At 66.5% G+C, this 41738-nt stretch carries 36 protein-coding genes and 1 tRNA gene (1 of these 37 only partly in view); 25 read left to right on the top strand and 12 right to left on the bottom strand.

What is annotated here, in order from left to right; all coding sequences use genetic code 11:
* Positions 1 to 56: 56 nt before the first annotated feature.
* The 3 genes from A5658_RS19375 to A5658_RS19365 form a co-directional block, all read right to left on the bottom strand.
* Positions 57 to 1871 carry a tetratricopeptide repeat protein gene (locus tag A5658_RS19375; RefSeq protein ID WP_067338983.1) on the bottom strand — a complete coding sequence of 605 codons (1815 nt, stop codon included), beginning with the start codon at positions 1869 to 1871 and terminating at the stop codon, positions 57 to 59.
* Positions 1872 to 2017: 146 nt separating this feature from the next.
* Positions 2018 to 3346 (bottom strand): PPE family protein, encoded by a 1329-nt coding sequence (locus A5658_RS19370; RefSeq protein ID WP_067338981.1) that lies wholly within the window; start codon positions 3344 to 3346, stop codon positions 2018 to 2020.
* 33 nt (positions 3347 to 3379) lie between these two features.
* On the bottom strand, positions 3380 to 3688 hold the full coding sequence (locus tag A5658_RS19365; protein WP_067338979.1) for a PE family protein: 309 nt from the start codon (positions 3686 to 3688) through the stop codon (positions 3380 to 3382).
* Positions 3689 to 3966: 278 nt separating this feature from the next.
* Between A5658_RS19365 and A5658_RS19360 the strand changes: the two genes are divergently transcribed.
* From A5658_RS19360 to A5658_RS19305, 12 genes are all read left to right on the top strand, one after another.
* Positions 3967 to 4740, top strand: a complete 774-nt coding sequence (locus A5658_RS19360; RefSeq protein ID WP_067338977.1) for a response regulator transcription factor — start codon at positions 3967 to 3969, stop codon at positions 4738 to 4740.
* Between the two features lie 18 nt (positions 4741 to 4758).
* A complete protein-coding gene (locus A5658_RS19355; protein WP_067338975.1) occupies positions 4759 to 6243 on the top strand; it encodes a cell wall metabolism sensor histidine kinase WalK in 1485 nt (494 codons plus the stop codon).
* A gap of 182 nt (positions 6244 to 6425) precedes the next feature.
* On the top strand, positions 6426 to 6569 hold the full coding sequence (locus A5658_RS28510) for a hypothetical protein (RefSeq protein WP_197503166.1): 144 nt from the start codon (positions 6426 to 6428) through the stop codon (positions 6567 to 6569).
* Between the two features lie 73 nt (positions 6570 to 6642).
* Positions 6643 to 6732, top strand: a complete 90-nt coding sequence (locus A5658_RS19345; protein WP_067338971.1) for a potassium-transporting ATPase subunit F — start codon at positions 6643 to 6645, stop codon at positions 6730 to 6732.
* The gene (gene kdpA / locus A5658_RS19340) at positions 6733 to 8403 is read left to right on the top strand and encodes a potassium-transporting ATPase subunit KdpA (RefSeq protein WP_067338969.1); all 1671 of its coding nucleotides are present in this window, start codon (positions 6733 to 6735) and stop codon (positions 8401 to 8403) included.
* A gap of 1 nt (position 8404) precedes the next feature.
* Positions 8405 to 10570 carry a potassium-transporting ATPase subunit KdpB gene (gene kdpB, locus A5658_RS19335; protein ID WP_067338967.1) on the top strand — a complete coding sequence of 722 codons (2166 nt, stop codon included), beginning with the start codon at positions 8405 to 8407 and terminating at the stop codon, positions 10568 to 10570.
* 1 nt (position 10571) lies between these two features.
* A complete protein-coding gene (locus tag A5658_RS19330; RefSeq protein WP_067338965.1) occupies positions 10572 to 11507 on the top strand; it encodes a potassium-transporting ATPase subunit C in 936 nt (311 codons plus the stop codon).
* A gap of 62 nt (positions 11508 to 11569) precedes the next feature.
* Positions 11570 to 14083: a sensor histidine kinase KdpD gene (locus A5658_RS19325; RefSeq protein ID WP_231997378.1), complete on the top strand. Its 2514-nt coding sequence runs from the start codon at positions 11570 to 11572 to the stop codon at positions 14081 to 14083.
* A complete protein-coding gene (locus tag A5658_RS19320; protein ID WP_067338963.1) occupies positions 14080 to 14760 on the top strand; it encodes a response regulator in 681 nt (226 codons plus the stop codon). The genes A5658_RS19325 and A5658_RS19320 overlap by 4 nt, the downstream gene beginning before the upstream one ends.
* A 161-nt stretch (positions 14761 to 14921) precedes the next feature.
* Positions 14922 to 16721 (top strand): NAD-binding protein, encoded by a 1800-nt coding sequence (locus A5658_RS19315; protein WP_082993296.1) that lies wholly within the window; start codon positions 14922 to 14924, stop codon positions 16719 to 16721.
* A gap of 557 nt (positions 16722 to 17278) precedes the next feature.
* Entirely contained in the window at positions 17279 to 18652 is a 1374-nt protein-coding gene (locus A5658_RS19310) for a PPE domain-containing protein (RefSeq protein ID WP_067338961.1), read from the top strand.
* A gap of 71 nt (positions 18653 to 18723) precedes the next feature.
* Positions 18724 to 20139 (top strand): PPE domain-containing protein, encoded by a 1416-nt coding sequence (locus A5658_RS19305; protein ID WP_067338959.1) that lies wholly within the window; start codon positions 18724 to 18726, stop codon positions 20137 to 20139.
* 1 nt (position 20140) lies between these two features.
* On the opposite strand, the gene A5658_RS19300 is transcribed toward A5658_RS19305, so the two are convergent.
* From A5658_RS19300 to A5658_RS19265, 8 genes are all read right to left on the bottom strand, one after another.
* Complete coding sequence (locus tag A5658_RS19300; RefSeq protein ID WP_231997377.1) at positions 20141 to 21085, bottom strand: Ppx/GppA phosphatase family protein; 945 nt, start codon at positions 21083 to 21085, stop codon at positions 20141 to 20143.
* Entirely contained in the window at positions 21076 to 21567 is a 492-nt protein-coding gene (locus tag A5658_RS19295) for a DUF501 domain-containing protein (RefSeq protein ID WP_067338957.1), read from the bottom strand. The genes A5658_RS19300 and A5658_RS19295 overlap by 10 nt, the downstream gene beginning before the upstream one ends.
* Positions 21560 to 22240 carry a septum formation initiator family protein gene (locus tag A5658_RS19290; protein WP_067338955.1) on the bottom strand — a complete coding sequence of 227 codons (681 nt, stop codon included), beginning with the start codon at positions 22238 to 22240 and terminating at the stop codon, positions 21560 to 21562. The genes A5658_RS19295 and A5658_RS19290 overlap by 8 nt, the downstream gene beginning before the upstream one ends.
* A gap of 21 nt (positions 22241 to 22261) precedes the next feature.
* Entirely contained in the window at positions 22262 to 23542 is a 1281-nt protein-coding gene (gene eno, locus A5658_RS19285; RefSeq protein WP_067338953.1) for a phosphopyruvate hydratase, read from the bottom strand.
* Positions 23543 to 23605: 63 nt separating this feature from the next.
* A complete protein-coding gene (locus tag A5658_RS19280) occupies positions 23606 to 24355 on the bottom strand; it encodes a lytic transglycosylase domain-containing protein (RefSeq protein WP_067338951.1) in 750 nt (249 codons plus the stop codon).
* Positions 24356 to 24522: 167 nt separating this feature from the next.
* Positions 24523 to 25515, bottom strand: a complete 993-nt coding sequence (locus A5658_RS19275) for a nucleoside triphosphate pyrophosphohydrolase (RefSeq protein ID WP_067338949.1) — start codon at positions 25513 to 25515, stop codon at positions 24523 to 24525.
* Between the two features lie 43 nt (positions 25516 to 25558).
* Positions 25559 to 29200 carry a transcription-repair coupling factor gene (gene mfd / locus A5658_RS19270; RefSeq protein ID WP_067338947.1) on the bottom strand — a complete coding sequence of 1214 codons (3642 nt, stop codon included), beginning with the start codon at positions 29198 to 29200 and terminating at the stop codon, positions 25559 to 25561.
* A gap of 119 nt (positions 29201 to 29319) precedes the next feature.
* Positions 29320 to 29913, bottom strand: a complete 594-nt coding sequence (locus A5658_RS19265) for a TetR/AcrR family transcriptional regulator (protein ID WP_197503168.1) — start codon at positions 29911 to 29913, stop codon at positions 29320 to 29322.
* A 130-nt stretch (positions 29914 to 30043) separates the two neighbouring features.
* Here A5658_RS19265 and A5658_RS19260 point away from each other — a divergent pair.
* From A5658_RS19260 to A5658_RS19200, 13 genes are all read left to right on the top strand, one after another.
* A tRNA-Gln gene (locus A5658_RS19260) sits at positions 30044 to 30115 on the top strand.
* A 312-nt stretch (positions 30116 to 30427) separates the two neighbouring features.
* Positions 30428 to 31102 carry a TetR/AcrR family transcriptional regulator gene (locus tag A5658_RS19255; protein WP_067338943.1) on the top strand — a complete coding sequence of 225 codons (675 nt, stop codon included), beginning with the start codon at positions 30428 to 30430 and terminating at the stop codon, positions 31100 to 31102.
* Positions 31103 to 31194: 92 nt separating this feature from the next.
* Positions 31195 to 31842, top strand: coding sequence for a TetR/AcrR family transcriptional regulator (locus A5658_RS19250; protein ID WP_067338941.1), 648 nt, complete (start codon positions 31195 to 31197; stop codon positions 31840 to 31842).
* A gap of 86 nt (positions 31843 to 31928) precedes the next feature.
* A complete protein-coding gene (gene glmU, locus A5658_RS19245) occupies positions 31929 to 33416 on the top strand; it encodes a bifunctional UDP-N-acetylglucosamine diphosphorylase/glucosamine-1-phosphate N-acetyltransferase GlmU (protein ID WP_067338939.1) in 1488 nt (495 codons plus the stop codon).
* A 40-nt stretch (positions 33417 to 33456) separates the two neighbouring features.
* Positions 33457 to 34437 (top strand): ribose-phosphate diphosphokinase, encoded by a 981-nt coding sequence (locus A5658_RS19240; protein ID WP_067338937.1) that lies wholly within the window; start codon positions 33457 to 33459, stop codon positions 34435 to 34437.
* Entirely contained in the window at positions 34438 to 34782 is a 345-nt protein-coding gene (arsC, locus tag A5658_RS19235) for an arsenate reductase (glutaredoxin) (protein ID WP_067338935.1), read from the top strand.
* Positions 34779 to 35429 carry an LpqN/LpqT family lipoprotein gene (locus A5658_RS19230; protein ID WP_067338933.1) on the top strand — a complete coding sequence of 217 codons (651 nt, stop codon included), beginning with the start codon at positions 34779 to 34781 and terminating at the stop codon, positions 35427 to 35429. Before arsC ends, A5658_RS19230 begins: the two co-directional genes overlap by 4 nt.
* A gap of 25 nt (positions 35430 to 35454) precedes the next feature.
* Positions 35455 to 36324, top strand: a complete 870-nt coding sequence (locus A5658_RS19225) for an oxidoreductase (protein ID WP_067338931.1) — start codon at positions 35455 to 35457, stop codon at positions 36322 to 36324.
* A 131-nt stretch (positions 36325 to 36455) separates the two neighbouring features.
* A complete protein-coding gene (locus A5658_RS19220; protein WP_067338929.1) occupies positions 36456 to 37124 on the top strand; it encodes a 50S ribosomal protein L25/general stress protein Ctc in 669 nt (222 codons plus the stop codon).
* A gap of 3 nt (positions 37125 to 37127) precedes the next feature.
* Positions 37128 to 37703, top strand: a complete 576-nt coding sequence (gene pth / locus A5658_RS19215) for an aminoacyl-tRNA hydrolase (protein ID WP_067338927.1) — start codon at positions 37128 to 37130, stop codon at positions 37701 to 37703.
* Between the two features lie 403 nt (positions 37704 to 38106).
* Complete coding sequence (locus tag A5658_RS19210; RefSeq protein ID WP_156751549.1) at positions 38107 to 39417, top strand: PPE family protein; 1311 nt, start codon at positions 38107 to 38109, stop codon at positions 39415 to 39417.
* Positions 39418 to 39436: 19 nt separating this feature from the next.
* Complete coding sequence (locus A5658_RS19205) at positions 39437 to 40837, top strand: PPE family protein (RefSeq protein ID WP_067338922.1); 1401 nt, start codon at positions 39437 to 39439, stop codon at positions 40835 to 40837.
* A gap of 16 nt (positions 40838 to 40853) precedes the next feature.
* Positions 40854 to 41174: a DUF732 domain-containing protein gene (locus A5658_RS19200; RefSeq protein WP_067338919.1), complete on the top strand. Its 321-nt coding sequence runs from the start codon at positions 40854 to 40856 to the stop codon at positions 41172 to 41174.
* Between the two features lie 51 nt (positions 41175 to 41225).
* Here the strand turns inward: A5658_RS19200 and A5658_RS19195 are convergent, their stop codons facing one another.
* Positions 41226 to 41738 carry the end of an NAD(P)/FAD-dependent oxidoreductase gene (locus A5658_RS19195; RefSeq protein WP_067339004.1) on the bottom strand. The gene runs 1053 nt beyond the window's last position, so only the last 513 of its 1566 coding nucleotides appear in the window; its start codon lies off the right edge, out of view — the gene reads right to left on this strand; its stop codon occupies positions 41226 to 41228.

Here is a 41738-nt window from a genome sequence, read left to right as displayed (position 1 = left end):
CACCTCGGTGTGCGGGCCACAGTCATGTCTGCGGCGAAAACTGTGGCGGCTGGGTGTTAATCGGCGGGATTGAGACAGAGCACCTCGTCGAGCGTGGCAAACATCGAGTTTTCATCGGCGCGATCGAGCCGTTCGGTGTCGAACATCGCCGGGCCGTCTGCCATCACGTCAGTGATCACGTAGCGGCCGGTGTTCTGCGCGCGCCGCACATTCTTCTCGGAAGCGCTTGCGCCAGTGAGCGTTGTCGCGTCCGCGAAGTTGACACCCACCTGGAACACATGTGGCTCCGCATTGAAAACGGCCGCGATCCGAGTGATGTAGTTGTCGGGGGCGAAGAAGAGCCAGCCTGGGTCCACGTGCAGCCAGTAACGCCCTTGGATGTGTTCGCGAAGATCGCCACCGGGTGGACATTCGACAAAGTCGAGGAACGGAAATCGGTGTCGCAGGACTGTGCGGTCCGGTGAGTCGCCGTGGTCGAACACCAGAAATCGTCCCACATAGGCCACGTCGCGGCAGCAGTTCAGCACCGAGTTCAACGTCGCTTCCGTCTCAGCCGGCGTCCGTCCGGCCACCGTGCTGATCGTCACCTCGACAAAGTCGCGCTGCGCCCCGGTCAGATCGCGTACCAAGGCTTCCGGATATTGCTTCGATGCTTCGAGCATGGCCGGGGCGGCCAGGTCCCGGTTGGCGGCAATCCTGTCGCGATGTTCGTCGGGGATGCCGTCTTGCTGCAAGAGCCGTCGGCATAAGGCGAACGACTCAGCGTGCTGGCCCAGCTGGGACGCGCACACCGCCTGCTCGTCGAGAGCGCGCCAGGCGTAGAGGGCCGGGTCGTTGATGATCATGTCGCCAGCCGGGAGCGGCATGTCGGCGGCGAGCTTCGCGAACAGATAACCGAGCCGGTAGCGACCTTGGGCCCGAAGGTTCCTGGCGATGTGGAAAAAGGGCTCGGCGCGATTCGGGCGGAACTCCCACGCCTTGAGGTAGGCGTCCTGCACGTCGAGCCACGCCACGTCGAGATTCTCCATCGATTGCGCAATACGTAGCCTCGCGAAGAATTCGTCTTCGTCTTCCACGCCGATCTCGATCAGACGCTCGGAGTACTTGCGCGCGTTGGCGAAATCCTTCTTGAGGAAGTAGGTCTGGGCCAGCAGATGCACCGACAGCGAGTCGTCGGGATCGTTTTCCACCCGGGGCAGGTACTGATCGATCAATTGCTGGTGGGGATCGACGCCACGCGGCATATTCTGCTTTCCCACCACGCTGTTGACCGCGTTCTGAAACTGCTCCTCGGTGACGTCGAGGTTCAGCTCGTCGGCGAGACGGCGGATCGCGACCGCCGGCGTGGCGCGAAGCTCCTCGAAATCGACTCGCACCGTTGGTGAATCGATGAGCGCTTGGTCGCGTGCGGCAATCAGGCGTTGCGTTGACTCGACGCGCTCCTGCTCGTCCTTCCACCATCCGAGTCGATTCAACGACGCGACAACCTTTTCCGTGGGCCGGTCCACGACCACCGGCACGATGGGACCCCACGCCTCACGCAGGAGCTCCACTGCGACGCACAGCACGGGGTGCTTGGCGCCGGGACGTCGTCCGGCGACGTGGGCGGCGCGGCGCTGCTTGTCGGCCCAATTCCGAAGCATCACTTGCAATGCCGGAACGTCCATCTGGAGCTGAGCACCGGGTGTGCTGAAGGCCCGGCGACACAGAATGCCGAGGTCTGAGTCTTCCCAGGTGTCCTCGAGTTCACGCACTGCCACGTCGAAATCGGTGCCCATCAGGACGCCGAGATGATGGAGCACTTTGGCAACGGCCGACGTCCCTCCGCACCACGGACCGAGGACGACAATGATCGGCTCAGCGACCGACATACGCCCTCCCATCACCAATTTTCGGGAAGGCTACCCGATGATCGCCGTGTTCGCCGGTCGGCGCGTGTTGCGCAGCCAATTCAGCCAATGCCTTGACAGACAACCCATTTCGCGGCGGCCGACACGCGGCTACCGCGGCCTCCGAGTCAGCCGACCAGCGGACGCGGCAACATGTTGCTGCGCAATCCAATTCGCTGCATGCCGTCGGACTCGCGCTCCACGAGGCTCGGAAAGGTCACCTTGGGCGCAGCCACTCCTGTTGCCGACGTGGCCGGCGTCGCGCCCACGCCACCGTTCGGCAGGGCCACCGCGGCCGGTGTGCTCGTCGGGGCGACAGCGGTACCGGCATCCGCCCAACTCTGCGGCACCGACAGCCCGCTGAGCGACGCCGCCTGGCCGACGCTGGCCGCCGCCCCGACCCCGCCCAGGCTGCCGGCGTCGCCCAGTCCCGCGCCGAGGCCGCCGCCGAGGGGCAGGGCGCCCAGCGCCCCCAAACCGCCCGACTCGGTCAACTCGTCGGCGCCCAGAAAATCCAGGCCGACCCCGATCACGTCCAATCCGACGCCGCCGCCGTCCAGTGCCACCAGGCCGATCCCGTCTTCACCGAATCCGATGGTGTCCTCGATGAGGCCCAGGTCAGCGCCGCTGCTGGCCGCGGCCAGACCGCCCAGCGCGCCGCCCGCCCCAGCGGTCTTGCCCGCCGCCTTTCCGGTCGCGCCGGTCAAGTTGCTGAGCAGGCTGGTCGGGGTGGAGACCGCCGACGTGGCCGCGGACGTTCCGGTGCTCAGCGCCACCTGGTCCAGCCCAGCCGACGTGGAGCCCGGGCTGGACAGGCCCTGCAACGTCTGCGGCACCGAGGACATCGACGACGACACACTTTGCGCGTGGCTGCCGACGGCCGAGCTGGCGGCGTGCGCCACCGCGGCGTTCTGCGCGCTGGAGCCCGCCGGGTTGGTGGCTGACTTGGGCGGTGTGATCGGCGTCAACACCGAGGCGGCCGCCGAGTTCGCGGCGTACCCGTACATGGCCGCCGCATCCTGCGCCCACATCTCGCCGTAGTGGGCCTCGGTCGCCATGATGGCGGCAGTGTTGATACCGAGGAAGTTCGTGGCAATCAGCGCCATCAGCTGAGCCCGATTCGCAGCGATGACCGGTGGCGGCACGGTCATGGCGAAAGCGGCTTCATAGGCGGCCGCCGCGGCACGGGCCTGCACGGCGGATTGCTCGAGTTGCGGTGCGGTGGAGCGTATCCAGGTCAAGTACGGTGCGACCGCGGCGGTCATCGACGTCGATGCCGGCCCATGCCACGACTGGTCAGTGAGCCCGCCGATCACCGACTCGGCCGCCGCAGCCAGGGATTGCAGCTCGGCAGCCAGCGTGCTCCAAGCCTCCGCCGCCGCCAGCATCGATCCAGCCCCGGGGCCGGCATACATGCGCCCTGAATTGACTTCCGGCGGAAGCGCCCCGAAATCCATTGTGTGTTGTCCTTTTCTCGAAGTAGATGTGCCCTAGCCGGCCGCGACCGAGTTCGCCGCTTCGGCGAGCTCGTAGGCCGTCGCGTTGGCATGCAGGGTGTTCACCAGCAACGAATGCATAGCGACCGCGGCGCTCGCTGCGGCCTGATAGTGGCCGGCGTAGGTAGCGAACTGGGCGGCGGTCAACGCCGACACGTGGTCGGCGGCCGCCGGAACGACCGCGGTGGTTGGCCCCGCCGCACCGGAATTGGCCGCCGACATGGCCGCACCGATGCCGGCCAGGTCCTCGGCCGCCGCGAGCATCATCGCGGGGTCCGTGGTCACGAAGGATGACAGCGGCATCGGTTGCTCCAAACCAGTCGTCGATTCCCGGCGAGATCGTGTAAACCGTTGGTACACAAACGGTTAGCGACGCATGCCGTCACGTTGCGATCGCCATATCAAATACTTCCACTATCCAGAGTCTGTCCAGCGCCAGCTCATATCAAGCACATAGAAGCAATGCATAGAAAACGCATATGTAGGCCCGGTTTGGCCTCCCCATGGCCCGGTTTTTCGCACATTTGAGAACCGTATGAGCTTCGTGACAACGGGGTATGCGGCAGGGAGAATCGACAATCATGGCGGTCATGTCGGGAACCACTCGTGAGCAGCGGCCGCGTCAGGCCATCCTCGGCCAGCTCCCCAGGATCAGCCGCGACGACGGATCGCCGATCCGGGTGCTGCTGGTCGACGACGAGCCGGCCCTGACCAACCTGGTCAAGATGGCCCTGCACTACGAAGGCTGGACGGTCGAGGTCGCCCACAACGGCAAGGAAGCCGTCAGCAAGTTCGACGATGTCGAACCTGACGTCCTGGTCCTGGACATCATGCTCCCCGACATCGACGGTCTGGAGATCCTGCACCGGGTGCGCGAATCCGGGCCCTACACGCCCACCTTGTTCCTCACCGCGCGGGACTCGGTGATGGACCGGGTGACCGGCCTGACGGCGGGCGCCGACGACTACATGACCAAGCCGTTCAGTCTCGAGGAGCTGGTCGCCCGGCTGCGCGGCCTGCTTCGCCGTTCCAACCACCTCGCGCCGCCCGCCGAGGAAAGCCTCACAATCGGCGATCTCACGCTCGACGGCGCGAGCCATGAGGTGCATCGGGCCGGCACGCTGATTTCGCTCTCCTCAACCGAATTCGAGCTGCTGCGCTTTTTGATGCGCAACCCGCGCCGCGCGCTGACGCGTACCGAGATCCTGGACCGGGTCTGGAACTACGACTTCGCCGGACGCACCAGCATCGTCGATCTGTACATTTCGTACCTGCGGAAGAAGATCGATGCCGGCAGAGAGCCGATGCTGCACACCGTGCGTGGCGTCGGGTACATGCTCCGCCCACCGATGTAACACCGAGGTGGCAGTGAAATGACCGGGGCGCAGGCGACTCCGTGGTGGCGGCCGCGCACCCTTCGTCACCAACTGGTCCTGAGTGTTTCGGCGGTGGTCACCGTCGTCCTCTTGGTGGTCGGCGTGATCTCGGTGCTGAGCCTGCGTACCTACGTCTACGCGATGACCGATGCGGATATCGCCGAATCCCTTGGTGCTTTGGATCATTCGTATGCCAGGTACCTCGCCGGCGAATACGGTCCGCATGTCGACATAGGCTCGGCGCTGCTGGGGTTCACCGAGCAGAACGCCGGCAATGTCATCGCGGTGATCCACAACGGCGAGGTCACCGGGACGGTCGTATTCTTCGAACCTGAGCCGCGACCGGGGACACCGGACGTCATCGCCGCCATCAAGGCCCATTCATGGGCGGACGGCCAGACCGACACAATCAACCTGGGCAGGCTTGGGCCTTACCGTGTCAGCAGTCAACGAAGCCACGGCGACGACATATTGGTGGTCGGGGAGTCGCTGGCTCTGGTCAACAAGACCATCAGCCGCAAAATCGTCAGTGCCACAGTGCTTTCCGTCGCCGCGCTGCTGGTGACGGCAGGGCTGACCGCGCTGGTGGTCGGATACGCGCTGCGACCCCTGCGCCGGGTGGCGGTGACCGCGGCCGAAGTCGCCGGGACCCCGCTCACCGACGACGATCATCGCATCACCACCAGAGTCCGGCCCGACGACACCGACCCGAACAACGAGGTGGGGATCGTCGGGCACACCTTCAACCGGCTGCTGGACAACGTCGACAGCGCGCTGGCGCATCGAGCCGAATCCGACCGTCGCATGCGGCAATTCATCACCGACGCCAGCCACGAACTGCGGACACCGCTGGCGGCGCTGCAGGGCTACTCGGAGCTCACCCGCCAGGACAGCGCCGCGCTGCCCCCGACGACGGAGTACGCGCTGGCCCGTATCGAGTCCGAGGCCGCCCGAATGGCTTCGCTGGTCGACGAGCTCCTGCTGCTGTCGCGACTGGGCGAGGGAGACGATCTGCGCACCGAGGACGTCGACCTGGCCGACATCGTGCTCAACGCGTTCAACGATGCCGCGGTGGCAGCGCCCACGCACCAGTGGGTCAAAGATCTGCCCGATGACCCAGTCTGGGTGCGCGGCGACTCCGACAGGCTGCACCAACTGGTCAGCAATCTGTTGACGAATGGCTGGGTCCACACCCCCGCCGGGGTCACTGTGACGACGTCAATCACGTGCTATCGCCCGACATCTGAACCGCCCTACGCGGAATTGGTAGTGGCCGACGACGGGCCCGATATCGACCCCGAACTGCTGCCTCATCTCTTCGATCGATTCGTGCGCGCCAAGGACGCGCCTCACGAGGGCGGTGGCAACGGGCTCGGACTGGCCATTGTGGATTCGATCGTCAAGGCGCACAACGGGTCGGTCACGGCCGAATCCGGCGCGGGCCGAACCATTTTCCGGGTACGCCTACCGCTGTCGCAGTAGCACGCATCACAACCCCGTTCAGCAAATATTCTGTTCCGCCTGTGCACAGATCGAGCCAGTTAAAAGCCGCGCCTAGCAAACGTTAATTCGGCGACATGCTGTAAAGAATTCGTTAGCGATGGCGCTGTTTACTGCCAAGGCGCATAGCTTCTTTCCAGACCTCATCGGCAAGACTAAATTGCTTGCGGAACCAAGTCTCGATCGCCGATCGACCTGACCGGCTTGTCACGAACGGAGAAACGATGGCCGTGGTTGCCTACGTCGTGCTGACGGTGGCTGTTTTCGCCGTCTTGGGCTACCTGCAAAAGCTGGTCGAAAAGCTATGAGCCGCGCCATCGACGATTCAGAGCGCAGCGATGAGGTGGGGGCACCTCCCGCTTGCGGCGGAGAGTGGCGCCAATGAGCTACGACAACATCATCGGTCTCGCGCTGTCGGCGGTCATCGCGGTCTATCTGGTCGCGGCCTTGTATTTCCCGGAAAGGTTCTAGGTGAGCACAACTAGCGCGGGGATCGCCTTCCTCGCATTGTTTGTCGCGGCCTTAGTGGCGGTCCACGTGCCGCTGGGCGACTACATGTACCGCGTCTACACCACGGAACGGGACTGGCGAATCGAGAAGGTGATCTACCGGCTGATCGGCGCCAACCCCAAGGCGCAGCAGCCGTGGCACGCCTACGGTCGCAGCCTGCTGGCGTTCTCGGCGGTCAGCGTGCTGTTCCTGTTCTTCTTCGAGCTGCTGCAGGACAAGCTGCCGCTACACCTGCACAACGCGTCGACTCCGATGACGCCCGCGCTCGCGTGGAACACCGCGATCAGTTTCGTGACAAACACCAACTGGCAGGCATATTCGGGTGAGTCGACGCAAGGCCACCTGGTGCAGATGGCCGGGCTCGCCGTGCAGAACTTTGCCTCGTCCGCGGTCGGCATGGCCGTCGCGATCGCTCTGGTGCGCGGCTTTGCCCGCACCAAGACCCTCGAGATCGGCAACTTCTGGGTCGACCTGGTCCGCGGCACCCTGCGGATCCTGCTGCCGCTGGCGTTCATTGCCGCCGTCGTTCTGATCGCCGGCGGCGCGATCCAGAACTTCCACCTGCACGACCAAGTGGTCACCACGCTCAACGGCGTCCAGCAGACCATCCCCGGCGGACCGGTCGCCAGCCAGGAAGCCATCAAGGAACTCGGCACCAACGGCGGCGGCTTCTATAACGCCAACTCCGCGCACCCATTCGAGAATCCGACCCGGTGGACCAACTGGGTGGAGATTTTCCTACTCACCGCCATCAGCTTCTCCCTGCCGCGAACCTTCGGCCGCATGGTCGATAGCAAGAAGCAGGGCTACGCGATCGTCGCCGTCATGGGAGTGCTCGCCACGGTCAGCCTGGTCGTGGTCGAGGCGTTCCAATTGGCCCACCACGGAACCGTGCCCACCGCGGTCGGCGCGGCCGTGGAGGGCGTCGAGCAACGCTTCGGCGTCTTCGACTCCGCGATGTTCTCGGACATGACCACGCTCACTTCGACCGGTGCCGTCGACTCTGCGCACGACTCCTACACGAGCATTGGCGGCTTGATCCAGCTGTTCAACATGCAGATCGGCGAAGTCGCGCCCGGCGGTGTCGGCTCGGGGCTCTACGGCATGCTGATCATGGCCATCCTCACGGTCTTCATCGCCGGACTGATGGTGGGCCGTACACCGGAATATCTCGGCAAGAAGATCCGGCCGCGCGAAATGAAGCTCGCGGCAAGCTATTTCCCGGTCACCGAATTGCTCGTGCTTCTCGGTACCGGCGTGGCGATGGGCCTGCCGGGGCCGAGGGCGGGCATGGCCAACACCGGACCACACGGCCTGTCCGAGGTCCTCTACGGGTTCACGTCCGCTTCGAACAACAACGGCTCCGCGTTCGCCGGCCTGTCGGCCAACACCACGTTCTACAACACGGCACTGGGTCTGGCGATGGTGATCGCCCGGTTCCTACCGATCATCTTGGTGCTGGCGCTCGCGGGATCGCTTGCGCGCCAAGGCCATACACCCGAATCACCCGGGACGTTGCCCACCCACCGGCCGCAGTTCATCGGTCTGGTCGCGGCAGTGACGGTCATCCTGTGCGCGCTGACCTTCCTGCCGGCTCTGGCACTCGGGCCCCTCGCTGAAGGAATTCACTGACATGCCAACCTCAACGACCTTTAAGGTCCACTCGGCACATCCGCCGCAGCGTTCGCACGGCGGCGCCGTGTCGAGTGGGCGGGTACAGGGCGGACTGCTCGACCCGGCGCTGTTGCTCAAGGCGCTGCCCGACGCATTGCGCAAGTTCGACCCGCGCACCCTGTGGCGTAACCCGGTGATGTTGATCGTCGAGATCGGCGCCATCTGGTCGACCATCTTGACGATGCAGGATTCGTCCTGGTTCGGCTGGTTGGTCGTGTTCTGGCTCTGGCTGACAGTGCTTTTCGGCAACCTCGCCGAATCCGTCGCGGAGGGGCGCGGCAAGGCGCAAGCCGATACCTTGCGAAAGTCGAAGGCGGACACCATTGCTCGCCGTCTGCGGGGTTGGACACCGGAAAACCCAGGGATAGAAGAAGACGTCCGGGCGCCGGAACTCCGGAAGGGCGACCTCGTCGTCGTCGAGGCCGGTGACATCATCCCGGGTGACGGCGAAATCGTGGACGGCATCGCGTCGGTCAACGAATCGGCCATCACCGGTGAATCGGCGCCGGTGATCCGGGAGTCCGGCGGCGACCGGTCGGCGGTCACCGGCGGGACGACGGTGTTGTCGGACCGCATCATCATCAAGATCACTCAGGAACCCGGCAAGAGCTTCATCGACCGGATGATCGCCCTCGTCGAGGGAGCCAACCGCCAGAAGACCCCGAACGAGATCGCGCTGAACATCCTGCTGGCGGCGCTCACGATCATCTTCCTGTTCGCTGTTGCCACCCTGCAGCCGCTGGCGATCTACTCCAAGGTCAACAACCCCGGCGTGGCAGATACGTTGGCGCTGAGCAACAACGGCGTCAACGGCGTCGTGCTGGTGGCTCTGCTGGTGTGCCTGATCCCGACCACGATCGGTGCGTTGCTGTCGGCAATCGGTATCGCCGGCATGGACCGCCTTGTGCAGCGCAACGTCCTGGCGATGTCGGGTCGCGCGGTCGAGGCCGCCGGTGACGTCGACACCCTCCTGCTCGACAAGACCGGAACGATCACGCTGGGCAACCGGGAGGCATCCGACTTCATCCCGGTCGCGGGCGTCACCGCCGAGGACCTAGCCGACGCCGCGCAACTGTCCAGCCTGGCCGACGAAACCCCCGAGGGCCGCTCGATCGTGGTGTACGCCAAGGAGAACTACGGTCTGCGGGAACGCCCGCCGGGTGAACTCACCCACGCGCAATGGGTCGAGTTCACCGCGACCACCCGGATGTCGGGGGTCGACGTCGACCGGCGACAGCTGCGTAAGGGCGCGGCCAGCTCGGTGACCAAGTGGGTCCGTGAACATGGCGGGTCGATTCCCGACGAGCTCGGTGAGGTCGTCGACGGCATTTCGGCCGCGGGCGGAACTCCGCTGGTCGTCGGCGTCGTCGAAGGCGACAACGCACACGTACTCGGTGTCATCTACCTCAAGGACGTGGTCAAGCACGGCATGCGCGCCCGCTTCGACGAGATGCGCGAGATGGGCATCAGGACCGTGATGATCACCGGTGACAACCCGCTGACCGCGCGAGCGATCGCCGAAGAAGCCGGCGTCGACGACTTCCTCGCCGAGGCCACCCCCGAAGACAAGCTGATGCTGATCAAGCGTGAGCAGGAAGGCGGCCGGCTGGTCGCGATGACCGGCGACGGCACCAACGACGCGCCGGCGCTGGCCCAGGCCGACGTCGGGGTGGCGATGAACAGCGGGACCAGCGCGGCCAAAGAGGCCGGCAACATGGTCGACCTGGACTCCGACCCCACCAAGCTGATCGAGATCGTGGAGATCGGCAAGCAGCTGCTGATCACCCGCGGGGCGTTGAGCACGTTCTCCATCGCCAACGACATCGCCAAGTATTTCGCGATCATCCCGGCCATGTTCGTGGCGCTGTTCCCCGGGCTGGACCTGATCAACGTGATGCGGCTGCACAGCCCGCAATCGGCGATCCTGTCGGCGGTGATCTTCAACGCGATCATCATCGTCGTGCTGATTCCGCTGGCGTTGCGCGGCGTTCAGTACACGCCGAGCAGTGCGTCAAAGCTGTTGAGCCGCAACCTGTATCTCTACGGCTTGGGCGGCATCGTCGCCCCGTTCGTCGGCATCAAGCTGATCGACCTGGTCGTGCAATTCATTCCGGGGATGGGCTGACATGAATCTGAGCAACGTCTTTCGCCAGCACTGGGCGGCCCTGCGGGCTCTGCTAGTGCTCACGGTGATCACCGGCGTCGTCTACCCGCTCGCGGTGTGGGGGGTCTCGCTGCTGCCCGGCCTGCACGCCAAGGCCGAGGGCTCGATCGTCAACGTCGCAGGCAGGTCGGTGGGCAGCAAGCTCATCGGCCAGTCGTTCACCGACAAAGACGGCAACCCGTTGAAGCAGTATTTCCAGAGCAGGCCTTCGGCGGCCGGAACCGGCTACGACCCAACGTCATCGGGAGCAACCAATCTGGGTCCGGAGAGCATTGTCGACACACCCGCCGACCCGAGCAAGCTGACACCCGGCGCGGACCCGTCGACGGCCGGCTTCAAACCCAGCCTGCTGACCCAGGTCTGCTCGCGCAGCGCCGCGGTCGGAAGCCTCGAGAAGGTCGACGGATCGCGGCCGTTCTGCACCGGCGACGGCGTCGGCGCCGTGCTGTCGGTGCTCGGGCCCCGCGACGCGGCCGGCAACGTCACGCATCCGACGAAGGTGGTCAGCGTCAATCAGCCGTGCGCGAAGCCGGGGAGCACCCCGGCCACGGTGTTTCAGCAGTTCTACGAGGGCGTTCGGGTGCAATGCGCCCAGTTCGGTCAGGACTACTCGGCCGGTCAGATCGTCCCGATTCGGGGCGCGGCGCCGGAACACCCCGCCGTGCCCGCTGATGCCGTCACCGCCAGCGGCAGCGGCCTCGACCCGGACATCTCGCCGGCTTACGCCGACATCCAGGTCGCGCGGGTGGCCGGCGCCCGCGGTGTCACCACGGCGCAGGTACTGGACGCGGTGCATCGCAACCAGCGCGGTCGGCCGCTCGGCGTCTTCGGCGAGCCGGTGGTGAACGTACTCGCGCTCAATCTCGAGTTGGACCGCGATTTCCCGGTGAAGTCTTGAACTTCCCGGTGGATGATGGCCATGTGACCTCCACCCACGAGCCCGGCAGATACGACGACCCGCTGGCTCACCGGACTTATCCGCCGCGCCGCGGCGAATTGCGCATCTACCTGGGCGCCGCACCGGGTGTCGGTAAGACCTGCGCCATGCTCGGCGAGGCGCATCGCAGGCTCGAGCGCGGAACCGACGTGGTCGCGGCGGTGGTCGAGACGCACGGTCGCAAGAAGGTCGGCGAGCTGCTCAACGGCATCGAAGTCATTCCACCGCACTACATCACGTACCGCGAGGGGACGTTTCCCGAACTCGACATCGAGGCCGTGCTGCGTCGCAAGCCCGAAGTAGCACTGGTCGATGAATATGCGCACAGCAACATACCGGGAAGCGTCAACGAAAAGCGCTGGCAGGACATCGAAACGCTGCTCGATGCCGGCATCACGGTGATTTCGACGCTCAACATTCAGCATCTGGAAAGCCTCAACGACGTCGTCGCGCAGATCACCGGGATCGAACAACGCGAAACCGTGCCCGACGAAGTGGTCCGAAAAGCAGCCCAGATCGAGCTGGTCGACATCACGCCGGAAGCGTTGCGGCGCAGGCTTGCTCACGGAAATGTGTACCCGTCAGAACGCATCGACGCGGCGCTGAGCAATTACTTCCGCGCCGGCAACCTGACCGCTCTGCGCGAGATCGCGCTGCTGTGGCTCGCCGACCAGGTAGACGCGGCTCTGGCGAAATACCGCGCCGAGAAGAAGATCACCGAGACCTGGGAGGCGCGCGAACGGGTGGTCGTCGCGGTGACCGGGGGCCCCGAGTCGGAAACGTTGGTGCGCAGGGCATCTCGTATCGCGTCGAAATCCAGCGCCGAACTCATGGTGGTGCATGTCGCCCGCGGTGACGGGCTTGCGGGCGTCTCTCCGCGCGAGATGGGCAAGGTGCGTGAACTGGCCACCAGCATCGGGGCCACCGTGCATGTCGTGGTCGGCGACGACGTGTCGAGCGCGCTGCTGGACTTCGCCCGCGAGACCAATGCCACCCAATTGGTGCTCGGCACTTCACGGCGCTCGCGGTGGGCGAGCATCTTCAGCGAGGGCATCGGCGCGGCGACCATCAAGAACTCGGGCAAGATCGACGTCCACATGGTCAGCCACGAGCAGGCCAATCCCGGGCTGACGCTGGCGACCATGTCGCCGCGCGCCCGGCAAGTCGTCTCCTGGCTGGCGGCCGTCATGGTGCCATGGGCCATCCTCGCCGTCACGATGCGCCTGGATCTGACTGTCGACATCGCCGGAAAGTCGGCGATGTTCTTCGCCGGGATCGTCGGGGTCGCGCTGTTCGGCGGTCTGGGGCCGGCGCTGCTCGCGGGCGTGCTGTCCGGCGTACTGCTGGACTATTTCCACACCGAGCCGCGCTACACCCTGGCGATCAACAGCCTGAGCAACGTCTTGACCGTCGTCTTGCTGCTCGGAATCGCCATGGCGATCGCCGTGCTGGTGGACGCCGCGGCGAGCCGGGCCCGCGAAGCCAGGCGGCAAAGCCAGGAGGCCGAGTTGCTCTCCCTTTTCGCGGCGTCAGTGCTGCGCGGCGCCGATCTCAGCACACTGCTGGAGCGGGTGCGGGAGGCCTACTCCCAGCGTGCGGTGTGCCTCGTGCGCGACGTCGACGGTCACCCCGAATCCGTCGCGGGGGTGGGCGTAAACCCGTGCAGCAAAGTCGATTCGGCGGACACCGCGGTCAAGGTCGGCGACGAGGAATACTGGCTGCTGATGTCCGGCCGGGCGCTGACCGGCCGCGACCGCAGGGTGCTGTCGGTGGTCGCCACCCAGGCCGCCGGCCTGGTCAAGCGCGGCGAGCTCGCCGAGGAGGCGGGCAAGGTCAAGTCTCTCGCCGAGGCCGACGAGCTGCGCCGGCTGCTGCTGTCCGCGCTCGGTCACGATCTGCGCACCCCCCTGACCGCGGCCAAGGCGGCGGTGTCCAGCCTGCGCGCCGAAGACGTCTACTTCTCGCCCGAAGACACCGGCGAATTGCTCGCCACCATCGAGGAGTCGGTGGACCAGCTTTCCCTGCTGGTGGCCAACCTGCTGGACTCGTCCCGGCTGGCCGCCGGCGTGGTGCGGCCCGAGCTCACCGAGGTCTATCTGGAAGAGGTCGTGCAGCGGGCGCTGGTCGGAATCGGTGGCCGCAGCAGCATGAGCGAACGGGCCGGCATCGACCGGGTCAAGGTCGAGGTGGGCGGAACGATCGTGATGGGCGACGCGGGATTGCTCGAGCGCGTGCTGTCCAACGTCATCGACAACGCGCTGCGCTACGCACCCGCCAGCATGGTCCGGGTGAATGCGGGACAGGTCGGATCGCGGGTGTTGATCAACGTCGTCGACGACGGCCCGGGTGTGTCCAAAGGCGCCGCGGAGCAGATGTTCCAGCCGTTCCAGCGACTCGGCGACTTCGACACCGCCTCCGGCCTGGGGCTGGGCCTGTCGGTGGCCAAGGGTTTTGTCGAGGCGATGGACGGCACGATCACCGCGACCGACACTCCTGGCGGCGGGCTGACCATCCTGATCGACCTGGCCGCGCCGTGACACGCGTCCTTGTCGTCGACGACGACCCCCAGCTGCTGCGGGCGCTGCGGATCAACCTGTCGGTGCGTGGCTACGAGGTGCTGACCGCCCCCACCGGGTCACGGGCTCTGGCCGTGGCCGCCGAGCACCCGCCCCAGGTGGTGATCCTGGACTTGGGCATGCCCGACATGTCCGGGATCGAGGTGCTCACCGGCCTGCGCGGCTGGCTGACCGCTCCGGTGATCGTGCTGTCCGCGCGAACCGATTCGTCGGACAAGGTCGGTGCGCTCGACGCGGGTGCCGACGACTACATGACGAAGCCGTTCGGCATGGACGAGCTGCTGGCCAGGCTGCGCGCTGCGGTGCGACGGGCCACCGTGCCCACCGGCGCGGACAACCCCGTGGTGGAAACCAAGTCGTTCGTCGTCGACCTCTCGATCAAGAAGGTGATCAAGAACGGCGCCGAGGTCCATCTGACCCCGACGGAGTGGGGCATGCTGGAAATGCTGGTGCGTAACCGCGGCAAGCTGGTCGGCCGCGAGGAACTGCTCCGCGAGGTGTGGGGGCCGAAGTATGCGACGGAAACCCATTATCTGCGTGTGTTTCTCGCGCAACTGCGCCGCAAGCTCGAAGACGACCCGTCGCACCCCGCCCATCTGCTGACCGAGGCCGGCATGGGCTACCGCTTCGAGGCATGAGAGCCGTTGCGCGAGAACGGGTTAGCGCCCAACCGATAGTTGTGCCGGGCATCAGCAAAATTGCGCGTTCCGGCAGGGCCGGATAAAGCCCGTGGTGTAACCTATTTCAGTAGCAGCGGTAGCAAAGTCGAAGCCCACCCTGCAGAGTGGCGGATGAGAGAATGCAGCACCACATCATTGTCAGCGGTGAGGACGCGCTGGCCACCACCATCATCGAGGAGTTGGAGCGAGCCGGCGCGCACGTCGTCAAGCTCGGCGGAGGCGACCTCACCACGATGTGTGACGTGCTCGAAAACGCCAACATCTCCGACGCGTTGGCGGTGGTGTGCGCCGGCGACGATGATGCGGCCAACCTCGAAATTGCTTTGTTGGCAAGACGATCCAACCCATCGGTGCGGGTGGTCGCCAGGCTGGCGAATGATGTGTTGCGCGCGGCGGTCGCCGCCGACAACGGGCCGGGCGCAATCCTCGACGTTGCCGAACTGACCGCGCCGTCGGTCGTCGAAGCCTGCCTGGCACACCGGACGCACCCCTTCGAGGCCGCCGGAACGCAGTTCCTGGTCTCCGGCAGCGAAGCGCCGCGAGCCGCCACGCTGCGGGAGATCTATGGCGACCTGGCCCCGGTAGCCGTCATCCACGGCGAGAACTCGTCGAGCCCGGGCGAGATCGACGTCTGCCCAACCCGCAATCAACGGGTGCTCGCCGGTGATCGCGCGGTGATGATCGGCACGGCCGACGAGTCAGCCGTACGCGGCATCAAGGTCCGCCGTCCGGTGGGAACGCGGTCGCAACGGGCCGCGGCGCGACGGCTGCTCGACGGCGTCAAGGCCGTCGTCAACGATTTCAACCCGGCGTTCTATCCCGCCCTGGCGGCCGCGATGACGCTGGTCGTCATCTCAATGCTGTTGCTGCGCTTCAACTATCAGCATCCGCGGATGTCCTGGGTCGACGCGCTGTACTTCACCATCGAGACGATCACGACGACGGGATACGGCGACTTCAGCTTCGCTCACCAGGAGACCTGGCTGCGGCTGTTCGCCGCCATGCTGATGTTCGGTGGAGCGACCACGATCGCGTTGCTGGTCGCGTTCATCGCCGACGTGCTGCTCTCGCGCCGCTTCGTGTTCGCGGCCGCCCGCCCACGGGTGCGACATCTGCGCAATCACGTCATCGTCGTCGGGCTGAGCGCCCTCGGGATGCGGGTGGTCACCGATCTGCTCAAGGCGGGCTACGACGTCGCGGTCATCGAGATCAACGAGGACAACCGATACCTGTCCGCCGCGCGTGCCCTGGACGTACCGGTCATCTTCGGCGACGCGACGCTGGTTCAGACGCTGCAGGCGGCGCGGGTCGACCGGGCCCGCGCCGTGGCGGTGCTGACCCGCGACGACATGATCAACATCGAAACCGGAATCGTGCTCGCCGAGATGCTCGGCCCGCGGGTGGTACCCGAGGTCAATCGGCGCGCCGAGGTCTCGGTGGTGCTGCGGGTCTACGACCGCGCGTTGGGGCTCGCGGTCGCGCAGCGGTTTGGTTTCGAGAATGTCCGCTCTTCGGTCGCGCTGGCCGCACCGTGGTTCATCGGCGCCGCCATGGGCGTGGAGGTGCTGGGCACCTTCTCGATCGGCCAGAGTTCGTTCATGGTGGGGGCGATGCTGGTGGCCGAGGGCAGCGAACTCGACGGGCTGCGGATGGGCTCGTTGTCGACCAAGACGCGGGTGATCGCGATCTGCCGAGAAGACGCGCCAATCGATCTGCGCCCCCACCACGAAGGGCGGCTCCGCGGCGGCGACACCGTTTACCTGGTGGGTCCGTACCGCGAGTTGGTGGCGACCCTGCGCAAGGGGCTGCCGCCCCGGCACGCCGCCACCGACGGCGACGCCGAACCTTCACCTCAGGTCGACGGAGTGCCCGCCCAACAGCAGGACGTTGAGGTCAGCCGGCAGGCCCGCACGGGTTGACCGAAGGCAAGACAAATTCGCCGTCCCGTACAAGGTCCTTGCGGAAACCTGGCAAGTCGCTGTAGACCGCCTCTTCGAAGAGAGAGTCCGCCGGTCAGCCCCTAGAATCGAGGACCGAACGCGCGTCGCTGGGGCGAAAAACGGGCGCCGACGCGTCGGTAAACCTGAGAAATACTAAGAATTAACCCCAAGGATATGGCTAATTCCAGCCGCACAATGCCATTCAGCTGCGCCATCATTTGTATATCGCCTGTTCAATGCCGATAATGGCGTGGTCTGTCGAGCCCTGAGTTCGCCGGCGGACGCGTCATTAGCAGTACCCAACGCCACGAAATGGGCGGCTTGCTCGACCATTACTGGAAAGGGAGGCCATGCTTTCGGGGACCGCTGAGCCCGAGTGTCGCGATCTACCGCCTCAGGTCATGCCAGCTGGCGACGCGCCGCTCACCGCAGCGACGACGCTCACCGCGCGTGCCACCATTCACCCATCGGTCAATGGCATCGCCAAGGCCGGGTGCATGGCTGGCTCGACCGCGGGGATTTAGAGGGGGCTAACCATGGATTTCGGAAGTTATCCACCCGAGGTCAATTCCGCCCGCATGTATGCCGGGCCCGGTGCGGGCCCGATGCTGGCCGCCGCGGAGGCATGGGACTCGTTGGCCACCGAACTCCATTCGGTGGCCAACTCGTATCAATCGGTGATATCCGGACTGACCGCGGGCTCGTGGATGGGGCCGGCATCGGTCTCGATGAGCGCGGCCGCCGCCTCCTACACGGCATGGCTGCGGGCCACCGCGGCACAGGCTGAGCAGACCGGCGCCCAGGCCAGGTCCGCGGCCGCCGCTTATCAGACCGCGTTTACCGCGACGGTCCCGCCGCCGATGGTCGCGGCGAATCGCAGCCAGCTGATGACGCTGATCGCCACCAACCTGTTCGGCAGAAACACCCAGGCGATCGCCGCCAACGAAGCGCAATACGGCCAGATGTGGGCCCAGGACGCGGCGGCGATGTACGGCTATTCGGCTTCCTCGGCCGCGGCGACCCAATTGTCGCCGTTCACTCCGCCACAGCAGAACACCAATCCCACCGGCGAGGCAGGCCAGTCTGCCGCCGTTGGTCAGGCCACCGGCACGGCGGCCGGCGACGCGCAAAGCACGATCCAGCAAGCGTTCTCGGCAATACCGAACGCCCTATCGGCAGCGTCGCCGGCTGCCAGTACCGCAGCCGCCTCCGACCCGTTGGGCACGATCAGCGACCTGATCGCGATCTTCGTCGACCTCCCGGCCGGCATCGCGACGTTCACCGCCGACATCCCGCTTGGCAGCCTCGGAATCGTCGCCCTGCCCTTCGACATCGTCGGCGCCTTGACCGGTACCCACACCGACCGGATTGTCAGCGGCTGGAACGGGGAGCAAACCTGGCCCGGTGACGGGCCCGCCCCGGTCAAGCCTTTCCCCGCTCCGCTGTTGAACTTGCCGAGTGGCACCGTGCCAACCAGGCTGTCGGCCGGTCTCGCCGACGCGAACCGCGTTGGCGGGCTGTCGGTTCCGCCGAGCTGGACCATCGCCACGCCTGCGGTCAAACCGAGCGCGGTGACACTGCCCGCGCTGCCGGCGGTCGCCGCGGCGGAATCGATGTCCGGCGCGTCGGGCAGCACGTTGAGCGAGATGGCGCTGGCGGGAATGGCCGGCCGGGCGATGGCCGGGACGGTGGGCACCGGCGCCAACCGGGTGGCGAAAGCCGCCAAAGCCACGCCAAAGACGGCTGAGCGCAAGACAACTGGCGGCGACGACACGGCCGCTGAGACCAAACCGCGGACCGTGGTCACTGGCGTCGCGGCCGAGTTGCGCGAATTCACCAAACTCCGTGACGAAGGAATTCTGACCGACGAGGAATACACCGAGCAGAAGAACCGCCTGCTTGGTCGCTGAAAAGCCCACCGCCCTCGGGCAGATGCGTCGGTTGTCACGCCGCGTCATAGAGACAAAGGGAATGCGCAGCAATGGATTTCGGGTTCTATCCGCCGGAGATAAACTCCGGCCGGATGTATTCCGGTCCTGGATCCGGGCCGATGTTGGCCGCTGCGCAGGCATGGACGGCACTGGCTGATGAGCTGTACACCGCGGCCGGCGGCTACCAATCAGTGGTTTCCGAGTTGGCATCCGGGGTCTGGTCGGGACCGTCCTCGGCATCGATGAGCGCGGCGGCCGCCTCCTTTGTCGAGTGGCTCAGTGCCACCGCCGCACAGGCCGAACAGTCCGCCACCCAGGCACAAGCCGCCGCCGCGGGCTATGAGACGGCGTTCGCGATGACGGTGCCTCCCCCGGTGATCGCGGCGAACCGCAGTCTGCTGGCGACGCTGGTGGCGACAAACTTCTTCGGGCAGAACACTCCCGCGATTGCGGCGACCGAAGTTCAGTACGCCGAGATGTGGGCCCAAGACGCGGTTGCGATGTACGGCTACGCGGCGTCCTCGGCGGCTGCGACCACCCTGTCACCGTTCCAGCAACCGCAGCAGAACACCGATCCCGGGTCGTCGGTGAGTCAGGCCGCCGCGGTCGGGCAGGCCGCCAACACCGCGGCCGGTGACGCGCAAAGCGCGGTTTCCTCTGCGCAGCAAGCTCTTTCCGCTATCCCTAACGCCCTGCAAAGCCTGACGACATCTGAGTCCGCTGCCACCGGCACCGCCGCCGCCGGTGATCCGCTGAACCTGTTGAGCGACCTGATTTCGATCTTTGTCAGCGTCCCGTCCGATTTCGCCCTGTTCAGCACGGTCATTCCCGTGGGTATCGCGGCGGGCCCGGTCGATCTGCCTTTTGCCATTGTGGATTCGGAGACCGGTCAGCACTCCGACGAGATCATCAGCGGCTGGAACGGTGAAGATCCGTCAATCAGGCGTGGCGGCATCCCGTCGAATGACTTTCCGGCCACGATCCTCAACCCGGGTGGGGGCGCCGCGCCCGCGCTTGAGGCGGGCATCGCCGATGCCGAGGCGATCAGCGGGCTGTCGGTCCCGCCCAGTTGGGCAACCGCAGCATCGGAGGTGAAGCCGATGGCTTTCACCACGCCGCTTACCACCGCGAACGCGGCAGCCGCGCCGGCCGCGGAGGTCGGCGCTGCCGGATCCGCAAATACGTTCAACCAGATGGGAATTGGCGGCATGGCGGGCCAGGCCATGGCCGGTCCGCCCGCCGCGGGCGAGCCTGAGCAGAACAGCCGGCCGGTTCGGGTGACCGGCCGGCCTGCCGACACGCCGGCCGACGACGAGGTCGACGCCACGCCCGCGCCGCGCACCGTGATGACCGGCGTCGCGGCCGCGATCCGCGACATCGCGAAGCTGCGCGCCGAGGGGCGGTTGACCGAGCAGGAGTACAACGACCAGAAGAAGCAACTGCTTCAGATCTCGTTCGGGCAGTAGATCACTCGGTGATCGACAGCGCGATGCCGTCGAGGATGTCGTGCTCGCTGACGGTCAACTCCTCGATGCCGGCACGCTCGCGTAGCGCGATCGCCAGCTCTTCGATGACGATGGCGCCGCCGCCGATCACGTCGACGCGACCCTCGTGCATAGGCCCCAGTGCGGCGCGCTGACTGCGCGGCATCGCGATCAGCTCGTCGCAGACGGTGAGCAATCGATCCACCCCGATACGCGAAAGGTGAATGGCCGCAGAGTCATAGCCCGTCATATCGTGTGCGAGCGCGGCGATCGTCGTCATCGTACCCGCGACCCCGACCCAGGTTCGGGCCTGCTCCACCGGTACGGCGCGCAGTGCCTCGCCGAGCCGATCGCGCACCACCTCGCGCGCCGCCGCGACCTCCGCGGGCGTCGGCGGGTCGGAGTGCAAGCACCGCTCGGTCAATCGCACGCAACCAATGTCGGCCGAAAAGCTCGCCTGCACCGTATCGGTGCCGAGCACCACCTCGGTCGACCCGCCGCCCAGATCAACGATCACGAAAGGTCCACCCGCGGAATCTAATTCGTTGACCGCGCCGCGGAACGACAGCTCGGCCTCCTCGGCGCCGGTGATCACCTCCGCGACCGCTCCGTCGACCACGGCGCCGAGCACCTCGGCCGTCATCGCGAAGAACACGTCACGGTTACCGGCGTCGCGGGTGGCCGACGTGGCGACCATCCTTAACCGCTCGACCCCATGGGCCGTACAGAGTTCCGCATAGTCGACCAGCGCAGCGCGCGTGCGCTGCAACGCCTCCGGCGCGAATTGGCCGGTGGCGTCGACGCCCTGGCCGAGCCGTACGATCCGCATCTCGCGATGCAGGTCGGTGAGCTGCCCGTCGGATGCATCGGCGATCAGCAACCGAATCGAGTTGGTACCGCAGTCAATTGCGGCCAGTATCACAACCACTCCCCCGGTATCAGAATTCCGACCATCGACGGCTCGACGGCCAACACCGCCAGCGCCTCGTCGCCGAACGGGTTGACTCCCCGGCCCTTGGCGAGTGAATGCGCGATCACCACATGCAGGCATTTGACCCGGTGAGGCATGCCGCCGCCGGAGAACGTCGTGCCCAACGGCTCGATGGCGTCACGTTCAGCCAGATACGACTCGTGGGCCCGGCGGTAGGCGGCGGCCAACTCGGTATCGGAGTGCAGGCGCTCGGTCATCTCCCGCATCATTCCGGTGGTCTCGAGCCGGCTCGCGGCGGCGGTCAGCACCGGATGCGTCAGGTAGTACAACGTCGGAAACGGGGTTCCGTCAGGGAGTTTCGGGGATGTCTTGACCACTGCCGGCTCGCCGTTCGGACACCGGTAGGCGATGCCGATCACTCCGCGCGGCTCGCGGCCGAGCTGACGGGCGACCGCCTCGAGGTCTGCGGGATCAACCACCGGGCGGCGCAGGGCTGGGCGGCTGCGGGCCGGGTTGCTGTGGGCCCGGTTGCTGTGGATTGGGCGCCGGGGGTGGAGGTACCGGCGCCGGCGGGCCATGCGGGCCGTCGGCGATGGTGTGCCACAACGACGTGTACCAGGGGTCGTTGCTGACCGCAGTCTTCGGCTGCGACCCGGGGTCGGCGGGCAACGCCGCTCCCGGCGGCAACTGCACCTGATAGGGGATTTCGCCCGGCATGACGAAGCCCAGACGCTCGCGGGCCTGCGCCGCGATGTACACGGGGTCGCCGAGCTTGCCCTTCTGCTGTTCGAGATCGGAGATCTGGTGGCGCAGTGCGGCTTCGGAAGCAGCCAGCTGCTTCATCTCGGTGCGCTGCGCAAAATAGGTGCGAACGGGGCCCGCGATGGTCAGCGTCAGCACACAGATCACCGTCGCCAAAATCGCCGCCCGGCGCGCGGTCAGACCGAGTCGCTGATCCGAGCGCTGCTCGGCCGATTCGGCGATCGCCTGCTTAATCGGTTCGACAACCTCGGGCATCGCCCGCGTCGACGCCGTCGGGCCACGCTTGGCCGCCGGGGACTTACGCGGTCGACCGGACACCGAATCGCCGGCCTTACCCGGACGCGACGCCGGTGAGCGCCGCTTCGGTTCTGGCCGTTTGGATTCGGGCATGGCAGGTAGTGGCTGTCGGGCCTAGGGCGCGTACCTGGGGAACGCCAGATCACCGGCGTAGCGGGCGGCGTCGCCGAGAGCCTCTTCGATGCGCAGCAGCTGGTTGTATTTCGCCACCCGCTCGCTGCGGGCCGGAGCGCCGGTCTTGATCTGCCCGCTGCCGACTGCGACCGCCAAGTCGGCGATCGTGGTGTCCTCGGTCTCGCCGCTGCGGTGGCTCATCATCGTCCGGTAGCCGCTGTGGTGGGCGAGCGCGACCGCGTCGAGTGTCTCGGTAAGAGTGCCGATCTGATTGACCTTGACCAGCAAGGCATTTGCCGCGCCCTTGTCGATGCCTTCTTCCAGCCGTTCGGGATTGGTGACGAACAGGTCGTCGCCGACGATCTGCACTCGGTCACCGATCGACGTCGTCAGCGCCACCCAGCCGTCCCAATCGTCCTCCGACAGTGGGTCTTCGATCGACACCAGCGGGTAGGAGTCGAGCAGCTCGGCGTAGAACTGCGACATCTCTTCGGCGGTCCGGGTCTTCTTCTCGAACTGGTACCCGGTGCCGTCGGTGTAGAACTCGGTCGCCGCGGCGTCGAGTGCCAATGCCACATCGGCACCCAGCTTGAAGCCCGTGGACTCGATGGCCTGGCTGATGATGTCCAGCGCGGCTTTGGTTCCCGGCACATCGGGTGCGAACCCGCCCTCGTCACCCAGGCCGGTGGACAGCCCCTGCTTCTTGAGCGCCGACTTCAACGCGTGGTAGACCTCGGCGCCCCAGCGCAGCGCCTCGTGAAAACTCGCCGCTCCGATCGGAGCCACCATGAACTCCTGGATGTCAACCGCGGTGTCGGCGTGCGCGCCACCGTTGAGGATGTTCATCATCGGCACCGGAAGGATGTGCGCGTTGGGCCCGCCCAGGTAGCGGAACAGCGGCAACTCAGAAGAGTCGGCGGCCGACTTGGCCACCGCCAGGGACACACCGAGGATGGCGTTGGCGCCCAGCCTGGACTTGTCCGGGGTGCCGTCCAAATCCAGCAGCGCCTGGTCGACCAGACGCTGGTCGTCGGCGTTGAGGCCAATCACGGCCGGTGCGATTTCGTCGAGCACGGCTTGGACTGCCTTCTTGACGCCCTTGCCGCCATACCGGTCGCCACCATCGCGCAGCTCGACGGCCTCGTGCTCGCCGGTCGACGCGCCGGAGGGCACCGCGGCCCGCGCGAACGTCCCGTCGATCAGGGCCACCTCGACCTCGACCGTCGGGTTGCCGCGGGAATCGAGGATTTCGCGGGCACCGACCTGCTCGATAATCGGCACTGGTTCTCCTTGCGTCGTGAGGGCTACAGCGTCTCTGGTAACCCTAGAGAGCCTAAAGCCTGCTCAGAGGGAATGCCCCGCGGCATAGGCGGTAGCCCAGTCTCGCACGGCGCGGGCATAGACATCGGAATCGTTGTAGGCCCACAGCGCGGTGATCCACCCTCGCGGCGTGGCGAGATCCTTCCCGCGCCAGCACAAGTAGCCGGCGGCGGACAGCGCGGCGTCGTCGATGTTGTCGACGTCGACCTTGCCGTCGTTGTTGGCGTCGACGCCGTACTCCCGCCATGTCTCCGGGATGAATTGCATCGGGCCCATCGCCCGCACGGTGTCGGGCTGGCCGGCCATCCCGCCGGGCTCGGCGCCGATCCCTGTCTCGCTGTCGATGATGCGCATCGTGCCGTTGGTCCCGTCGAGCACCACGCCCCGGATCGGCGGACGCACGTTGCCGTTGGGGAACAGTGTGGCGTGATGGTAGGTGCCGTGATGGCTTTCCACCTGCCCGATGCCGGCCAGCGTCGTCCAGGCGATATGGCAGTTCGGGTTCTCCACCTCCGCCACCCGGGCGGCGTAGCCGTACGCCTCCAACGCGGTCACCGGGATGTGTAGCGCCGGGGCAAGCTCGGCGGCCCAGCCGTGCAATTGGTCAGCGGGCCGACCGTTGGCGTAGGTGTCGACCGGCGGCACAAGAGCACCCCGTGGTGGCGGGACACCTTTGAGAATGATGGGGCCCAGCTGCCACGAGCAGCTGGATGCCAACAGCAGCGCGGTTGCGCCTACCACGGCCAACGCGCGCAGCCAACGGACCGGCGACACACAACACCCCTAAAAACACGACTTCCCGACCATCGTCGCACGCACTTCCAGTGCGTCGGGCCGTCGCGGCCGTCGGGAAACCGACCAACCGCGCCTGGCCAGCCCCGATGATCGCATCCGCGCTGCGTTTAGCCCACGGACGATCCCATGCCCGGGCGTGTCGAACGTCACGCCCCGTCGGGCTCCGATGTCTCCGGCGGGGCCTCGGCATCGGAGTCAGGTTCGGCGCCGGCCACCGGCCAACAGGCACGCCATTCGTCTTCAGTGATGGAGCCGACCGGGGCGACGTCCAGCTCGACGGGAACGTCGCCCGAGCGACGCTCCATGGCGACCGCCTTTTCGACGCCGCGAACGGTGTCCATGAACGCCAGTACCGCGGAACGCAAGGAGTCTTCGGCGTCGACGTCGGCGGTCACCGTAATCGACGTAACGTTCGCCGGAATCAGGTCCGCCGGGAAGCCGGCCTTAACGACCCGCTGAATCACCTTGCGCGCCAACGCTAGAGCCGGTTGCCCGGTGGGGACGTTATCCATCAGCGAGTTGCGCGGCTTCTCCTGAGCCTTGCGCTCCTCCCATTGAGCCATCTGTTCGTCGAGCGAAATCGATTCTCCGGCAAGCACTCCCGGAGCACGGTTGCCGAGTTTGCGGAGCAGTGCGTCGGCGACGTCGTCGATGGCGAAGGCATGCGCCGGTGCATCCTCGGCGATGCGCGCATGAAACAGCACTTGCAGCAACACGTCTCCGAGTTCGTCGCGCAGCGAATCGGCGTCGCCGCTGCGCACCGCGTCGAACAGTTCGTAGGTTTCCTCCAAGAGGAAGCGACGCAGCGAGTCGTGGGTCTGCGTGCTCTCCCAGGGCCCGGCGGTCCGCAGTTTGTCCATCATCGCGACGGCGTCCACCAGCCGCTCCCCGGGCTGCGGGCCGGGCGCGGAGATCAGCCGCTCTCCGGCGGCCAACCGAGCGGTCACCGCTGGGTGCTCGGGATCCGAAGACAGCAGCACCGGCGCGTCCTCCCCGGTGTGCGCCGGGCGCGCCGCGGGCAGTGACCAGGGCACCGCGACCGGCATCTCTTCGGTGTACTGAACCTCACCGGAGAGCAGCTCGATGGCCTCCACTGGCACCAGCGACGGCCGCCGCGGGTCCACGAGGACGACAGTCATGGGCGCCACTCCTCAACCCCGGCGTCATCGTCGTTGGCGCGTGTCATCGCGCCTGCCTCTCCTGCCCCGGCGTGTCTATCGGCGTCGATTCTCCTGGTTTGCCGACCAGCGCCGCCACCAATTGGCCGACGAACTGAACCAATTCGAGGTCGCGGATCCGCGGTGCACCCACGCCGCCGGCCCGCGGGATCGGCACCTGCACCGTCGACGTGGTGGCGCGGTAGCGCGCGCCCGGATACCGGCGGGCCAGCCGCACCTGTGCGGAGTCCGGCAGGGTCAGCGGCGACAACCTCAGCGTGGCCGCCGATGCCGTCGACACCTCGGTGATGCCCGCGGCGCGACAGATCAGCCGCAGTCGCGCGACGGCCACCAGTAGCTCCGCGGTTTCGGGCAGCGCTCCGTAGCGGTCGATCAATTCCTCAATGACAGCGTCGATCTGCGTGTCGTCCGATGCGGCGGCCAGTCGCCGATAGCCCTCCAGCCGCAACCGGTCGCTGGGGATGTAGTCCGGCGGCAGATGGGCATCGACCGGGAGGTCGATCCGGACATCCTTGGGTTCCTCGGTGCTGACGACGGTCTGCCCGTCGGCCGCGGCCCGGTAGGCCTCGACCGCCTCGCCGACCAGGCGGACGTAGAGGTCGAAGCCCACCCCGGCGACGTGCCCTGATTGCTCGGCGCCAAGCACGTTGCCGGCGCCGCGGATCTCCAGGTCCTTCATCGCCACCGCCATGCCGGCGCCCAGGTCGTTGTTCTGGGCGATCGTCGCCAGCCGGTCGTAGGCGGTTTCGGTGAGCGGGTTGTTCGGCGGATACAGGAAGTAGGCATAGCCGCGTTCGCGGCTACGACCGACCCGGCCCCGCAGCTGGTGCAGCTGGGACAGACCGAAGGTGTCGGCTCGCTCCACGATCAGCGTGTTGGCGTTGGAGATGTCCAGGCCGGTCTCGACGATCGTGGTGCAGACCAGGATGTCGAACTCTCGGTTCCAGAACCCCTCGACGGTGGTCTCCAGCAGGTCCTCGTTCATCTGGCCGTGTGCCACAGCGACTTTGGCTTCGGGTACGAGTTCGCGCACCCGTGCCGCGGCCGCGTCGATCGAGCTGACCCGGTTGTGCACGTAGAACGCCTGGCCGTCGCGCAACAACTCACGGCGCAGCGCGGCGGCGACCTGCTTGTCGTCGTGCGCGCCGACGTAGGTCAGCACCGGGTAGCGCTCCTCCGGCGGAGTCAGGATCGTCGACATCTCGCGGATGCCGGCCAGACTCATCTCCAGCGTGCGCGGGATCGGGGTGGCGCTCATCGTCAGGACGTCGACGTGGGTGCGCAACGACTTGATGTGCTCCTTGTGCTCGACACCGAAGCGCTGCTCCTCGTCGACGACCACCAGTCCGAGGTCTTTCCACCGCACCCCGGTCTGCAGCAACCGGTGGGTGCCGATCACGATGTCGACCGTGCCGTCGGCCAAACCGTCGAGGACAGAACGGGATTCGGCCGGTTCGGTGAATCGGGACAGGCCTTTGATCCGGACCGGGAAGCCGGCCATCCGCGCGGAGAAGGTCTGCAGATGCTGGTCGGCCAACAGCGTCGTGGGCACCAGCACCGCGACCTGCTTGCCGTCCTGCACCGCTTTGAACGCCGCCCGGACCGCGATCTCGGTCTTGCCGTAGCCGACGTCGCCACAGATCACCCGGTCCATCGGCACCGGCTTTTCCATGTCAGCCTTGACCTCGGTGATCGCGGTGAGCTGATCCACGGTTTCGGTGAAGCCGAACGCGTCTTCCATCTCGGCCTGCCAGGGGGTGTCCGGGCCGAACGCGTGCCCCGCGGTGGCCTGGCGTTTGGCGTAGAGTGCCACCAGCTCGCCCGCAATCTCCCGAACCGCCTTGCGCGCTTTGGTTTTGGTGTTCGACCAGTCGCTGCCACCCAGCCGGCTCAGCGAGGGCGCCTGCCCACCGACGTACCTCGACAGCTGGTCCAGCGAATCCATCGGGACGTAGAGCTTGTCGGAGACGTTCTGGCCTCGCTTGCTCGAGGCGTACTCCAGCACCAGGTATTCCCGACGCGCGCCGCCGACGGTACGTTCGGTCATCTCGACGAACCGGCCGATGCCGTGCTGATCGTGCACCACCAGGTCGCCCGCGGTCAGGGCCAGCGGATCGACGGTGTTACGACGTTTGGCGGCAAGGCGTTTGCCGTCGGTCGCGGTGACCCGGTTGCCGGTCAGGTCGGTTTCGGTGATGATCACCAGGCCCGCACCCGGCAGGACGAGCCCGTCGTGCAATGGGCCTTTGAGCACGCCGACTACGCCGGGTTTGGGTTCGGCACCGGACTCCAACATCGTTGCGGGCGTATCGGATTCAGCCAGCTGCTCGACGACGCGGTGCGCGGTTCCGGCGCCGGGCGCGACGACGGCGGCCACTCCGCCAGTCGCGACGTGGGCGCGCAGCATCGCGAAGATCTCGTCGATATCGCGCTGATGACCCCGCGCCGAGGGCGCGGCGCGGATGTCCAGTTCGATCGCCGACTCGTCGGACAGCTGCGACAGCGTCCACCACGGGTGCCCGGATTGACGCGCCGCCTCGCGCACCTCGTCGAGCTCGCGGAACCCCGATCCGCCGAGCTGCTCGACGTCGATCGGCGAATCACCACCCACCGCCGCCACCGACCATGACGCGTCGAGGAATTCGCGCCCGGTCTTGATCAGATCCGCGGCCCGGGTGCGGACCTTCTCCGGGTCGCAGACCAACACCGGCGTGCCATCGGCCAGCTGGTCGGTGAGCAACGTCACGTCGTCAGGCCGCAGCACCGGAAGCAACGCCTCCATGCCGTCGACCGGGATGCCCTCGGCGAGCTTGGCCAGCATGTCGCCGACGCCGCCGGTGACGCCGTGCTCGGCCGGCGGCTGGCGTCCGGCCAACTCGGCCGCCCGGGCCCGCACGTCGTCGGTCAGCAACAGCTCGCGGCAGGCCACCGCGACCAGGTTGTCGACGCTGATCTCGGGGATAGACCGCTGATCGGCCACCGAGAACATCCGCATCTCGCTGACCTCGTCGCCCCAGAACTCCACCCGCACCGGGTGCTCGGCGGTCGGGGCGAAGACGTCGAGAATGCCGCCGCGAACCGCGAATTCACCTCGCTTGCCGACCATGTCCACTCGGGTGTACGCCAGCTCGACCAGCCGCGTGATGACGTCTTCGAATGCCAGCTCATCGCCGGGGGCAAGCGTCAGCGGCTCGGTCAGGCCGAGTCGGGAGGCCATCGGCTGCAGCAGCGAGCGCACCGCGGTGACCACCACCTGCAGCGGCGGCCCGAGCCGGGCGTCCTGCGGGTGGGCCAGCCGGCGCAGCAGCATCATCCGGGCGCCCATGGTGTCGACACCGGGCGAGAGCCGCTCGTGCGGCAACGTCTCCCACGACGGGAACATCGCCACCGCGTCGCCGACGACGCCGCGCAATTCGGCGGTGAGGTCGTCGGCCTCCCGGCCCGTCGCGGTGACGATGAGCAGCGGCCCCTGCCGGGCCAGGGCACAGCCGACGAACAGTCGAGCGCTGGCCGGACCGACCAACGCCAATTCCTCGGGCCGGTCAGCCGCCAGATCGATGAGTCGCTGCAGCGTCGGCGCGCGCAGCGCCACGTCCACCAGCCCCGCAATCGGGGTCTCTCTGATTTCTGGCCCCCCTGCGGTCATGATCTCCCCATTGTATGGGGCCCAGCACCGTCAATTTTCGGCCGACCGCCTCGAGGACTCCACGGCGCTCGGGTGTCGCTCTACGGGGCGAAATAGACTGTCGCGCTGGTGAATCGGCACTACTCGTCGGCCAGGTGCGGGTCGGCCTCGAGATGGGTCAGGCCGTTCCACACCAGGTTGACCAGGTGGGCGGCGACCACTTCCTTCTTGGGCTCTCGGGTGTCGAGCCACCACTGCGCGGTCATCGACACCGATCCGACCAGCGCCTGCGCGTAGAGCGGAGCGAGGTCGGAGTCCAGGCCGCGACGAGCGAAATCACCGGCCAGGATCGAGCTGACCTGGTTGACGGCGTCGTTGAGCAGGCTGGAATAGGTGCCCGAACTGATCGAGGCGGGCGAGTCGCGGATCATGATGCGGAACCCGTCGGTGTGTTCCTCGACATAGGTCAGCAGCGCCAGGGCGACCGTCTCGACCCGCACCCGGGAGCGGTTGTTGGTCAGCGATGACGTGATGCGGTCCAGCAAGGCCGACATCTCCCGGTCGACGACCACCGCGTAGAGGCCTTCCTTGCCGCCGAAGTGCTCGTAGACGACCGGCTTGGAGACGTTGGCCCGAAGCGCGATCTCCTCGATCGACGTTCCCTCGTAGCCTCGCTCGGCGAACAGCGACCGCGCGATGTCGATCAGTTGGTGGCGACGCTCGCTACCGGTCATCCGGGTTCGGGGCGGCTTGGTTTCCTTGTCCGGCGCGGCCACGTCTAACAGGTTATCTCCCGGTTGCGCTCCGCGTCCGGAGCGCGCCGTCGTCTAGAGTGGACGCGGTTTTGACCGCTGGTCGCAGTGATCCGTCGTGGTGTAATCGGCAGCACTTCTGATTTTGGTTCAGACAGTTCAGGTTCGAGTCCTGGCGACGGAGCTTCGCGCGCCTGGCAGGGACGCCGCAAAGAAACGTGCCTCCGGGATGTTATCGAAGCCTCTAGAGACCAGTAGGTTGCATTTAACCGCTTAATTAGCCTTCGGCTGTTAGATTATCCGCAGTTCATACCGGTTGACATAAGTACGGCGCGAGGCGCTCACCTCGCGTCGATCGTCGGTGTTAGACATAGTTCAACTAAGCTCTCCTCATCGCCTCGATAAATGGGGCCATGACAAAACCGTCCGACAACGCCTTTGAGACCGTGGGGCCGGTCGCGTGTCCCCAACGGAGAGGCGCGACTAGGTGGCTCCCATGACCGAGACGACTGATCGACGGGCGATATCCACGCGCCAGCAGATTCTGCGCGCGGCCGCCCACAGCTTTGCCCGGTTGCCCTTCCATCAGGTCGGCATCGACCGTCTGCTTGCCGATGCCGAATTGACCAAGGGCGCAATGTATTTCCACTTCCGCGCCAAGCTGGACTTGGCGCTCGCGGTTATCGAAGAACAGAACGCACTGGCAGCCGAAGTGGCCGCCGAGCTGCTGGCGCGAAAGTTGTCCGGCCTCGAGACGCTGATCGAATTCTCCTACCAACTGGCGGTCCACGACCTCAGCGATGAAAGATGCCGTGCAGCTTTGCATCTGGTTGAGTCGATGGGCCGGACGGGCGACCTGGGGACGGACTTGCTGGAGTCCTGGGCCGACAACCTCGCACTCGCTGTCCGACAGGCTGTCGCAGAGGGAGACGTCTTCGAAGACTGCGATCCGCACCACGTGGCGCTCCTGCTGGTATCCCTCTATATGGGGCTGCGCCAGACCAGCGAGCTCGACCATCCTCAGCAATTCCTCGGCGACATCGAGAAGACGTGGGTGCTCGTGCTGCCCGGCTTCGTGCGGCCCGAGCGAATCGAATACTTCCGGCAATTCGCCAAGCGACGCACCGGTATCGTGCTCAGCTCGGTATCGGCGATCGCGGGTTCCACTTGACCGCAGGATTGCGGTCGGCATTCGAAAAGTGCTGTGGCGTAGATGATTTGCAATCGCGCGCGCAAACTTAAGACTCTGGAGGTAACCGGCCGATGGCCCGCCAAGTTCGATCAGAAGCGACACGGCGAAAGATCCTCGACGCCGCCGTCGAAGTGTTCACCGAGGTTGGCTTCGGCGCTGCCGATCGGAGCACGATCATCGAGCGGACCGGGATGACCAAGGGCGCCTTCTACCATCACTTCGACTCGATGGAATCACTCGCCGCGGCCATCATCGACGAGGGCGCGAACTTGGTGTTCGCCGAATTGAGCGCGATGTCGGCCTCCTTCGCTCCGGCCATGGAGAACATCGTGCACGGCACGTTCGTCATCGCTAGGGTGTTCGCGTCTGACAAGGTTGTGCGCACCGCCGAGCGGTTGACGGTTGCGTTTGGCAAGTTCGACACCAGCCCCAGCGCGCCCTACATCGCCTGGATCGACGCAATGGCGGCCGACGCGAAGCGTGCGATCGCCGAAGGCGACATCCGCCCAGAACTCGACCCTCGGATAGTCAGTGAGTCGATTATCGGCGCCACGATGGGCGCCCGGATGCTGGATCAGGCGACCCACACCAACGATCTGATCCGGCGCCTGACGCAGATGTGGGAGCTGTTGTTCCCCGCCGTCGTCACCGAGACGTCGATCGGGTACTACTCGGAGTTTCTTGCCCGCGAGGCGCTGCGTCACGTCCGGCACGATTAGTTTCCAGCGTTGATGGTCTGTTTTGCCGAAGGCGTGCGGATAATGACACGCTGAACGGACAGCGGCACACCGCGAGGGAGGGTTGGATGGCCGGGACCACCACGCACGGCGAGTCAGCGGTCATCGTCCTCGCAGCGGGGGCCGGCACCCGGATGCGATCAGACATCCCGAAGGTGCTGCACACGCTGGCCGGCCGCAGCATGCTGGCGCATGTGCTGCATGCGATCGCCAAGATGGCGCCACAGCACCTGGTGGTGGTGCTGGGCCGCGATCACCAGCGCATCGAGCAATCCGTCGGCGAACTGGCCCATACCCTGGGCCGACCGATCGACACCGCGACGCAGGACCAGCAGCTCGGCACGGGACACGCGGTGCTGTGCGGCCTGACCGCGCTGCCCGAGGACTTCCACGGCGTGGTCGTCGTCACCTCTGGCGACGTCCCGCTCCTCGACGCCGACACCCTGGCCGACCTGGTCGCCGCGCACAATGCCCGGGGCGCGGCCGCCACCGTGCTGACCACCACGCTGGAGGACCCGACCGGTTACGGCCGCACCCTGCGAACGCAGGACAACGAGGTGATCGCGATCGTCGAGCAGGCCGACGCCACGGCTTCCCAACTCGAGATTCGCGAGGTCAACGCCGGCGTGTACGCCTTCGACATCGACGCGCTGCGCTCGGCGCTGAGCCGGCTGTCGGCCGACAACGCGCAACACGAGCTGTACCTGACCGACGTCATTGCGATCGTCCGTCAGGACGGCCAGGTGGTGCAGGCCCGCCACGTCGACGACAGCTCGCTGGTTGCCGGCGTCAACAACCGGGTGCAGCTGGCCGATCTGGCCGGCGAACTCAACCGTCGCATCGTGTCGGCCCATCAACTGGCCGGCGTGACCGTCATCGACCCGGCGACGACCTGGATCGACGTCGACGTGAGCATCGGCCGCGACACCGTCATCCAGCCCGGCACCCAGCTGCTGGGCGGCACCCGCGTGGGCGGACGCTGCACCATCGGGCCGGACACCACGCTGACAGACGTCACCGTCGGCGACGGCGCATCGGTGGTACGCACCCACGGAACCGAGGCCACGATCGGTGACGGCGCCGTCGTCGGCCCGTTCACCTACCTGAGGCCTGGCACGGCGCTGGGCGCCGACGGCAAGTTGGGCGCCTTCGTCGAGACCAAGAACTCCACGATCGGCACCGGAACCAAGGTGCCGCACCTGACCTACGTCGGGGACGCCGACATCGGCGAGCACAGCAACATCGGCGCTTCCAGTGTCTTCGTCAACTACGACGGCACATCCAAGCAGCGCACGACGGTCGGCTCGCACGTCCGCACCGGCTCCGACACCATGTTCGTGGCACCGGTCACCGTCGGCGACGGCGCCTACACCGGAGCCGGCACGGTGGTGCGCGAGGATGTGCCACCCGGCGCACTGGCAGTCTCGGGCGGTCAGCAACGCAACATCGAAGGCTGGGTCGAGCGCAAGCGGCCGGGCAGCGCCGCCGCGCAGGCCGCCAGGCGGGCAGGCCGCGGCGACGACAAGTCAACGTCGACGCCGACAGAGACCACCTAGTATTCGTATGGCAGTAATCCTGACGCAGTAAGGGCGGCACGTGAGCTACGACTGGACCGACAACCGCAAGAACCTGATGCTGTTCTCCGGCCGCGCGCATCCTGAGCTGGCCGAACAGGTGGCCAAGGAGCTGGACACCCACGTCACCGCGCAGACGGCCCGCGAGTTCGCCAACGGCGAGATCTTCGTCCGCTTCAACGAGTCGGTACGCGGCTGCGACGCGTTCGTCCTGCAGTCGGCACCGGCGCCGGTGAACGACTGGCTGATGGAATCGCTGATCATGATCGATGCCCTCAAGCGAGGCAGCGCCAAGCGGATCACCGCGGTCCTGCCGTTCTATCCGTATGCCCGTCAGGACAAGAAACACCGTGGGCGCGAACCGATTTCGGCCCGGCTGGTGGCCGATCTGCTCAAGACCGCCGGCGCCGACCGGATTGTGACCGTGGACCTGCACACCGATCAAATCCAGGGCTTCTTCGACGGTCCCGTCGACCACATGCGCGGACAGAACCTGCTCACCGGCTACATCGGAGACAACTACCCGGACGGCAACATGGTCGTGGTCTCCCCCGACTCGGGCCGGGTGCGCATCGCCGAGAAATGGGCGGACGCACTGGGTGGCGTGCCGCTGGCGTTCATCCACAAGACCCGCGACCCGCGGGTGCCCAACCAGGTGGTCTCCAACCGCGTGGTCGGCGAGGTGCAGGGCAAGACCTGCGTGCTGATCGACGACATGATCGACACCGGTGGCACCATCGCGGGTGCGGTGAAGCTGCTGCACGACGACGGCGCCAAGGACGTGATCATCGCGGCCACGCACGGCGTGCTGTCCGACCCTGCCGCCGAGCGGTTGGCGGCGTGCGGCGCCCGCGAAATCATCGTGACCAACACGCTGCCGATCGGCGAGGAGAAGCGGTTCCCGCAACTGACCGTATTGTCCATCGCCCCGCTGCTGGCCAGCACGATTCGTGCGGTATTCGAAAACGGTTCGGTCACAGGGCTTTTCGACGGAGACGCCTAGATGGCTGGCGCCGTCATCTACCACAACCCCCGGTGCAGCACGTCACGCAAGACCCTGGAGTTGTTGCGGGACAACGGTATCGAGCCCGACGTGGTCGAGTACTTGAAGACCCCGCCGTCACGCACCGAGCTGGTGAAGATGATCCGCGCCGCCGGCATCGACGTGCGGGCCGCGGTACGCAAGCGCGAGTCACTGTATGCCGAGCTCGATCTGGCCGATGCGAGCGACGATCAACTGCTCGACGCGATGGCCGAACACCCCATCTTGATCGAGCGACCGTTTGTCGTCACACCGAAAGGTACGCGGCTGGCTCGTCCGGTCGACGCGGTCCGCGAGATCCTGTGAGGCCGTTGGTGCGAGTCGCCGCGACGCTGGCCGCCCTGACCGTGTCGGCCGTCGGGTGCGGGCCGAAAAGCCCTGACTACCAGTCGATCTGGTCGACCACGCCGACGACCACCAGCGCCGCGCCCACCGAGAAGCCGGTGCCGTTTTCGCAGTACCTGGAAAGCAACGGGGTGTCCGGTTCGCCGGTCGCGCCCGATCAGGTGGCCGAGCTGACGATTTCGCTGCCGATCCCCGCGGGCTGGCAGAAGGTCAACCGGGTGAACATCCCGCAGACCACGGAATTGATCGCCAAGGCCGACAGCTTTCCCAACGCCATGCTGATCGTCTTCAAACTGGGCGGGGAATTCGACGCGAAAGAGTTGGTCAAGCACGGCAACGACGACGCCCGGCTCGCGCAGAACTTCAAACAGCTCGAGTCGTCCAACGCCGACTTCCACGGCTTCCCGTCGTCGATGATCGAGGGCAGCTACAACCTCGGCGACCAACGGCTGCACACCATCAACCGGATCGTGATCGCGCACGGCCGCGGCGAAGACCCGGACAAATACCTGATCCAGCTCGCGGTCACCAGCCTGGCCGACAAGGCGGTCGAAGACGCGGCCGACATCGAGACGATCATCCGCGGCTTCACCGTCACCGCCAAGTAACTCCTGCCGCACTACTGTGTTTTCCATGACGTCGTGGACCGCCGCAGACCTGCCCTCGTTCGCCGGCCGCACCGTCATCGTCACGGGGGCCAACAGTGGACTGGGCGAGGTGACGGCCCGCGAGCTGACCCGGGTCGGCGCGCAAGTGATCCTGGCCGTGCGCAATACCGGCAAGGGCGAAACCGCCGCCCGGGACATGACCGGGGATGTCGAAGTGCGCCGGCTCGACCTGCAGGATCTGGCGTCGGTGCGGCAATTCGCCGACGGCGTCGACGGCGACATCGATGTACTGGTCAACAACGCCGGCATCATGGCCGTGCCGCACGCCGTGACCGCCGATGGCTTCGAAAGCCAGATCGGCACCAACCACCTGGGCCACTTCGCGCTGACCAACCTGCTGCTGCCCAAGGTCACCGACCGCGTGGTCACCGTGTCGTCGATGATGCATTACATGGGCTACATCAGCCTGCGCGATCTGAACTGGACGTCGCGGCCGTACTCGGCGTGGCTGGCCTACGGGCAGTCCAAACTCGCCAACCTGCTGTTCACCAGCGAGTTGCAACGCCGGCTGCAGGCCGCGGGCTCGAAGGTGCGGGCGGTGGCCGCCCACCCCGGCTACTCCCGCACCAACCTGCAGGGCCATTCCGGCCACAAGCTCGGCGACGCGCTGATGGCCTTCGGCAACCGGTTGGCCAGCGACGCGGACTTCGGCGCCCGCCAGACGCTCTACGCCATTTCCCAAGATGTCCCAGGTAACAGCTTCATCGGCCCGGCGTTCGGCATGATCGGGCGCAGCAAGCCGGTGGGCCGCAGCCCGCTGGCCAAACGCGACGCGACGGCCGCGGCGCTGTGGGAGCTGTCCGAACGGCTGACCGCCACCAAATTTCCGCTCTGAGCCGCTGATGCGCTAGCCTGACCAGGCGTCACGGCGAGGGTGGCTCTTCAGAGCCGCCGTTATCGACGGGGACCGACTCACAGTCGCGACTCCTGGCCGTGCCCCGGTATCTCACACACAGGAGCGACATCATGGCCCGATCTGCCAACAAACTTGCCGTCCACGTGCGGACCGAGACCGGCAAGGGCGCGTCCCGCCGGGCGCGCCGCGACGGCTGGATCCCGGCCGTGCTCTACGGCCACGGCGCAGAGCCGCAGCACCTGGCGCTGCCCGGCCACGACTTCGCCGCGGTGCTGCGTCACTCCGGCACCAACGCGGTGCTCACCCTCGACATCGAGGGCAAGGAGCAGCTGGCACTGACCAAGGCGCTCGACATCCACCCGATCCGGCGCTCGATCACGCACGCGGACCTACTGGTCGTTCGCCGCGGCGAGAAGGTGACCGTCGAGGTCAACGTCGAGGTCGTCGGCGACGCAGTCCCCGGCACGCTGGTCACCCAGGAGACCAACACGATCCTGATCGAGGCCGACGCGCTGTCGATTCCGCAGTCGCTGACCGTGTCGGTGGAGGGTGCCGAGCCCGGCACTCAGTTCACCGCGGGTCAGATCGAGCTGCCGGCCGGCGTGAACCTGATCGCCGACCCGGAGAGCCTGGTCGTCAACGTGGTGGTCGCGCCGACCGAGGCGGACCTGGAGAGCGAAGGCGCCGGCGAGGCAGCCGAGGGCGAGGAGCCCGCCGCCGAGGCCACCGAGGGCGCGGGCGAGGGCGAGGCGTCCGAAGCCGAGTCCGAATCCGAATAAGCTGTGGCCGGCCCACAATTGGTGGTGGGTCTGGGCAACCCCGGACCGAACTATGCCCAGACGCGGCACAATCTGGGGTTCATGGTTGCCGACCGGCTCGCCGCTCGGCTGGGCTCGAACTTCAAGGTGCACAAGCGTTCCGGCGCGGAGGTCGCCACCGGCAGACTCGGCGGTCATTCGATCGTGTTGGCCAAGCCGCGCTGCTACATGAACGAGTCCGGCCGCCAGGTAGGCCCGCTCGCGAAGTTCTACTCGGTGTCGGCCGCTGACGTCGTGATCATCCACGACGAACTCGACATCGACTTCGGTCAGATCCGGCTGAAACTCGGCGGCGGCGAGGGCGGTCACAACGGTCTGCGCTCGGTGGCAAACGCGCTCGGCACCAAGGACTTTCAGCGAGTCCGGATTGGAATCGGCCGACCGCCCGGGCGCAAAGACCCAGCGGCCTTCGTCCTGGAGAACTTCAACGCCATCGAACGCCCCGAGGTGTCGACAATCTGCGAGCAGGCCGCCGACGCCACCGAGCTGCTGATCGAACTCGGCCTCGAGCCGGCCCAGAACCGGGTGCACGCCTGGTAATCGTCGCTTCGACGTAAAGCCCGGGTTACACCGAACTCACCCGCGGTCGCGGCGTACCGTGCGGACGGCTCAATTCTCCTCCCACCGGTCAGGACCCCCGCTGTATCGCGAGAGCGAAATATGTTCTCCCGGTCGATAATCCGGCCTGAAACGTGTGCGCCCCGCCGACGCACACATTGACGCAACGTCGAATTTTCCGCTGTTTCAAACAGTTTCCTTCACAGCGCAGTTCAACGCGGGGTGAATGCCAATTTTCCCGCGCGTTACACCCGGGGAACGTCTTGCGAACATGGCGACAGCACGATCGCTCACATACGACTGACGAGCTCACATTCGAAAAGTCATGCGCGGCAACGTTGCCGGGAATATTCGCGATCAGCCGTGCCACCGGAGGTGAGCAATCATGGATTTCGCATTTCTGCCACCCGAGATCAACTCCGGGCGGATGTATACCGGGCCCGGGGCCGGGCCGATGCTGGCCGCCGCGACGGCCTGGGACCACCTGGCCACCGAGTTGAGTTCGTCGGCGGCGTCGTACACGTCGGAGATTTCGGGATTGACCGGCGGCGCATGGCGGGGACCGTCGTCGGAGTCCATGGCGGCGGCCGCCGCCACTTACGTCGACTGGATGCACACCACCGCGGCGCAAGCCGAGGAGACCGCCGCCCAGGCCAAGGCCGCGATCGCGGCGTACGAGGCCGCGTTCGCGGCAACGGTTCCCCCACCGGTGATCGAGGCCAATCGCGCGCTGCTGGCGATGTTGGTCGCCACCAACATCCTGGGTCAGAACACCCCGGCTATCGCGGCCACCGAGACCCACTACATGGAGATGTGGGCCCAGGACGCGACCGCGATGTACGGTTACGCCGGCTCCGCGGCGAGCGCCTCGGTGTTGACGCCGTTCACCGAGCCACCGCAGACCACCAACCCGGCCGGCACCGCGCAGCAGTCGGCGGCTGCCGCCCAGGCCGGCACGTCCGGGGCGTCGAACCTCGGCACGGAGATCACGCAGTTCATCAACTCATTGCCGACCGCGTTGCAGAACCTGGCCAACGGGCTGGTGCAATCACCGACGACGGGATCGACGAACCTGTTGTCGGGACTCTCTTTGCCCCAATTGGCCTCTCTGACGCTGCCGCCCGGACTGCAGACGGACCTGACGAACTGGAACACGATCTTCTCCGCGCTCACCGGTCCGTATTCGCTGCAGGGCTGGACGTCGATTCCCGGCGGCCCGTTCCTGTCATTCGGCCAGGCGTACTCGTGGGGGCAGAACGGGCAGGCCGCCGCCGCGTTCATGGCCGGCCCGAAACCGATCACCGGGGCGCTGGCGCCGCTGGCCAGCGAACTGGGCCCGCACCTGACGTCGGCCGGGTACGGGGCCGCGCCGGTATCGGGGTCGATGGGCCGCGCGATGCTGGTCGGAAACATGTCGGTACCGCAGGGGTGGACGCAGGCGGCGCCGGAGATCCGCAACGTCGCACAGGCGCTGTCCACCGAATTGGCAAGCGCCCCGGAGGCAGCGCTCGCGGGCGGCGAAGAACAGGCCTTCGGCCAGATGGCGCTGTCGAGCCTGGCCGGCCGCGCCGTCGCCGCGAGCGCAACCGGCTCGATCGGCAGCGCCCCGGTCGCATCGCCACTGGGCGGGGTGGTCACCGCCGAGGCGGACCCCGCGGCGGCCACCATCTTCGTGATCCCGGCGTTCGAAGACTGACAGGGCAGGGGTTTTCGAGATGTTCTATGCAGCGTTTCCACCGGAAATCAACTCGGGCCGGATGTACACCGGCGCGGGATCGGAGCCATTGTTGGCGGCCGCGGCCGCGTGGGGTGAACTCGCCAACGAGTTGCAGCAGGCGGCGACCTCCTACTCGTCGGTGATCTCATCGCTGACAGCCGGACCGTGGTTGGGGCCGACGTCACTGAGCATGGCGGCCGCGGTCGCCCCGTATCTGACCTGGATGCAGTCCACCGCGACGCAGGCGGCCGAGACCGCCAGCCAGGCCAGCGCGGCCGCCAGCGCGTACGAAACGGCGTTCGCGTCACACGTGCCGCCGGCTGAAATCGCCGCCAACCGTGCCCAATTGGCCCAACTCGCCGCGACCAACATCATCGGGCAGAACAACGCGGCGATCGCGGTCACCGAGGCCCAATACGGCGAGATGTGGGCGCAGGACGCTCTCGCGATGGATACCTACGCGGCGTCCTCGGCCGCCGCCACCAAACTGACGCCGTACACCGAACCGCCGCAGACCACCACCACCGCAGGTACCGAAGCGCAGTCGGCGGCGCTGGCCCAAGCCGCTGCCACCCAGGCTGGATCGAGCGCTCAAACAGTCTCGGCCGCAACGACATACACCGGCTCACCACTGCTGCAATGGCTGGCCAATCTGAGCACCGACTACACCAGCACTCTCAATGGCCTACTGAACGGCCTGTTCGGCCCGGCCGGCGCGTCGACGTACTCGGCGATGTTCTCGGCGGTGAAAGCTCCAGTGAGTTTCGCGACGCAGTTCAACGACATCGGCCTGCTCACCAACTTCCCGGTCTCGCAGTTCCTCAAGTTCAGTCCGGCCCCCGGCTTCGGATTGCCACCGAAAGCGGGCCTGGGCGGCGGGCTTCTCGGCCCGTGGTATGGCCGAGGATGGCTGACCAGTTCCGTGTCGGCAAGTATGGGAGACACCGGCACGCTGGTCGGGAAGTTGTCCGTCCCGCCGGCCTGGGCCGCAGCCACCCCGGCGATCCGGACCGCGGCCGCCGCGCTATCGGCCGCCGGGACGCAGGCGGTGCCGGCGGCGGCGCTCGGCGAGGTCGGGTTGTTCAGCTCGATGTCCATGGCCGGGATGCTCGGCAGCGCGGTAGGCGCCGGGGCCCCAACCGTCGCGTCCGCCAACGGCGTTCGTGGTCGGATCACTCCGCTGAAAGAACTGAAGGATTCCACCGGCAAGCACTCCCCCGAACAGCTCAAGCGGATGGTCGCACAGATATCCGAGAAGCCGGAGAGCGTGCAGCATCACCACGTCGATCAAGAGGGGCTGGACAGTCTGCTGGAGCAGCTGGCCAAGGTGCCCGGGGTCCATGCCGTTCATCTATCCAAGGGCGGCAAGGCGAAAGTCAGCCCGTCCGAACACCGTTAGATAAAGGAGGTTGCTCATGAAAAAGACAATCGCCGCGCTGGGCGTGTTCGCCGCGATCGGTCTGGCGGCGCCGGCCTACAGCGATCCACCCGACATCGCCGGCGACGACGCCGGCTTCCTCGGGGCTCTGCGACAAGTCGGCATTCACTTTCCCAACCCGGACGGAGCGGTCGGCGCCGGAAAGTCCGTCTGCGGATGCTTGAACAGCGGCGAATCCGCGTTGGAACTGATCCACGACGTGAAAGCCCGTAACCCGGGCTTCAATATGGAAGACGCATCCGATTTCGCGATGATCTCCGCGAAATTCTATTGCCCGCACCAACTCTCGAAGGCCTGACGCCCGCGAGCAGACACAAAACCGCATACCAGGGTTCGGCGCTCACGTATGTCATCGCGACAGGTCCGCGAGCGCCTGATGCGCGGCGTTGTAGCCCGGCGTAAAAGTGATCCCCGGTCCGCCATGGCAGCCCGCCCCGCCGAGGTAAAGACCGTCGATCGGAATCGGCATGTCGATGAAGCCCTTGGGCCCAGGCCGGTTGGGCCCCATCAAGTCTGGATGCAACAAGCCATGGCAGAAGTCGCCCGAGGGAGCGGCGAACATCGTCTGCATGTGGTACGGCGCAAACGTGATGTGCCGTATCTGGATGTCGCGGAAGTTGGGAGCAAAACGGGTGATCTTGTCGATCACCTTCTCGGCCATCACGTTTTTGAGCTGACCGTGTAGGTCGCGGCTGGATTCGACCGGGAACGCGTAGGCGAAGGCACTCGCGGCGTGCTTCCCCGGCGGCGCCATCGCGGGATCGTGGACCGACGGGATCTGCATGCCCATCGACGGGTTGTCGGGAATGATGCCGCGCCGACATTCCTCCCATTGGCGTTGCTGTTCCTCGGGTGAGCCGAA

The sequence above is a fragment of the Mycobacterium sp. 1245111.1 genome (assembly GCF_001673405.1).
Classification (GTDB): domain Bacteria; phylum Actinomycetota; class Actinomycetes; order Mycobacteriales; family Mycobacteriaceae; genus Mycobacterium.
This window is presented reverse-complemented; position numbering and strand designations above follow the sequence as displayed.

Bases quoted from the DNA above. Each gene is read 5' to 3' on its own strand.
- A5658_RS19310 (WP_067338961.1), top strand. From the start codon at position 17,279: ATGGATTTCGGAAGTTATCCACCCGAGGTCAATTCCGCCCGCATGTAT.
- glmU (WP_067338939.1), top strand. From the start codon at position 31,929: ATGGCCGGGACCACCACGCACGGCGAGTCAGCGGTCATCGTCCTCGCA.
- A5658_RS19250 (WP_067338941.1), top strand. From the start codon at position 31,195: ATGGCCCGCCAAGTTCGATCAGAAGCGACACGGCGAAAGATCCTCGAC.
- A5658_RS19360 (WP_067338977.1), top strand. From the start codon at position 3,967: ATGGCGGTCATGTCGGGAACCACTCGTGAGCAGCGGCCGCGTCAGGCC.
- A5658_RS19370 (WP_067338981.1), bottom strand. From the start codon at position 3,346: ATGGATTTCGGGGCGCTTCCGCCGGAAGTCAATTCAGGGCGCATGTAT.
- kdpB (WP_067338967.1), top strand. From the start codon at position 8,405: ATGCCAACCTCAACGACCTTTAAGGTCCACTCGGCACATCCGCCGCAG.
- A5658_RS19205 (WP_067338922.1), top strand. From the start codon at position 39,437: ATGTTCTATGCAGCGTTTCCACCGGAAATCAACTCGGGCCGGATGTAC.
- A5658_RS19315 (WP_082993296.1), top strand. From the start codon at position 14,922: ATGCAGCACCACATCATTGTCAGCGGTGAGGACGCGCTGGCCACCACC.
- A5658_RS19375 (WP_067338983.1), bottom strand. From the start codon at position 1,871: ATGTCGGTCGCTGAGCCGATCATTGTCGTCCTCGGTCCGTGGTGCGGA.
- A5658_RS19275 (WP_067338949.1), bottom strand. From the start codon at position 25,515: ATGACTGTCGTCCTCGTGGACCCGCGGCGGCCGTCGCTGGTGCCAGTG.
- A5658_RS19200 (WP_067338919.1), top strand. From the start codon at position 40,854: ATGAAAAAGACAATCGCCGCGCTGGGCGTGTTCGCCGCGATCGGTCTG.
- A5658_RS19345 (WP_067338971.1), top strand. From the start codon at position 6,643: ATGAGCTACGACAACATCATCGGTCTCGCGCTGTCGGCGGTCATCGCG.
- A5658_RS19210 (WP_156751549.1), top strand. From the start codon at position 38,107: ATGGATTTCGCATTTCTGCCACCCGAGATCAACTCCGGGCGGATGTAT.
- A5658_RS19355 (WP_067338975.1), top strand. From the start codon at position 4,759: ATGACCGGGGCGCAGGCGACTCCGTGGTGGCGGCCGCGCACCCTTCGT.
- A5658_RS19305 (WP_067338959.1), top strand. From the start codon at position 18,724: ATGGATTTCGGGTTCTATCCGCCGGAGATAAACTCCGGCCGGATGTAT.
- A5658_RS19265 (WP_197503168.1), bottom strand. From the start codon at position 29,913: ATGACCGGTAGCGAGCGTCGCCACCAACTGATCGACATCGCGCGGTCG.
- A5658_RS19220 (WP_067338929.1), top strand. From the start codon at position 36,456: ATGGCCCGATCTGCCAACAAACTTGCCGTCCACGTGCGGACCGAGACC.
- A5658_RS19225 (WP_067338931.1), top strand. From the start codon at position 35,455: ATGACGTCGTGGACCGCCGCAGACCTGCCCTCGTTCGCCGGCCGCACC.
- mfd (WP_067338947.1), bottom strand. From the start codon at position 29,200: ATGACCGCAGGGGGGCCAGAAATCAGAGAGACCCCGATTGCGGGGCTG.
- arsC (WP_067338935.1), top strand. From the start codon at position 34,438: ATGGCTGGCGCCGTCATCTACCACAACCCCCGGTGCAGCACGTCACGC.
- A5658_RS19365 (WP_067338979.1), bottom strand. From the start codon at position 3,688: ATGCCGCTGTCATCCTTCGTGACCACGGACCCCGCGATGATGCTCGCG.
- A5658_RS19330 (WP_067338965.1), top strand. From the start codon at position 10,572: ATGAATCTGAGCAACGTCTTTCGCCAGCACTGGGCGGCCCTGCGGGCT.
- A5658_RS19290 (WP_067338955.1), bottom strand. From the start codon at position 22,240: ATGCCCGAATCCAAACGGCCAGAACCGAAGCGGCGCTCACCGGCGTCG.
- A5658_RS19255 (WP_067338943.1), top strand. From the start codon at position 30,428: ATGACCGAGACGACTGATCGACGGGCGATATCCACGCGCCAGCAGATT.